Genomic DNA, 55861 nt, shown 5'->3' on the forward strand with positions numbered 1-55861 from the left:
CTTGCGTGAGGCTCTGCCCGGCCCATCCGGGTAACCCTCGCACTCGCATCGAGGGTGAGTCGCCTCCGCATCGGAAGAGGGACATACGGTCTGAGGAGCGCATCTTCGCGCGTCTCGAAGGATGAATGGCACGAGCTCGGCCACATGGTCCGAGACGGCGCTAGAGCGCCTCCTCACCATGAGGGGCGCGCTTTTGCAGTCACAAAAAATGCCCGGTCGAGACCGGGCATTTTCGTCATATGCTTGTCGCACTCAATACAGCGGGAAGCGCTGCGGATAGCCGCCCATGTCCGACGGCGGGTTGAGCGGCTGGCGATCGATCGGCCGGTTGAGATTTTCGCGCGCGAACGACGGATATCCGAGATCCGGCGGGAAGGCGTAGTCCTGGAACTTGCGGTCGCCCGGCAGCACTTCGGTGCCGGCATCGAGCCAGGAGCGGGTGGTGACGTAGACGCGGGTGCGCGGGCCCTGCTGGTACGACCGGTTGGGACCGTTCGGGCCGTAATAGGGCCGGCCGTCGCGGTCGTATTGCTGCCTGGACTGGGCGTCGGCCGAGGTCGTGCCATTAGCGACGAGGGCGGCCGCGGCAAGCAACATCGCGAGCTTGCTCGCAGCAGGGAATTTTCGGGTCATTGCATCCTCGTCATTGTCCGCCCGTGACGGGCTGGCGGATCGTCAAATCTGATTGCGTGCATTGTAGCCGTGGCAAGACCATCGTCGCTAGGTCAATTGCGCCACACCGCGCCGGAATAATGCGGTGCGAAGCGAAAAAGTTTCATGAAAACAAGTGTCTTGGCCGCTTGTTGCCACAATTGTGAGGGGCGGCGATAACAACCGCGCCGCCAGCGGGCTTAAAGAGTGCCGCGCAGCCGCGGGTTATCGGCTCCGGTTACCCAATCCGCTGACAAGGCCGGCGCGCCTGACGCCGCACAATCGCTGCGCCTGACTTCGTCGCGGGCGAACAATTCCGTAAGTTTCGTATCGTTGCCGGCCGAAAGCAGGACCAGCCGGTTCAGCATGCAGCCGATCGCGGCGCGGCGGGCCGGCACATTCTCGCCCAGGCATGACCAGCCCGAGAGACGGAATTTCGGCTCATCGATGTGTTTGAAAAATCGGAGGCATGCGCTGGCGGCCTCCGTGCCGCCGACCGGGCGAAACAGCGTCACCGCGCCGAACTTGCTGTCAATGATCCCTGCAGCTTCCAACTCGCGCGGGCCAGCCGGGTCCATCCTTGCGGCGAGGTAGCCGGCCGCCGAGCCGACCTGATCGATCTCTTCGCCCGGACGATAGATTTCGAGTTCGGCGACTGGCGTGCCGCCGAGCCCGCTCCAGCGGAACACGTCCTTGCGACCACCCTCGGGGTGCCGAAAAACCTCGTAAGTCTCTATCTTGCCTGGAAAAATGAACTGGCTTACGGCGAACGCCGGCGCCGTGCGTCCGGCCTCGCTCCAAGCTTTGGGCGAGGTCTCCATCGCCGTGATATCGGGCAAATGCTGCCATAGCGCGATACCGCCAATGGCCATCAGCGCCAGCGTCATCAGATAGGCGCAGAGCCGTGCCAGCGTACCGCAGACCTCGTCCGCGAAGCTCACCAGCGCCGGGTGAATTGTCGTCCTATAATGGGAATCGGCCGAACCGGCCGGAAACGAATGCATCAAACGCCCAAACACAACCGCCAAACGTTGTCATATCGGCGTTTCTCGCATAGAAGCGCTGCCTTCTCCCTTTCCGCTTGAGGCGGCAGGGCGGCATTTTTCCTCGGAGAGTGAACGATGGGTTACAAAGTCGCTGTCGTCGGTGCGACCGGCAATGTCGGGCGCGAAATGCTCAATATTCTCGACGAGCGCAAATTCCCCGCCGACGAGGTCGTGGTGCTGGCCTCGCGCCGCAGTGTCGGCGTCGAGGTGTCCTATGGCGACCGCACGCTGAAGGTCAAAGCGCTCGAGCATTACGACTTCTCCGACGTCGACATCTGCCTGATGTCGGCAGGCGGTTCGGTGTCGAAGGAATGGTCGCCCAAGATCGGCGCGGCGGGTGCGGTCGTGATCGACAATTCGTCGGCCTGGCGGATGGACCCGGACGTGCCGCTCATTGTGCCGGAAGTGAACGCGGACGCGGCCGCGGGCTTTGCCAAGAAGAACATCATCGCCAATCCGAACTGCTCGACCGCGCAGCTCGTGGTGGCGCTGAAGCCGCTGCACGACAAGGCCACCATCAAGCGGGTCGTGGTCGCGACCTATCAGTCGGTCTCGGGCGCCGGTAAGGATGCGATGGACGAATTGTTTTCGCAGACCAAGGCGGTCTACACCAACAGCGAACTGATCAACAAGAAATTCCCCAAGCGTATCGCCTTCAACGTCATCCCCGAGATCGACGTGTTCATGGAGGACGGCTACACCAAGGAAGAGTGGAAGATGATGATGGAGACCAAGAAGATTCTTGATCCCAAGATCAAGCTTTCCGCCACCTGCGTGCGGGTGCCGGTGTTCGTCGGCCATTCGGAGGCCGTCAACATCGAATTCGAGAATCCGATCACGGCCGATGAAGCGCGCAACATCCTGCGCAACGCGCCGGGGTGCCTCGTGATCGACAAGCACGAGCCCGGCGGCTACGTCACGCCCTACGAGGCGGCCGGCGAGGACGCTACCTATATCAGCCGCATCCGCGAGGACGCGACGGTGGAGAATGGCCTGGTGCTGTGGTGCGTCTCCGACAATCTGCGCAAGGGCGCAGCCCTGAACGCGGTGCAGATCGCCGAATCCCTGATCAACCGCAAGCTGATCACCGCAAAGAAGAAGGCGGCGTAAGCTTGGATTTGTAAGGTGGGCAAAGGCGCATTTGCGCCGTGCCCACCAATCCTGTTCATTGCGTTCGAGAGATGGTGGGCACGTTTCGCTTTGCCCACCCTACACGACTACGCCGCGTCCCGCACGCTGCGGAACTCCTTCGCCGCCTGGTCGAGCACGAACAGCGAGCCCTCGGCGACGCCGAAATAAGCGCCGTGCAATTCCATCTCGCCGCGCTCAACGCGAGAGCGCACGAACGGGAAGGTCATCAGGTTTTCGAGCGAGCGGAAGATCGCGGCTTTCTCGATCCTGATCGTGAACTCCTGCATCGTCTCATGCTCGCGCTGTTCTACCACCTCGCCCGGTTTGATGAACATCGCCATCCAGCGGCCGATGAAGTCGCCCGGCGACAGCGGGTCGATCTTGTCGATGAAGGCGCGGATGCCGCCGCATTGGGCATGGCCGAGCACGACGATGTGCTTGATGCGGAGCACGTTGACCGCATACTCCAGCGCCGCGGAGACGCCATGGGCGCCGCCGTCGGGCTGATAGACCGGCACCAGGTTGGCGACGTTGCGCACCACGAAGAGCTCGCCGGGGCCGGCGTCGAAAATCACCTCCGGCGAGACGCGGGAATCGCAGCAGCCGATCACCATCACGGCGGGCGACTGGCCGCGCTCGGAGAGTTCCCGGTAGCGCGTCTGCTCAGTCGGCAGCCGCTGTGAGGTAAAGGCCCGGTAGCCATCGAGCAGATGTTGCGGGAATGAGGTCATGGTGCCATGCCTAACCATAAGCCGATGACGGGAACAAGGCTTTCAGGCGACCGCATGAGGTGATATCGCGGGGGCCTGAAAAAGCAACCGGGAAACCAGCCATGATCCGTCCGCGCCGCAGCCTGTTGTTCATGCCGGGATCTAACGCGCGGGCGCTGGAAAAGGCGCGCAACCTGCCGGCCGACGGCATTATTCTCGACCTCGAGGATTCAGTGGCGCCGGACGCCAAGGCAATGGCCCGCGACCAGATCGCCAAGGCGATTGCCGCCGGCGGGTTCGGCAAGCGCGAGGTGCTGATCCGGGTCAACAGCCTCGATACGCCATGGTGGGTCGAGGACGTCACCATGGCCGGCAAGGCACGGCCCGACGGCATTCTGGTTCCCAAGATCTCCACCGTCGACGATCTCAACGCGATCGCGAATCGCCTCAGCGACGTCAACGCGCCCACCTCGATCCGGGTCTGGGCCATGATCGAAACCGCGCGTGCGGTGCTGGACGCCGACAAGCTCGCCGCGGCATCGAGGGATTCCGAAACCCGGCTTGCGGGATTCGTGTTCGGGCCGAACGACATTTCGCGGGAAACACGAATCCGCATGCAGCCGGGCCGCGCGGCGATGATCCCGATGATCACGCACTGCATCCTGGCGACGCGCGCGCACGGCCTGGAAATTCTCGATGGCCCCTACAGCGACATCAGCAACATCGACGGCTTTGCGACCGAATGCGCGCAAGGCCGCGATCTCGGCTTCGACGGCAAGACGCTGATCCATCCAAGCCATATCGAGGCCTGCAACGCCATTTTCACGCCGCCGGCCGAGGAGGTCGAGCAGGCGCGCAAGATCATTGCGGCTTTCGAGAAGCCGGAAAACGCCTCGCGCGGGGCAATCCAGCTCGAGGGGCGGATGGTGGAACGACTGCACGCCGACATGGCGCAGCGAACGATTGCGATTGCCGACGCAATCGCGGCCATGGGGCATTAGTTGCGCTTCAGGCTCAGGATGCTGGCGATCGCGACGAAATCCGGCGGACCGCCCTTGGCGCCCGCGAACTTGGCATCGATACCATGAGAATCCCTGCACCCCGCCTCGGTGAGACGATGTCCGGCCGAGATTCTGTCTGAAGGCAGCGTGGCGCCGCTCGCGTCACGTACCCGGAAGAACAGCAGGATCGCCAGCGCGCAAAGAACTGCGATCGAGATGTGCAGCCAAGTGAAGCGCGACATTTTCATCAACGCGCGACGAGGCAAAAGGTGCCGGCCCAAGGGGAGAAGGAAGAAAGTTGCCCTTATTTGCCGTACCTTTCGGCCGCCCAGGCATACAGGCTGCCCGGAATGGGTTTCTCTCCGCCGCGGCCCTTTGGCGAGATGTGCAGGCCGATGATTTCGGGGGCGGCGAGCAGCGCCGAAAAATCTGTCGGCTCGAAGAACAGCTTTGGCTCGGCGTGCACCGCATAGAACGACTGCTTCGGCAGCGCGTGCTGCAATTCGTTGGCGCGGCGCGCGAGCGCGGTGAGTGCAGCTGGGCCGTAGATAGCGACGCGAATATCGGAGAGACGGCTCGATCGGCGACGCAACTGCCGCAGCATGAAGGTGAGGCGATGGCGAAGCGCCAGCCAGTCCGGCGTCAGGTCCTCCTGCTCGATTAATTCCTCAAACGCCCGCACGATCGGATCGTTCGCAGGCAGGTACAAAACCGAGTTGCCGAGCTGGCGCCGGCGCTCCCACGCGAAATAAGGCTTGGCCGGATCGATCTCGACCGGCTTGAGCAGCAGCACGTCGGCATCGAGCCACAATCCGGCACGCTCAGCCATAAGCCGCATGCGGAAGAAATCGCTGAACTGCAAAATGGTCCAGTCGCGCCAGCTTCCATCAGGCTCGGGCGGGCGCAGCCGCTCGGAAAAGGAGTGCGGCAGGATCGCTTCGGCCTCGGCGTTGCCGACGCCGTCGGGCAGGCCGGGGAGGGGATCGAAACTGTAGATGGTGACCTTGTGGCCGGCGGCGACCTGCGACCTGAGGCAGATCAGTCGCAGCCCGTCGAGGGGGCCGTGCCAGAAGGTGACGACGTCCGGCCGCATCCGCGCCGCCTCCTTACCTAACGAAAGAGCCCCGATCTGGTCGGGGCTCTCGTAGCATGATCAGGCCCAGGCGCGCTCTTTCTTCAGCTTCGCCTCGTAATCGTCGATCGACGATTTCTTTTCCATGGTGAGACCGATGTCGTCGAGGCCGTTCATCAGGCAATGCTTGCGGAACGGATCGATCTCGAACTTCACCTTGCCACCGTCGGGGCCGCGGATTTCCTGGTTGGGAAGATCGACGGTCAGCGTGGCGTTCGCCCCGCGCTCGGCATCGTCGAACAATTTGTCGAGGTCTTCCTGGGTGACGCGGATCGGCAGAATGCCGTTCTTGAAGCAGTTGTTGTAGAAGATGTCGCCGAATGAGGTCGAGATCACGCAGCGGATGCCGAAGTCGAGCAGCGCCCACGGCGCATGCTCGCGGCTGGAGCCGCAGCCGAAATTATCGCCGGCGACCAGCACCTTGGCGTTGCGATAGGCCGGCTGGTTGAGCACGAAGTCCGGGTTCTCGCTGCCGTCGTCCTTGTAGCGCTGTTCCGAGAAAAGGCCCTTGCCAAGGCCGGTGCGCTTGATGGTCTTCAGGTACTGCTTCGGGATGATCATGTCGGTGTCGACATTGATGATCTTCAGGGGCGCCGCGACGCCTTCCAGTGTGGTGAACTTTTCCATCGATCGCTTCCCGGTTGAAAAGATGGGACGGACCGGTGATTTATCGCGAATATGGTCCGGGCAAAAGGCCAATTTGCGCATAGGCCGCCTGTTTTGGCGCGAACCGGCCTAGTCTGCGGCGGCCTCGATCGCCTCCATGTCGGCATCCGACAGTCCGAAATGGTGCCCGATCTCGTGGATCAGGACGTGGCGGACGATATGGCCCAGCGTTTCCTCATGCTCGGCCCAGTAGTCGAGGATCGGACGGCGGTACAGCCAGATCATATTGGGCAGGCGGCCGATATCGTCGTTGCTCTGCTGGGGCAGGCCGACGCCCTGGAACAGGCCGAGCAGGTCGAACTCGCTCTGCGCCTGCATTTCGTCGAGGACTTCGTCGGTCGGAAAGTCGTCGACGCGGATGATCACGCCCTGGCACAGGGTTCGAAACGTCTTTGGCAGGCGCTCGAACACCTCATGCGCCATGGCTTCCATGTCGGCGAGGGAGGGGGCTTTTGCTTCGGTCCACATCACGACGTATTTAGCGTGTGTTGTACCCGGGCGCATACAGGTTTTGCGAGTTGACCTCGGCGCTCCAATCGGAGACCGTGCGGGCATTATCAGGCGTGGGTGGACTTCAGATGAAGCGGATTGTGACGGTCGCAATGTGGGCTGCCTTTGCCGGGCTCTTGCTTCCCGGCACCATGGCGCAGGCCCAGTCGGCATCGCCGGAACTGCGGGTCGCGCCGGCGCCGAAGGCGGTCGTCACGGATGTGTCGGCGCAACGCCGGCGTCCGTTGCGGCGTGTGCCGATCTATCGGCAGGAATGGGCACCTGACGTCTATCCGCGCTACAACCCCGGGCCGAACGCCGTGCGCGATTGCACCGCGCATTATGCGCAGGAATACCGGCCGAGCGGCACGGTGATCACCCCGCGCATGAACTGCTGGTGGCGACCGGGCTAGATGCCCTTCTCTTTTTTGTGTCGAGCATTTTCTGACAGGTACCGAGTCGCGCTCTGTGCTGACGACGGTCTGCACAAACTGCTTACGTGAGATCGCTCAAGCAGCATCCATTCATGTTCGTGGCGCATTCTTCATATTCGTGGCGCGCTCATTCACACCTCATTCAAGTCACTTGCTTCAGTCTGTGCACGTGTCGCGGCGATGCCGTTAGTTGATGCAAGCCATTCGGCGCAGACGTGCATCCGACGACCCGAGGAGACTGGATATGCAGGTAGTGAAGGTTTTTGGGCTTGCGGCCGTTGGCGCCTTGCTGGCGTTTGCCGCTCCGGCCGAGCGCGCCAATGCGCTGTCGCTCAGTAATCCCGGCGCCGCCGCGGCGGTTCAGGAGGATGCTAGGTTGGCGACGACGGAAGTGCATTGGCGACATCACCGCTACCACCACCATCATCATCATCGGTGGCATCGCTGGCACCACCACCATCATCGCTATCACCACCATCATCACCGTCACTGGCACCGCTGGTGATTGCGGCAGCTTAGAGCGGATTTCGAACAGGCCCGCTTTCTGCGGGCCTGTTTTCGGCTCAGCGCCGCCATGAAACTGCGATATTGGTGCGCGTTATCTGACCCTGGGATCAGCAGGAGGAGACCGTCATGAAGAGCTTGATCGGGGCAGCCATCGTCGGAGGCGCGCTCGCGATTGCCGGCCCGGCAGCCATCGATCCGGCGGCCGCCGCGCCGAAAGCGAAGCTACAAACCGCCGGCACATCCGATGCGACCGATCTCAGCGCGCATCGCTACCACCGGCGCTATCGCCCCTATGGTTATTATCGTTCATATTACCGCCCCTACTACTCGCCCTATTATTACGGGCGGCCCGCTTACTACCGGCCGTACCCCTACGATGCGCCGGCACCGTTCACGTTCGGCATCGGGTTTGGGCCGTTGTGGTGGTGAGACGATAGGTCGCAAATTGCACGACGTCTCTCAGCGACGCGTTCATGTTCGGCCTCCACGCATTCATGGCTCATTCACTTGGTCTTTCCTAACGTCATGGCTGGGAGCGACCGCAAAGGGACGCGACGGGGCCAACCGCAGTGCGGCCCAAGGCGCCGTCGCCGGTTAGGGAGGATTCATCCATGTCGATATCGGATCCCGGACGCGGCCTTGTCCGTTGTCTGGGCGTTACGGCTGCGGCGGTATTCGCGCTCGCAGCGGCATCGCAACAGCGCGCCGAGGCGCTTTCGCTAGCAACCCCCGGCACGGCGCCGTCAGCGAAATTCGCAACCGACGGACTGACGACCGAGGTTCAACATCGCGGTGGGATGGGCGGCGGCGGTATGGGCTTTCGCGGTGGCGGCGGCGGTGGCGGTTTCCATGCGGGCGGCTTCCGCGGTGGCGGCGGCGGTTTCCATGGTGGCGGCTTCCGCGGCGGCGGGGCGGCATTTCATGGTGGCGGCTTCCGTGGTGGCGGCGCGGCCTTTCACGGCGGTGGGTTCAGAGGCGGCGGGATGGCGATCCATCGTGGCGGTTTTCGTGGGGCGCCCGCCTTTCATGGCGGCGGACACCGCTTCGTACATCGTCACGCGTTCCACCGGCCGCACTTCCACCATCGGCCGCACTTCCACCACCGGCGGCACTTCCACAGCCGCTTCTATCTCGCACCGGCCTTCTATGCATACCCGGCCTACTATCCGGCCTACTATTATCCGCGGCGCTGCCGCGTGGTCTTGACCTATTATGGGCCGCGCAGGATCTGTCGTCCGTGGTGGCGTCACCGGTATTATGCATACCGGTATTGGTAAGATCAGGCTGAAACGAAACAGGCGCCCGGTTCGGCGCCTGTTTTTCGAGCGGGGATTGGATCCCAATCAGCGCAATGCCGATCCTAGCCTTCCCAAGGCTTGATCTTCCACGGAGTGAGCTTCTCCATCCGCCACTGCTGCCAGTGCTCCGGCGGCCAGTGACTGAGGCGCGAGGCTTCCTTGGTGGCGACAGGCTGCAGGTCGACGATGCGCGGCGTCGTGCGGCGCCGCACCTGCCGCGTCGCCTCGCTTATCATATCGATAAATTCTGCTTTGTCCGTCACGGCCAAAAGTCCCTCGCGAAAGCGCTTCGCAAGGGACCAGTGTGCGCTTTGCCTGTTAACGGGCCGTTTCCGGAACGTCTCGCTATCTAGACAAAGGAAGCGTTAACGCCATTCCCGAACGTCGACGAAGTGTCCCGCGATCGCCGCAGCCGCAGCCATCGCGGGCGACACCAGGTGGGTGCGGCCCTTGAAGCCCTGGCGGCCCTCGAAATTGCGGTTCGAGGTCGAGGCGCAGCGCTCTTCCGGCGCTAGTTTGTCCGGGTTCATGGCGAGGCACATCGAGCAGCCCGGCTCGCGCCACTCGAAGCCGGCCTTGATGAAGATCTTGTCGAGGCCTTCGGCTTCCGCCTGCTCCTTCACGATGCCCGAGCCCGGCACGATCATCGCGTTGACGTTGGCATTGACCGTCTTGCCTTCTGCGATTTTCGCCGCCGCGCGCAGATCCTCGATGCGGCCGTTGGTGCAGGAGCCGATGAAGACGCGGTCGAGCTTGATGTCGGTGATTTTCGTCCCCGCCGTCAGGCCCATATACTTCAGCGCGCGATGTTTTGAGAGCCGCTTGGCCTCGTCCTCGATCTTGTCGGGATCGGGCACGAAGCCCGAAATCGAAACCACGTCCTCGGGCGAGGTGCCCCAGGTTACGATCGGCGGCAGCTTTGCCGCATCCAGCCGGATCTCGTGATCGAAATGCGCGCCGTCATCCGAGCGCAGCTTTTCCCAGTAGCGCATCGCGGCGTCCCAGTCGGCGCCCTTCGGCGATTTCGGACGTCCCTTGAGGAACTCGAACGCCTTCTCGTCGGGCGCGACCAAACCGGCGCGGGCGCCGCCTTCGATCGACATGTTGCAGACCGTCATGCGGCCTTCCATCGTCAGCGCACGGATCGCATCGCCGGCATACTCCAGCACATAGCCGGTGCCGCCGGCGGTGCCGATCTCGCCGATGATTGCCAGAATGATGTCCTTGCCGGTGACGCCGTCGGGCAATTTGCCGTCGACCACCGCACGCATGTTCTTCGCCTTCTTCTGGATCAGCGTCTGCGTCGCGAGCACGTGCTCGACCTCTGACGTGCCGATGCCGTGCGCCAGCGCGCCGAACGCGCCGTGGGTGGAGGTGTGGCTGTCACCGCAGACGATGGTGGTGCCGGGCAGGGTAAAGCCCTGCTCGGGGCCGATCACGTGCACGATGCCCTGGCGCTTGTCGAACTCGTTGTAATATTCGATGCCGAATTCCTTCGCGTTCTCCGCCAGCGCCTTGATCTGCTCGGCGCTCTCAGGATCGGGATTGGGTTTTGTGCGGTCGGTGGTCGGCACGTTGTGGTCAACGACGGCGAGCGTCTTCTCCGGTGCGTGAACCTTGCGCCCGGTCGCGCGCAGGCCTTCGAACGCCTGCGGCGAGGTGACCTCGTGCACCAAATGGCGATCGATATAGAGCAGGCAGGTGCCGTCCTCGGCTTCGTGCACCAGATGGTCGTTCCAGATCTTGTCGTACAGCGTGGTCGGTTTGGACATGAGCGTAAGCTCCAAAAGAAATTCTGTGTGAGCGGTTAGGCGCGAAGCGTGCAAGCAACAGACGTCAGCAGCAGCATCAAGCTGCGCGCGTAAGCTCGGACGTGGCCGACGTCGCGAACCGTCCAAAGAAGCGGCCAGGCAGCCGCGAGCGATCGTCGATGACGACGAGCTGGGCGGTGCCGAAGGCGGCGCTGGTGCGATCTAGAACCATTCCAGTCTCATATCACATGGCACATCTAAGTGCGATATGCGTTTGTTGCCACTGTCATTGCGAGGAGCGTAGCGACGAAGCAATCCATCTGTCCCCGGGCGGAAAGGTGGATTGCTTCGCTGCGCTCGCAATGACGCGGAGGCGCAACAAAAAAGCGCGGGGCAAAACCCCGCGCTTTTGTCGCATCCCTTGCGGGAGAACGTTACTCGCCGACGGCCGCGGCGCGGTCCTGCTTCTCAACGATGCGGGCCGACTTGCCGCGCAGGCTGCGCAGGTAATACAGCTTGGCGCGGCGCACCTTGCCGCGGCGCACCACCTTGATCGAGTCGATCATCGGCGACATCACCGGGAACACGCGCTCCACGCCTTCGCCGTAGGAAATCTTGCGGACGGTGAAGCTCTCGTTGAGCCCGCCGCCGGAACGGCCGATGCAGACGCCTTCATAGGCCTGCACGCGGGTGCGCTCGCCTTCGACCACCTTGACGTTGACGATCACGGTATCGCCGGGGCCGAATTCCGGGATCGACTTGGTCGCCGATAGTTTTTCGAATTGCTCTTTTTCGAGCTGTTGAATGAGGTTCATTGAAATCTCCATCGGCGGCGCGCCCAGCCTTTCGGGGGCTGCGCAAACGTCCATCTATCCTGCGCGTGTGCGGATTTGGCGCCCGTATAAGGCATCGGACCGCACTTGTCACCCGTCTGTCGTGCTTTTTGTGCCTTTTTGGCCGCCCCTCGCCGCCCATAAATCCGGTCGCCGCGCCCGGGTCAGGGCCTCGGCTTCGGCTTTTCGCCAAGCCGCCACCTTGGCGTGGTCTCCGGAGATGAGGACTTCCGGGATCGTCCGGCCCTCGAACTCCTGCGGGCGGGTGTATTGGGGGTATTCCAGTAGTCCCTCGGAAAAGCTTTCGTCTACGCCCGAGGCCTGCTTGCCCATCACCCCCGGCAACAGCCGCACGCAGGCGTCGATCAGGGCCATCGCGGCGATCTCACCCCCCGACAGCACGAAATCCCCGATCGAGACTTCCTCGAGGTTCCGCGCCTCGATCACCCGTTGATCGACCCCTTCGAACCGGCCGCAGATGATCAATGGCCCGGCCCCCGCAGCAAATTCGGCAACCATAGACTGGGTCATTGGCCGACCCCGCGGGCTCATCAGGAGGCGCGGTCGATTTTGATTTATGGCCGCGGCGTCGATCGCCGCGGCCAGCACGTCGGCCCGCAGCACCATGCCCGGGCCGCCGCCGGCCGGGGTGTCATCGACGCTGCGGTGGCGGTCCGTAGCGGAATCCCTGATGTCGCGCGCCTCCAACTCCCAAAGTCCGGAGGCCAGCGCCTTGCCGGCCAGGCTGACGCCGAGCGGCCCGGGAAACATCTCGGGGAACAGGGTGAGAACGGTGGCGCGCCAGGCGGTGGTCATGCGCCCTGCATCGCGCGTTAGGCGTCAGAAATCAAATTTGCAATATAGTTGACAAGGAAACTAATTTTGATAGTCTCCTAGTCAATTAATGGGACCGTCATGAGAAAAGCACGTCGTGTCAGCAACCTCGAAGACCATCTCGGTTACTGGCTCCGCTACGTCTCCAACCAGGTCTCCCACGCCTTCAGCCTCAAGATCGAGGCGCGTGGCGTGACGGTCGCCGAGTGGGTGATATTGCGCGAACTTTACGGGCGGGATTCCGTCGCGCCGAGCGCGCTTGCAGACCGGCTCGGCATGACGCGGGGCGCGATCTCAAAACTTGCCGACCGGCTCCAGGCCAAGATGCTGGTAACGCGCACGGCCGGCAAGGCCGATCGCCGCTATCAAGAACTGGCGCTCACGACAGCCGGCCGTGTGCTGGTTCCGGAACTGTCTGATCTTGCCGACCAGAACGACGCCGAATTTTTCGGAAACCTGAAATCAGCAGATCGCGCGACGCTTCAACGCATCATGCAGGAAATCGTGCGCCAGCGCGGCCTGCGCTCGGTGCCGATCGACTAGTTCATCCGCAATCCAACAGGAGAAACCATGCAAGAGAATGTCATCCGAATTATGCAGGAATGCACCGACGCATCGGATCATGAACGCATCAGCTTCCCCGAGGTGGTGATGAAATTGATGCAGGCAGGCGTCGAGCGCTATCATGCTGACCTGCTCCGCGCTGAGAAGATCTACTATCTGCCGTCGGGTGAATCGCATCGTGTTCAGGCCGCGCAAATAGAAGCAGTACCAGCGATGGTGTTCACTGCAGACGATGTTGCAGCCGCGGTGCGGGCGATCCAGAGGCGGCAGATCAAGTACCGTGAATTCTGCGAGCGCATCGCGCAGGCTGGGTGCGTCGGCTACATGGTGTCGCTCACGGGCCGTCGCGCGGTGTATTACGGCCGAAGCGGCGACAGTTACGTCGAGCCGTTTCCTGCGGCGGCCTGATCATCGCCTTCGATTTCCTGCGGTAGTTCGATCACCACGCGGCCATTGGCCAGATCGACTGTCGGCACGACTGCATTGGTGAACGGCAGCAGCATAGTGGCGCCTTGCGGAGGCGCGATCTCGATAATGTCGCCGGCCCCGAAATTGTGAATCGCAATCACTCGACCGAGCGGCTCGCCCGCGGCGTTGACGGCGGCAAGTCCGATCAGGTCGGCGTGGTAATATTCGCCCTCGTCGGTCTCAGGCAATTTGTCGCGGGCGACATAGAGCTCGAGTCCATTGAGCCGCTCGGCGTCCTCGCGGGTGGCGATGCCCTTCAGCGTCGCCACCAGATGGTCTTTGGCCTCGCGGACATGCGTCACCTCGAACTGGCGCGCGCCATCTTTGGTCATCAGCGGGCCGTATTGCTTTACGGCCAGCGGATCCTCGGTGAACGTCCACAGTTTCACCGCGCCGCGCACGCCATGCGCGGCACCGATACGGGCGACGCAAATCGGCGTTTTCACCGTCGCGCGCCGCTAAGCCTTACGCCTTCGCGGCGGCTTCGGCGCGGGCCTTGCGCTCCTTGCGCGGCACGGCCTTTTCCGGGTTGTTGCGGGCGGCGCGCTTGACGACACCGGCCGCATCCAGGAAGCGCGTGACGCGGTCCGACGGCTGCGCGCCCTTGGCGAGCCAGGACTTCACCTTGTCCATATCGAGCTTCAGCCGCGCCTCATTGTCCTTCGGCAGCAGCGGATTGAAATGGCCGAGGCGCTCGATGAAGCGGCCGTCGCGGGGAAAGCGCGAGTCGGCGACGACGACGTGATAGACCGGACGCTTCTTGGTGCCTGCGCGAGCGAGGCGGATAACGACTGACATTTAGTTCTCCTGTTGAATACGAAACTCAGTGATATGAACGATGTGAATCCCGTCATTGCGAGGAGCGAAGCGACGAAGCAATCCAGCTTGGTTCTTGGCGAAGAATGGATTGCTTCGCTTCGCTCGCAATGACGAAAGAGGTCATTTCTTCTTTCCCGGAAAGCCGCCGAGGCCCGGAAGCGTCGGCTTGCCGCTCAGCCCGGTAAGTCCCGGCAGATTCGGCAGTCCCTGGCGCAGGCCGGTGGGGAGATCCTTCGGCAAATTCGGCAGACCGCCGCCGGCGCCGCCCTGCATCTTGTCGGCGAGCGCTTTCATCTCCTCGGGCGCGGGCGGCTTCATGCCGCCGCCAAAGCCCATCGCCTGCGCGATACCGGCGAGGGGGCCACGCTTGCCCGAACCTATGGCTTTCATCATGTCGGCCATGTTCCGGTGCATCTTCAGGAGCTTGTTGACCTGCTCGACATTCTGGCCGGCGCCGGCGGCGATGCGCTTCTTGCGGCTGGCCTTCAGAATGTCGGGGTTCTTGCGCTCAGCCCGCGTCATCGAATCGATGATCGCTACCTGGCGCTTCAGAATCTTGTCGTCAATGCCGGCGGCCGCGATCTGGTTTTTCATCTTGGCGATGCCGGGCATCATGCCCATCAATCCGCTGATGCCGCCCATATTCGCCATCTGCAGCAACTGCTCGCGCATGTCGTTGAGATCGAACTGGCCCTTGCGCATGCGTTCCGCGGTGCGCGCAGCCTTCTCGGCGTCGATATTGGCGGCCGCGCGTTCGACCAGCGACACCACGTCGCCCATGCCGAGAATGCGGCCCGCAATGCGGCTTGGGTGAAAGTCTTCCAGCGCGTCGGTCTTTTCGCCGGTGCCGATCAGCTTGATCGGTTTTCCCGTGACCGCACGCATCGACAGCGCAGCGCCGCCGCGGCCGTCGCCGTCAACGCGCGTCAGCACGATGCCGGTGAGGCCGACGCGCTGGTCGAAGGCTCGCGCGAGGTTGACCGCGTCCTGGCCGGTCAGGGAATCCGCGACGAGCAGCACTTCATGCGGATTGGCGGTGGCTTTGATCTCCGCCGCCTCGCTCATCATCTCTTCGTCGAGCGTGGTGCGGCCGGCGGTGTCGAGCAGCACCACGTCGTAGCCGCCGAGCTTGCCGGCTTCGAGGGCGCGTTTGGCAATTTGCGCCGGCTTTTGCCCCGTTACGATCGGCAGCGTCGGAATGTCGAGGTCGCGCCCCAGCACGGCCAGTTGCTCCATCGCCGCCGGGCGGTAGATGTCGAGCGAGGCCATCAGCACCTTGCGCTTGTCGCGCTGGGTCATGCGGCGGGCGAGTTTTGCGGTGGTGGTGGTTTTACCGGAGCCTTGCAGGCCGACCATCATGATCGCGACCGGCGGCACCGCGTTGAGGTCGATAGTCTGGCCATCCGCGCCAAGGGTGGCGACCAGCTCGTCATGAACGATCTTGACGACCATCTGGCCGGGCGTGACCGACTTGACGACGGTGGCGCCGACCGCCTGCTCGCGCACGCGCTCGGTGAAGCCTCTGACCACTTCAAGTGCGACGTCGGCTTCCAAGAGCGCGCGGCGCACTTCGCGCATCGCGGCGTCGACGTCGGCCTCCGACAGCGAACCGCGGCCCGTCAGCCGATCGAGTATCCCACCAAGCTTTTCCGACAGATTGTCGAACAATGCCGTTGTCCTGTTGCTGCCCTTGCGGGCGCTGCGCCGATCCATTTCACTAATGTCATCACCCGCGAAGGCGGGTGATCCAGTATTCCAGAGCAACTCGCTTGAACCGAGAAGCTGCGGCGTACTGGATACCCCGCCTTCGCGGGTATGACGGTCAGGTATGTGCCTTGACGCCAAACGCCAAAACGATATTCCAAACACTTTCGCGCCCGAGGGCGCATCGCGCTGTCGGGCGTTGGCCTCCGGCCTCATGGGCCGGGCGGCGGGTCGAAAAGAACGTCTTTCCGAGAAAGTGCGCGCCTTAAACGCCTGGCAGGGACGAAAGTCAAGGAGAAACTAGGTCGAAATGCCCCAGGGTTGCCCGGCAAACCTTTGATATAGTTATCTTTTCCAAGACAAGGAGCTGCGGAAAGATGAATGCCCATTTCGCCGCAGGTTCCAAGTTGAACCTGCCCACGCCATATAGCACCCCATGTGCTTCGCCCTTTCCCGCGTTTTGTGAACCCCGTGCCCATCACCCGCCGCCGCGTCTTTGCAGTGCTCGCCGGAGCCGCCACGGCCGTCGGCGCGCCGTCTGTCTGGATCAGCAACATGAAGACCTATGAAGGCCCCGTCTCCGACCACTTCGACGGTACGCGCTTCTTTGATCCCGACGGCGTACCGCCAAAATCATTGGCAGAGGTGCTGCGCTGGCAGTTCGGCACTGACCGCAAGCGCGCGAACTGGCCGGATTGGCTGCCGAATGCGCACAGCGATACGCCGCCGCCGCGGGTTTCCGGCGACAAGGTGCGGCTGTCCTTTGTCGGCCATGTCTCCTGGCTGATCCAGACGCGGGATCTCAACATCCTCGTCGATCCCGTGTGGTCGCTGCGGGCCTCGCCAATTTCGTGGGCCGGGCCGCACCGGCACAACGATCCCGGCATTGCATTCGACGCGCTGCCCAAGATCGACGTCGTGCTGGTCTCGCATGGCCATTACGACCATCTCGACATTGCGACGCTGTCGAAACTTACCGAAAAATTCTCGCCGCGCGTGATCACGCCGCTCGGCAACGACATCACCATGCGCGATGCGGATGCGGCGATCAAAGCCGAGGCGTTCGACTGGCAGGATCGGGTCGAACTCGGCAACGGCATCGCGGTAACGCTGGTGCCGACGCGGCACTGGTCGGCGCGCGGCCTGTTCGATCGCAACAAGGCGCTGTGGGCGAGTTTTGTGCTGGAGACGCCGGCCGGCAAACTCTACATCGTGTGCGATTCCGGTTACGGCGAGGGCACGCATTTTCGACGCGTCGCCGAGCAGCACGGACCGCTGCGGCTGGCGATATTGCCGATCGGCGCCTATGAGCCGCGCTGGTTCATGAAGGATCAGCACATGAATCCGTCAGACGCGGTGAAGGCGTTCGCCGACTGCGGCGCCGAAGCGGCGCTGGCGCATCATCACGGCACGTTCCAGCTCACCGACGAGGCGATCGACGCGCCGGTGAATGCATTGGCCGACGCGCTGAAGGAAGCGAACATTCCGCCGGAGCGGTTCGCGGCGCTGAAGCCGGGGCAGGTTTACGAGATTTAACTTTCGTCGTCCCCGCGTCACTCGTTCGTGCCCCGGACGCAGCGCAGCGCGTTAGCGATGCGCTGCAGAGCCGGGGCCCATCTCGCCTCAAACAGTTCGGAAGTGAATGGGTCCCGGCTCTGCGGAGCAGCGTTGCCGGACGATGCTGCGCATCGCCTAGGCTGCACCGCGTCCGGGACACGAGGGGGCGTTATTCCTTGCCCTTGATCGCCCAGGACACATGCACCGTCACCGAGAGCGTCTCTTCACCTTGCGCCACCGGTGCGCCGGCCGCCATCGGGGTTGCCATCTTGCCGCGGAAGATCGGCGTGGGTGCGCCTTCCTCGGTAATGTTGATGGCCTCGCCGAGCGTCGCGCCGGCAGCCTTGGCGTAAAGCTCCGCCTTGCGGCGGGCATCGGCGACTGCCTTCTCGCGGGCCTCGTCTAGATATTTGGACGCCTGCGTCACGCTGAAGTGGATGCCGCCGATGTCGGTGGCGCCAGCCCCGACCAGCACGTCGATCACGTTAGCCACTTTGGTCACGTCGCGGATCTTGACGGTGACGCGGTTGCTGGCGCGATAGCCGACGACGGGCGAGGGGCCAGCACGATTTGGCGCATATTGCGGCTGCAGCGACAGCCGCGACGTCTGGTAATCCTTCTCTTCGATGCCAGCGCCCTTCAGCGCCAGCAGCACCTTGCCCATCGCAGCGTTGTTGGCATCCGACGCTTCGCGCGCGGTCTTGGCGTCCGAGGTCACGCCGCCGTCGATCTGAGCCTGATCGGGCGCTACCGATACATTCGCCTCGCCGGTTACCGAGATCGCAGGCGGCGGCGCCATCTGCGCCAGCGCGGGCGCAACCAGTGTGGCGGTGACCACCGCAACGCAGAGCGAGCGTTTCATCCCGATCACCTCAGCGGCACGTAGACGTTGATGACCAGCTTGTCTTCTGCCGTCTTCAGGGGATCGGTGATGTATTCCTCGATGAAGGTGTCTTTGGCTTCCAGTTTCTTGTCGTCGAGGTGATTGGTGATCGCCTCATAGGTGTTGTCCATGTTGTCGTAGGAGCCGCGATGGACGAACTTCAGCGCCTTGCCTTCGGGCGACTTGCCCATGCTGATGTCCTTGGTCAGGTTCTTGACGTCCTGATCGACCGGAATCTGCGCTAAATACGTAAAGCCGGTATCGTCGGTCGAGGTGTAGACGATCATCGAATTGCCCGTGGCCTTGATGCCCTGCTTGTCGATCAGGGCGGTCAGCGCTTTGAACGAATCGATCAGGGTGTCGAACGCCGCATCCCAATTGGCGGTGCCCTTCATGACCACCACCTTCTTGGGCTCCAGCGTGAACTCTTCGCCGAATGGGTCGGCGTTCTGGACGCTGGCGGCGGGCGGCGGGGGAACGGGCGTCGGGGCTTTCTCTGCGGTCGGGACATCCGCCGGGGACTTGGTTTCGGCCGGCGGCGGGATCGGCGCCGCTGACGGTGCCGAGCTAGGCGTCGCCGACGGGCTTCCGGCAGAGGAGGCGGGCGGCGCCGGCGATTGCGCCAATGCGGCCCCGCCAAGCGCAACTATGGCGAGCGCGACCACGGCCACACGGAAAGTGCTTGTAAGGCTCATTTCAGGTATTCTCCATCCACCCCATCTGGCGGCGGCATGTCCCGGTCCGCGCCCGCCAGGATGGGCGCTATTCCTAACACGCAAGGTCCGCATTCGTCCCATGACAGATGCGTCATATGCCCCCGCGTACTAGCCAGTTGGCCATCATTCGCCATATAAGGCAGGCATAAATTGGGAAATTCCATGAGCCCGCTGGCCAACCACGCATTTGCCAAGATGAACGGCATCGGCAACGAAATCGTCGTGGTGGACCTGCGCGATTCCAAGGCTGGTTCAAAGGCCGCCGTGACGCCGGAAGACGCCCGCGCCGTGGCTTCCCCCGCAGGCGTGCACTATGACCAATTGATGGTATTGCAGCCGCCCCGGCTGCAAGGCACTGAGGCCTTCATCCGCATCTACAACAATGACGGCTCGGAAGCCGGCGCCTGCGGCAACGGCATGCGCTGCGTGGTGCGCCGGCTGTTCGAGCAGACCGGCCAGACCGCCGTGACCTTCGAGACCCGCGCCGGGCTATTGAACTGCTGGCAGGGTCCGGCGCCCGACCTATACACCGTCGACATGGGCGCGCCGAAGTTCGGCTGGCAGGATATTCCGCTGGCCGAGGAATTTCGTGACACTCGGTATATCGAACTGCAGGTCGGGCCGATCGATGCGCCGGTGCTGCATTCGCCGTCGGTCGTCTCGATGGGCAATCCGCATGCGATCTTCTGGGTCGACGACGTCAACGCCTATGATCTCGAGCGCTTCGGGCCGCTATTGGAAAACCATCCGATCTTCCCTGAGCGCGCCAACATCACGCTTGCCCATATTGTCGATCGCGATCACATCACGATCCGCACCTGGGAGCGCGGCGTCGGCTTGACCAAGGCCTGCGGCTCGGCCGCCTGCGCGACCGCGGTCGCCGCCGCCCGGCTGAAGCGCGCCAACCGCTCGGTCGAGATCACGCTGCCCGGCGGCAAGCTCGCCATCGAATGGCGTGAGCACGATGACCACGTGCTGATGACGGGGACGGCCGATTTCGAGTATGAAGGTCGCTTCGATCCGGCGCTGTTCGCCAGTGTCGCCTGAGAGCCATGAGCGTCGAGGTCCTCACGTTTGGCTGCCGCCTCAATGCGTTCGAGTCAGAGGTGATCGCCCGCGAGGCGGAGCGCGCCGGACTTTCCGATACTATCGTCATCAATAGCTGCGCGGTCACCAACGAGGCGGTGGCGCAGGCGCGGCAGTCGATCCGCCGCCTGAAGCGCGAGCGGCCGGATGCGCGCATCGTCGTCACCGGCTGTGCGGCGCAGACGCAAGCAGAAATGTTCGCCGAAATGGCCGAGGTCGATCGCGTCGTCGGCAATGATGACAAGATGCGGAGCGAGGCCTGGCGCGACGCGCGCGCGGCGTTCGATTTTGGCTTTGGCCTCGGGACAAGCGAAAAGATCGCGGTCGCCGACATCATGGCGGTCAAAGAGATGGCTCCGCATCTGCTTGACGGCTTCAAGGCCGGCCTGCCCCGAGTATTCGTGCAGGTGCAGAACGGCTGCGACCACCGCTGCACCTTCTGCATCATTCCCTACGGCCGCGGCAATTCGCGCTCGGTGCCGATGGGGGCGGTGGTGGATCAGGTCCGCACGCTCGCCGAACGCGGCCATGCCGAGATCGTGCTCACGGGCGTGGACTTGACGAGCTACGGCGCCGATCTGCCGGGTACGCCGAAGCTGGGACAGTTGACCAAGCAGATTTTGCGCCACGTGCCGGAGTTGAAGCGCCTGCGGATTTCGTCGATCGATTCCATCGAGGCCGACCGCGATCTGCTCGATGTGATCGCCGACGACGAACGGCTGATGCCGCATCTGCACCTGTCGCTACAATCCGGCGACGACCTCATTTTGAAGCGGATGAAGCGGCGGCATTCGCGGCAGGATGCGATCGAATTCTGCGCGCAGGTGCGGCGACTGCGCCCGGACATTGCGCTCGGCGCCGATATCATCGCGGGTTTTCCGACCGAGACCGAGGAAATGTTCGTGCGCTCGGCGGATCTGGTTGATGAATGCGATCTCACCTTTCTGCACGTGTTCCCTTACTCCAAGCGTCCGGGCACGCCGGCCGCGCGGATGCCGCAGGTGGCGGGTGAGGTGATCAAGGCGCGGGCGAAGCTGGTGCGCGAGCGCGGAACCGCGGCACTGCGACGACGGCTCGCGTCAGAGGTCGGCGCGACGCGTCAGGTGCTGATCGAGAGCGACAAACAGGGGCGCACGGAGCATTTTCTGCCGGTCGCGATATCAGGCGAAAAGCCGGGTGCCGTGATGCCGCTCGTGATCAAGTGCCACGATGGCGCACGGCTAACAGTGTGAGTCGCAAATTCTGCTGTCATCGCCCGGCTTGACCGGGCGATCCAGTACGCCGCGGCCCCCGCGGTTCATCACGGACGTCTCTGGAATACTGGATCGTCCGCTTTCGCGGATGATGACAGCGGTAGTTGGGGCGCCGTGCTTACCTGCGAACCTGCTACTCTCCGTTCCACCCACACTTTCGCAACCTCTCCCGCATATGTTCCGGCGCCGGCGCCACCACGCGCACCGGCTCCTTGTTCTTCGAAATCGGCACGACGATCTCGCGGGAATGCAGATGCAGGATCGGCTCGCCGAAGCGGGGGCCGTTACCGTAAATATTGTCGCCGACGATCGGCCAGCCCATCGCTGATGTGTGCACGCGCAGTTGATGCGTTCGGCCGGTCACGGGTTCCAGCGCCAGCCAGGCGAGGCCGTCGCCGCGGCCGAGCACTTTCCAGGTGGTGATGGCTTTCTGGCCTTCCGGGTCCGGCTTCTGCCACCAGCCGCGCTCGGCGTTCAGCCGGCCCAATGGCATATCGATGGTGCCTTCATTCTCGGCAGGTCCGCCCTCGACCACGGCCCAATAGGTCTTTCCGACTTTGCCGTGCTTGAACAACAGGCCGAGCGAGGCGGTGGCCTTGCGGTGGCGTCCCAGCACGAGACAGCCTGATGTATCCTTGTCGAGCCGGTGCGCCAGCACCGGTGGCCGCGGCAGGCCGAATCGCAAGGCATCGAAGGAAGCTTCCAGATTGGCGCCGCCCTTGGGGCCGCGATGTACCGGCAGTCCGGCGGGTTTGTCGATGACCAGCATCAGTCCGTCGCGATGGAGCACGCGGGCCAGGATTTCGTCTGCCGTTAAGCCAGGGACATCAAACGATGCCCTGGGAACATCAAAGGATGTCCCGGGAACATCAAAGAATTTGTTGTGACTTCCGCTCATGGCGCGAAACCGCTAACACGTCCCCGACATGAGCGATACCACTCCTGGAACTCCAAAACTGAGCTGGTGGCGGCGGCTTTCGAGCGGTCTGAAGCGGACCTCGAGTTCGCTCGGCACGGCCGTGGCCGACCTCGTCACTAAGCGCAAGCTCGACCGCGCCATGCTCGACGATATCGAGGATGTGCTGCTGCGCGCCGATCTCGGCACCGCGGTGGCGGTGCGGATCGCGGATGCCGTCGGGGCGGGCCGGTATGACAAGGCGATTTCCGCCGACGAGGTAAAGACGGTCGTCGCAACCGAGGTCGAGAAGGTGTTGGCGCCGGTGGCAAAGCCGCTGGAGATCGACACGGCGCAAAAGCCTTTTGTTATTCTCGTGGTCGGCGTCAACGGCTCCGGCAAGACCACCACCATCGGCAAGCTTGCCGCGAAACTGAGCGCCGAGGGCCGCAAGGTGATGCTGGCGGCCGGCGATACGTTCCGTGCGGCCGCAATCGAGCAGCTCAAGGTGTGGGGCGAGCGCACCAAATCGCCGGTCGTTGCGGGAGCGCAGGGCTCTGATTCAGCCAGCCTCGCCTTCAACGCGCTGAGCGCGGCGAAGGAACAGAAGCTCGACGTACTGCTGGTCGATACGGCGGGACGGCTGCAGAACAAGGCCGAGCTGATGAACGAGCTCGAAAAGGTGGTTCGCGTCATCAAGAAGGTCGATGCGTCAGCCCCGCATGCGGTGCTGCTCGTGCTCGACGCGACGGTGGGACAAAATGCGCTGTCGCAGGTCGAGGCGTTTCATCGTACCGCTGGCGTCACCGGGCTTGTGATGACGAAACTCGACGGCACCGCGCGCGGCGGGATTCTGGTGGCGCTGGCGGAGAAGTTCAAACTGCCGGTACACTTCATCGGTGTCGGCGAAGGCATCGATGATCTCGCGCCGTTCACGGCACGGGATTTCGCCAACGCGATTGCAGGAATCGAGTAATGGACAAGAAAGTACCGCACCCGCTGTTCAAGCTTGCGACCGAGCTTGGTCCCCTTCTCATCTTTTTCGTCGCCAACGCGAAGTCCAACCTGTTCGTCGCCACCGGCGTGTTCATGGTGGCGGTGCTGGCTGCAATGGTTGCGTCATACATGGTGACGCGGCATATACCGATGATGGCGATCGTCACGGCGGTGGTGGTCATCGTGTTCGGGGCGCTGACGCTGATCCTGCATGACGAGACCTTCATCAAGATGAAGCCGACCATCGTCTACACGCTGTTCGCCGCCATTCTCGCTGGCGGTTTGCTGTTCAACCGCTCCTTCATCGCCATCATGTTCGACCAGATGTTCAACCTCACCCCGCACGGCTGGCGCATCCTGACCGCGCGCTGGGCGTTGTGGTTCTTCGCCATGGCGGTGCTGAACGAGATCATCTGGCGCACCCAAAGCACCGACTTCTGGGTCGCCTTCAAGGTCTTCGGCATGGTGCCGTTGACGATGCTGTTTGCCGTGACGCAGATGCCGCTGATCAAGCGCTATCATCTGGAGCCGGCCTCGCTGGAGGTCAGCGAGGCCGAAGCGGGTGATATAAGCAAGGGGTGAGTTCTTCTCCCTCTCCCGCTTGCGGGGGAGGGCTGGGTGGGGGTCCCTCCGCACAGTCTGCTCGTGGATAGATTTCCCCCACCCGACGCGCTTGCGCGCGTCGACCTCAGAGCGAGCTTCGCTCGTCTCGACCCCGCAAAGCGGGAGAGGTCAGCAAGAAAACGTCAACTCTTCTGCTTGGCGATGATCTTGTCCTTGATCTTGTCGTAGGTCGCCTGCGGGACGATGCTCTTCTGCACCAGTTCGTCCTTGCCCTTGTACGGGCGGCCCTTGATGATCTTCTCCGAATAAGCCTTACCGACGCCCGGCAGCGCGTCGAGCTGCTCGGCGGTCGCGGAATTGATGTCGAGCAGCTCGGCCTTCGGCGCAGGAGCCATCTTCGATTCCGAAGCGGGCGGGGCCATTTTGCTGTCGGACTTGGTCGCGGGCTGTGCGGTCTGGGCCATCGATGGCGTTGCCATCAGCAGCCCCAGGGTCAGTGCGGTAGCGAGAAGAGAAGCGAGCGTGAAATGACGCATGAGTGTCCCTCCCAGGACGGTTCAAGTAACGCGATAAAACTAGCTGCGGATTCGTGGCGGCGCCATGGCTGCGATATGAACGGCAGATAAAAGCGCAAGATTATTTGCGCCAATGCTCTCCTCGTCATTCCGGGGCATCGCGCAGCGATGAACCCGGATCTCGAGATTCCCCGGTGCGCAACCGCGCACCTGACGTTTCGCATCTTCGATGCGCCTCGGACTGTCGTTAGCTCCCCGCCTTCAACGCCTTCTCGATCTCTACTTTGAGCACGCTGTCGAGATTGGCCGGCGTCACCGGTCCGACCAGCTTGTAGCGAATGGTGCCGTCGCGACCGACCACGAAAGTTTCGGGCACGCCATAGACGCCCCATTCGATCGAGCCGCGGCCGTTGCCATCGGCGCCGACGGCGACAAACGGATTGCCGTAGCGGCCGAGAAAGCGGCGGGCGTTGTCGGGTGAATCCTTGTAGTTGATGCCGACGATCTGCACTCGCGTATCCTTCGCCAGCGCGGTCAACAGCGGCGCCTCGTCATGGCAGGGCACGCACCAGGAGGCCCAGACATTGACGACGGAGACCTTGCCCTTGAATACCGCGGGGTCGAGGCCGGGGACGGGCGTCCCGTTATGGACGAGGCCCTCCAGCGCCGGCAGCGTGGTTTGCGGCGCCGGCCGGCCGATCAGGGCCGAAGGGATTTTTGCGGGATCGCCGCCGTAGAGCCGCAGCAGGAACAGTGCGGCGACAGCGATAAAGCCGATCAGCGGCAGCGCTACGATCCAGCGCCGACTGCGTGGCTGATCGGATGTTACTGGCGCGCTCATCGGATGTCCGTGGCCTGGCGGCCGGAGCGTCTGGTCACGCCAGAGGCATCGAGTTCGCGCAGGCGCTCCTTCTGATGGCGATAGTCGAGCGTGATCCAGCCGATCAGGATCAGCACGACTGCCGCCACCAGCATGTAGGAGGTCACGATAAAGGAAGCGTAGGGGCCGAGTGACATCGCGTCATGCCGCCTGCTGGCTGGCTTGCATCATCTGCAAGCTGCGCACCCGCCGGCGCAGGATCTCGTTGCGCATTGCCGCCAAGTGCAGCGTCACGAACAAAAGCGAAAATCCGACCGCCATCACGAGCAGTGGAATCAGGAACGCCTTATCGAGCGTCGATCCGGCCATCCGCATCACGGATGCCGGTTGATGCAGCGTGTTCCACCAGTCGACCGAGAATTTGATGATCGGCAGGTTGATCGCGCCGACCAGTGTCAGCACGGCGGCGGCCCGCGCCGCACGGGACGGGTCCTCCACCGCGCGCCACAGCGCCATCAGGCCGAGATACATCAAGAACAGGATCAAGACGGAGGTCAGCCGCGCATCCCATTCCCAATAGGTGCCCCACATCGGCCGTCCCCATAGCGAGCCGGTGACCAGCGCCAGAAACGTGAACGCCGCGCCGATCGGTGCCGCAGCCTTGGCGGCAACGTCAGCAAGCGGATGCCGCCATACCAGCGTGCCCAGCGCGGCAATGCTCATGACGCCCCACACAAACATCGAAAGCCACGCGTTCGGCACGTGGATGAACATGATCTTCACGGTGGCGCCCTGCTGGTAATCGTCGGGGGCCATCGCCGCCTGATAGAAACCGACCAGCAAAAGGATCGCGGTCGCGCCCGCCAGCCACGGCAATACGCGCGCCGTCAGCGCGAGAAATTTCGAGGGATTGGCGAGGTCGATCAGCGTCATGGCATCCTGATAGTCGTCAGCGGCGAAGCAGGCAATGCGGCATGGTTTGTTTCGCATCGCCTCCGCCAGAGTTGATCGGCGTCAACAATTCAGTCCAGACCGTGCCGCAGGCTGGCCGCAGCGGCAAACGGTCCGACCACGAAAGTAACCAGCGAGAGCGCGCAAAGGATCGAAAACGGAGTTCCAAACGACAGCGGGCCGGTAATGGCCGCCTGCGAGGCTGCAACGCCGAAGATCAGCACGGGGATCGATAGCGGAAGCACCAGCACCGCGAGCAAGAGGCCGCCGCGGTGTAATGTCACGGCGAGCGCCGCGCCGATCATGCCCGTGAACGTCAGCGCCGGCGTTCCCACCAGCAGGGTCAGCGCCACGGCCGACGTCGCCGCGGCGTCGAGGTTGAGCAACAGCCCGAGCACGGGTGTCGCCACGATCAGCGGCACGCCGGCAGCGAGCCAATGCGCCAGCGCTTTCGCCGCACAAGCGAGTTCCAGCGGTGTCCGGCCCATCACGATCAGGTCGAGCGAGCCGTCCTCATGGTCGGCCGTGAACAGCCGGTCGAGCGTGAGCAGGCTCGCCAGCAGCGCGCCGAGCCAGAGGATTGCGGGGCCGAGCCGGGCCAATAGTGGCAGATCGGGCCCGATCGCAAACGGCATCAGCACCGTGACGGTGAGGAAAAACAGCACCCCAATCAACGCCCCGCCGCCGACGCGCAGCGCGATTTTGATATCCCGGCGGATTAGTGCGGCGAGGGCGGTCATGGGAGGCGCCCCAAGCGTGTGTTTTGTGCACTCCACTGGAGCCGCGTGTTCAGCTCGCTCCCTCCCCCCTTGCGGGGGAGGGCGGGGGAGAGGGGTGGCCCCGGAAAAGCTGTTCGATAGAAGCGCTGAGCAGAATTGCGACGGGCCAGCTTGAGAGAGCGCGTCGCGTGGCACCCCTCTCCCTGACCTCGAGAGCGAGCTTCGCTCGCCTCGGACCCCGCAAGGGGGGAGGGAACGGAGAGAGCGGCGCCGCGCCGCACGACAATTTGCGGGAGCATCAACTGCAAAGTCACCTCTTTGCCCCCATGCGCAGCTCGCTCGCCTCGATTCCGAGCGGGGTGTGGGTGGCCGCAACAATGATCCCGCCGCCGGCGAGATGCTCCCGCATGACGCCCACGAATAATTCCTGTCCGGCGATGTCGAGCGCCGAGGTCGGCTCGTCCAATAGCCAGACCGGCCGGCGCACCGCCAGCAGCCGGGCGATCGAAAGCCGCCGCCGCTGGCCCGCCGAGAGGTAGGCTGCCGGGAGATGCGTGGCATGGCCGAGCCCGACGGCGGTGAGGCATTGGCTGGCATCGCCGATGTCGCCGCCCAAAAAATCCCGCCAGAACGCAAGGTTCTCGAGCACGCTGAGCGCAGGTTTCAGCGCATCGCGATGGCCGAGATAGTGAGATTGCTCCGGCAGCGTCAGCTCGGCCTCGCCACCTTCCAGGCCGATTGCTCCGCCGGTCGGCACCAAAAGACCCGCGATCAGGCGCAACAGCGAGGTCTTGCCCGAGCCGTTCGGGCCGACCACGGCGAGCACTTCGCCGGAAGCGGCCTCGAAATCGAGGTTCGAGAACACTTCTCTGCCGCCTCTGACACAACTGATTTGGCGCCCCGAGAGCCGCATTTTGCTTCGTCACAGCCCTCTGAAATTGATGGGTACCGCGTCAGAATTTGTGGGTACCGCATTGCTGCAGCACGTTTGTCGCTGTGGCGGCGCTTCTAGAAAGATTCTATAAGCCCGGAACTTGATGCAGCACACAATCGGCGGCTGCAAGCCAAGAAGCCAGCCTACCGCTGACGGTGTTTAAATACCCTTGCCGGGTATAACTAGAATTTGGGATTTTCTGACATGACCTCGCTCGACAGCTTCAAATGCCGCAAGACCCTCAAGGTCGGCAGCAAGACCTACGTTTATTACAGCCTGCCCGCCGCCGAGAAGAACGGTCTGAAGGGAATTTCCAAGCTGCCTTATTCGATGAAGGTGCTGCTCGAAAATCTGCTGCGCAACGAGGACGACCGCACGGTCAAGAAGGAAGACATCGTCGCGGTTTCGAAGTGGCTTCGGAAGCGTAAGCTCGAGCATGAAGTCGCGTTCCGCCCGGCGCGCGTTTTGATGCAGGATTTCACCGGCGTGCCGGCGGTGGTCGATCTCGCCGCGATGCGCAACGCGATGCAGGCGCTCGGCGGCGATGCCGAGAAGATCAACCCGCTGGTGCCGGTCGACCTCGTCATCGACCACTCCGTCATCGTCAACTTTTTCGGTGACAACAAGGCGTTCGGCAAGAACGTGGTCGAGGAATACAAGCAGAACCAGGAGCGCTACGAGTTCCTGAAATGGGGCCAGAAGGCGTTTTCGAATTTCTCCGTGGTGCCGCCCGGCACCGGCATCTGCCATCAGGTCAATCTCGAATATCTGGCGCAGACGGTGTGGACCAAGAAGGAGAAAATGACGGTCGGCAAGAAGACCGGCACCTTCGAGGTCGCCTACCCGGATTCGCTGGTTGGTACCGACTCGCACACCACCATGGTCAACGGCCTTGCCGTGCTCGGCTGGGGCGTCGGCGGCATCGAGGCGGAAGCCTGCATGCTCGGCCAGCCGCTGTCGATGCTGTTACCGGAAGTGGTCGGCTTCAAGCTGAAGGGCCAGCTCAAGGAAGGCGTCACCGCGACCGACCTCGTGCTGACCGTCACGCAGATGCTGCGCAAGCAGGGCGTGGTCGGCAAGTTCGTCGAGTTCTTCGGCCCCGGCCTCGACTATCTCTCGGTCGCGGACAAGGCGACGATCGGCAACATGGCGCCGGAATATGGCGCGACCTGCGGCTTCTTCCCGGTCGATGCCGCGACCATCGATTATCTCAAGACCTCTGGCCGCAAGGCCGACCGTGTCGCGCTGGTGGCGGCCTACGCCAAGGCGCAGGGCCTGTTCCGCGCGGCGAAATCGGCCGATCCGGTGTTCACGGAAACCCTGACGCTCGATCTCAAGGACGTCGTGCCGTCGATGGCCGGTCCGAAGCGCCCCGAGGGCCGCGTCGCGCTGCCCTCGGTTGCCACCGGCTTCGCGACCGCGCTCGCCAGCGAGTACAAGAAGCCCGACGCGGCTGCGACGCGCTATCCGGTCGAGGGCCGGGATTTCGATCTCGGCCATGGCGACGTCGTGATCGCCGCGATCACCTCGTGCACCAACACCTCCAACCCGAGCGTGTTGATCGGCGCGGGCCTGCTGGCGCGCAACGCCGCCGCCAAGGGGCTGACGGCCAAGCCGTGGGTGAAGACCTCGCTCGCTCCGGGCAGCCAGGTGGTTGCGGAATATCTGGCCAATTCCGGCCTGCAGAAGGATCTCGACAAGGTCGGCTTCAACCTGGTCGGCTTCGGCTGCACCACATGCATCGGCAATTCCGGCCCGCTGCCGGAGGAAATTTCAAAGTCGATCAACGACAACGGCATCGTTGCTGCGGCCGTGCTGTCGGGTAACCGCAATTTCGAAGGCCGCGTCTCACCGGATGTGCAGGCGAACTATCTGGCTTCGCCGCCGTTGGTTGTCGCCTATGCGCTGGCCGGCACCGTGACCAAGGATCTCGCGGTCGAGCCGATCGGCACCGGCAAGGACGGCAAGCCGGTGTACCTGAAGGACATCTGGCCGACCACGAAGGAGATCAACGCCTTCATGAAGAAGTTCGTGACAGCCACGATTTTCAAGAAGCGCTACGCCGACGTGTTCAAGGGCGATACCAACTGGCGCAAGATCAAGACGGTCGAGAGCGAGACCTACCGCTGGAATATGAGCTCGACCTATGTGCAGAACCCGCCCTATTTCGAGGGCATGAAGAAGCAGCCCGATCCGATCGCGGACGTTATCGATGCGCGGATTCTGGCGCTGTTCGGCGACAAGATCACCACCGACCACATCTCGCCGGCTGGCTCGATCAAGCTGACTTCGCCGGCCGGCAAATTCCTCAGCGAGCACCAGGTGCGACCCGCCGACTTCAACCAGTACGGCACGCGGCGCGGCAACCACGAGATCATGATGCGCGGCACGTTCGCCAATATCCGCATCAAGAACTTCATGCTGAAGGGCGCCGACGGCAATATTCCGGAAGGCGGCCTCACCAAGCACTGGCCCGACGGTGAGCAGATGCCGATCTACGACGCCGCGATGAAGTACCAGGCGGAGGGCGTGCCGCTGGTGGTGTTCGCCGGCGCCGAATACGGCAACGGCTCCTCACGCGACTGGGCCGCGAAGGGCACCCGTCTGCTCGGTGTCCGCGCCGTGATCTGCCAGAGCTTCGAGCGCATCCATCGCTCCAACCTGGTCGGCATGGGCGTGTTGCCGCTGACCTTCGAAGACGGCACGTCGTGGACATCGCTCGGCCTCAAGGGCGACGAGACGGTGACGATTCGCGGGCTCCAGGGTGATTTGAAGCCGCGCCAAACCCTGACGGCCGAGATCGTGTCCGGCGACGGTTCGCTGCAGCGCGTGCCGCTGCTCTGCCGCATCGACACCCTCGATGAGCTCGAGTACTACCGAAACGGCGGCATTCTGCATTATGTGCTGCGCAAACTCGCGGCTTAACGCGGATTTGTGATCGATGCCTCACTTCGAAGTGAGTGGCGAGCAAGGAGAAGGCGGCCTATGACAAGGCCGCTTTCGTGCGTCTGGGGTGCGCCTTTGGGATATCAGATCATGCCCCGTACAAATACGGATGGAAAACGCTACGCCCGGTTCGCACGATGACAGCGATGATGGCCTACAACAGCATATCGCGATGGTCCGGTGCGCTCGGCGTCTGCGCGATCATCGCCATCATCCGCCCTGCTCATGCCGAACCGCGTGCCGTGGTCGAATTGTTCACCTCGCAAGGCTGTTCGTCGTGTCCGCCGGCCGACCAGATCGTCGGCGAACTCGCCAAGGATCCGTCCATCATCGCGCTGAGCATGCCCATCGACTACTGGGATTATCTTGGCTGGAAGGACACGCTGGCGGATTCGCGTTTTAGCGCGCGTCAGAAGGCCTATTCGCATGTGCGTGGCGACCGTAACCTCTACACGCCGCAGATGATCGTCAATGGCTCGGCGCAGGTGATCGGCAGCGATCGCGCCGCCATCGAAGGGGCCATCAAGAATACCGGCAAGGCTGAAGGCGTGATGTCGGTGCCGGTGAAGATGACGTTGTCGGGCAAACTGCTCAACGTCTCAGTAGAGGCGAGCAAGGTGCCGACGGCGGGCCGCGGCGAAGTCTGGATCTGCTCGGTCTCAAAGGCGGTGCCGATCTCGATCGGGCGCGGCGAGAATCGCGGCCAACAACTCACCTACTACAACGTGGTACGCAACCTCGTGAAGGTCGGCGACTGGAACGGCGGTTCGGGCAGCTGGACCATTCCGCTTGAAAATATTTCCCGCGACGGCGTGGACGCTGCGGTCGTCTACGTCCAGGACGGCAGTCGCGACAAGCCGGGCGCGATGCTCGGCGCCGCCATGACGGCGCTGCGCTAGTTAGCTCCAAGCTCCATCGGGGCTACGAGGCCTAACTTTTCTCTCACCTTGAATCAGTTGCGTATAATCGGCGAAGTCGAGCCGCGCGGGACATTGGCGAGAGCAGTCCCCAGAAACGAAAAAGGACCAACTTTCGTTGGCCCAGTATCGGGATTAACTCCCTCTGCGAACAGGCCCGATCCCGACGGCCCCGGGGGGCTGGGGGCTGAGGAATCCGGAACCGAAAGGACCGGGCCAACGCAGGATTTTCTTTTCGCAATCTAGCGGGGCGGACGGTTGGCAGAAGTAGGGCAGCAATAAGATTCCGCTAACGATCCCGTGAATCGATATTTCCGGCTGATACCGGGCATTCGCCGCGGTTTCTTTCGTATTTACAACCCCCTTGCGGCGCTCTGCCGTTAGCGCGATCATGTAAATAGGATGACAGGAGGCCGCTCCATGACTCTGATATCGGAGGAGACCGATCCAAGCGATAGCCGCGCAGTGGCGCGCGTCGCCACTGCGAGCCCGCCGCCGAATCGCGTCACGTTCAATCGCCTCGAACTCAACCGTATCCTCAATCTGTATGGGCGCATGGTCGCCGACGGCGAGTGGCGCGACTACGCCATCGACTTTCTGAAAGACCGCGCGGTGTTCTCCGTATTTCGCCGCGCTTCCGAAGTTCCGATCTATCGCATCGAGAAAGATCCGCGGCTTGCGCGCAAGCAGGGCATGTACAGCGTGATCTCGGCGACCGGACTGATCCTGCGCCGCGGCCACGAACTCGAACGCGTGCTGCTGGTGATCGACCGCAAGCTGGCGGTGGTTTGACGAGCGGTTCGTAGCCCGGATGGAGCGCAGCGAAATCCGGGGCAGGTTTATCGCGCTGGAAGAAACCCGGATTGCGCTTCGCTCCATCCGGGCTACGAAACCTTCTCAATCCGTCGGCAGCGTCGTTGCGCCTTCACCCAGCGCGCGCTGCATCATAACCGTGTCGAGCCAGCGGCCGAACTTGAAACCAACGCTGGGATGCGTCCCGATCATCTGGAAACCGCATTTGGCGTGAACGCCGATGGAGGCGGCATTGGCGGAGTCGCCGATGACCGCGATCATCTGCCGGTAGCCGCGCGCCTCGCATTCGGCGATCAGCCGCTGCATCAGTTGCAGGCCGATGCCGCGCCGGTGCGTGGCCGGTTTCAAATAGACCGAATTCTCCACCGTGAAGCGGTAGGCCGGCCGTGGCCGGTAAGGTCCGGCATAGGCATATCCGATCACCTGGCCTTTGACGGCGGCGACCAAATACGGAAAGCCGCCATCCGACAGGGCTCTGAACCGCCGGGTCATCTCGGCGAGATCGGGCGGTACAAGCTCGAACGTCGCAGTGCCGTAGCGCACCGCATGTTCATAGATTTCGGTGATGGCGGAGAGGTCGACCTCGGTGGCGGGCCGGATTTCGGGAGCGGACATGGCAAAAAGATACCAGCAGACAAATCTCGATCAACGGTCTTTCCGCCATGCCCCGGATCAAGCCCGGGCATGGCACTGAGCAAAAGAAAAGCCCCGGCGCGAGGCCGGGGCTTCAGCTCTTGAACCTGGGTCCGGCAGCGGCTAGTCGCGCTGGCCGAGGAGCTGCAGGAGCAGCGTGAACAGGTTGATGAAGTTCAGGTAGAGCGACAGTGCACCGGTAATCGCCGCACGCTCTTCAACGTCAGCGCCTCCCGAAGCGTAGCCATAGATGTACTCGTTCTTCAGCCGCTGGGTATCCCAGGCGGTGAGGCCCGCGAACACCAGCACGCCGACCACCGAGACGATGAACTGCAGCATCGAGCTCGCCAGGAACAGGTTGACCAGGCTCGCGATGATGACACCGATCAGACCCATGAACAGGAACGACCCCATGCCGCTCATGTCACGCTTGGTGGTGTAGCCATAAAGGCTCAGCGCACCGAAGGTCGCCGCGGTGATGAAGAACACCCGAACGATCGAGGTGTGCGTATACACCAGGAAGATCGACGAAAGCGAAATGCCCATCAGCGCCGAGAACACCCAGAACAGCATCTGGGCGGTCGCGGGCCGCAGCCGGTTGATGCCGGCCGAGATCGCAAACACCATCACCAGCGGCGCGAGAATGAACAGCCACTTCAGCGGGCTGACATACATCGCGTAGCCGAACGGCGTCAGGAAGGCGTTACCGAACCGGGCGGCGGCGCCGGCCTGGTCGGTGGTCACGGCGGCCATGTAGACGCCGAGCGCCGCAAGGCCGGTGATGGCCAGGCCGATGCTCATGTAGTTGTAGATGCGCAGCATGTAGGCGCGCAGACCGGCATCGACGGCCGCGGCGTCAACGCGTCCGGCGGCCCGGCCGAAAGGAGATACGTAGTTACGGTCTAGGTCCGACATGGTCGAATTCCCGTTGGTTGCCCGGCGGAGCGCAAGGGGTTTGCGGCGCCGGTTAGATTTCTATCTCAGATGTCCCGATCTGCCGACGTTAATCTTACGTCATCAACCCGGCCACTGATCTTGGCTGGTATGTGGGAAACTAACACATTCGACGCAAGCTTCCACGCGCGGCTGAATGTCGCTTCTGCCAGCTTTTTCCGGGTAAAAGCAGTGTTAACCCCTGCCTCCGCCGCTACAAATTGTCACAAATTCCGTAACACGCTGGCCGGCTTCTGGTTCAATGCCAACAACGTGCCGGCGAGCCCCAGCCCCACCGTGACGATCAGGGCGGCTGCGACCACCCCGGCCGCGCTGCCGGCCTGCCAGATGAAGCTGAGCGTCATCAGCCGCGTCACGATCAGCCAGGCCGCGATCGAGCCCGCGATGACGCCGAATATGGCCGTGGCGAGGCCGATCAGGAGGTACTCGAGCGCATAGGCCCCGAGCAGACGTGCCCGGGTTGCGCCGAGCGTCTTCAGGATGACCGCGTCGTAGACCCGGTGGCGATGGCCGGCGGCGAGCGCGCCGCCGAGCACCAGGATTGCCGAGATCAGCGTCACGGCGCTGGCGCCGCGGATGGCGAGCACGAGGTTGGTAACGACGGTGCCGACGGTCTCGAGCGCCTCGCGGACCCGAACGCTGGTCACCATCGGAAAGGCGTCCGCCACCTGCTTGATGATTCGGGCGTCGCCGGCCGGGTCGGGGTGGACCTCGGACAGGGTCGCGACATGGCTGTGCGGCGCGCCCTTGAAGGCGTTGGGTGAGAACACCAGCACGAAATTGATGCCGAGCCCCTGCCAATCGACGTTACGCAGATTGCTGATTTTGGCCTGGATGTCGCGGCCGAGTACGTTGACGACGATCTCATCGCCGATCTTGAGCTTCAGCCCGTCGGCGATCTTCTTCTCCAGCGAGACCAGCGGCGGCCCCTTGTAGTCCGCGCTCCACCATTCACCTTCGACCACCTTCGAGCCGTTTGGAACTTCGCCGGTATAGGTCAGGCCGCGGTCACTCTGCAGCACCCATTCGGTATCCTGCGAGGGCTTGAGTTCGTCCGCCTTGACGCCGCGGGCGGCAACGATGCGCCCGCGCAGCATCGGCACGTCGTCGACGCTAGATTGCGGCGCGATCTGCTTGAGGAAGGCGCCGAAGCGGTCGGCGTCGGCGGTCGGGATGTCGATGAAGTAAAACGAGGGCGCGCGCTCCGGCAGCGCGGCCAGGAACTGCCGGCGCAGATTGCCGTCGATCTGGGTAATGGTGACGAGGACCGCGAGCCCAAGCCCGAGCGACATCACCACCGAGGGCGTCAGCGCGCCGGGCCGGTAAATATTGGCAATCGCCAGCCGCAACATGGTGATGCTGGACCGCGGCAGGCGCCGCGCCAGCGCCATCAGGCCGGCGGCGACGCCGCGCAACAGTGCAAACACCGCAACCGAAGCGACGACGAATACGGCGGCGACCCGCTTGTCATAGGCCAGCCCGATCGCGACCGCGACTAGCAGTGCAATCACCACGGCTATCAGCGCGAGATAGCTCCAGCGCGGGCGGTGCCATTCGCGGGCAACCTCTTCGCGAAACAATGCGGCGACCGGCACGTCGTGCACCCGGCCGAGCGGCCAGAGCCCGAAGGCGAGCGCGGTGAGCAGACCGTAGAGGAACGACAGCGCGAGTTCGTCGGCGTGCAGGGCAGGGATCACCGGCAGCGGCAGCAATTTGCCGAATACGCCGACGATGGCAAACGGCAAGGCCGCGCCGGCGGCGAGCCCGATCAGCGAGCCAATTCCGGCGAGCACGATCACCTGCGTCAGGTAGATGGTGAAGACGTCGCGGCCGGTGGCGCCCAGCGCCTTGAACGAGGCGATGACGTCGCGTCGGCGATCGATGTGGCTCTTGACGGCGTTGGCGACGCCGACGCCGCCGACCAGAAGGGCGGCGAGGCCAACCAGCGTCAGGAATTGGGTGAAGCGGTTGATGGTGCGTTCAAGCTGCGGCGAGGCATTGTCGCGGCTGCGGATCCACCAGCCGGCTTCCGGCAAGGCGCTCCGGGCGCTGTTGACCAACTGGGCGGCGGCGCGTTCGTCGGCCGCATTGTCCGGCAGTTTTACCCGGTACATCCAGCGCACCAGGCTGCCCGGCTGCAGCAATCCGCTGGCGCGCAGGCTGGTTTCGCTGACCAGAACGCGCGGACCCAGGCCGACATTGCCGGCGAGCTTGTCCGGTTCGGCGCCAACCACGCTGCGAATCTGGACAGTAGCGTTGCCGATGCCGATGCGGTCGCCGAGCTTGAGATCGAGCCGCGCCAGCAGGGTGGAATCGACTGCCGCGCCGAAGGCGCCATCGCGTTCAGCCAGCAGATCCGACATCGGCATTTGGGGATCAAGCGTCAACCGTCCGAGCATCGGATAGTTGCCGTCGACCGCCTTGAGCTCGACCAGCGCCAGCTTGCCGTCGCTGGCGCGGGCCATCACCCGCAGCGCGGCCGCGACGGACACCTGGCCGCGCGCGCGCAGGAAAGCGAGTTCCTCCGGCTTGGCTTCGCGCTGTATCAGCGAGAATGCAACATCGCCGCCGAGCAATGTTCGGCCCTCGCGGGTCAGACCTTCGCTAAGGCTTGCCGCCACCGAGCCGACGCCGGCAATTGCCATGACGCCGAGCGCGATGCAGGCGATGAAGACGTAAAAGCCACGCAGGCCGCCGCGCAACTCGCGAAGCGCGTAGCGCAGCGCCAGCGAGGATGCACGGCTCTTGTAGACCGGCTCGGAAATCGTGGTCATGAGTGCCCGTCGATACGGCCGGAGCGCAGCCGCACCACCCGGTCGCAGCGTTGCGCCAGCGAACTGTCGTGCGTCACCAGCACCAGCGTCATGCCCCGCTCGGCATGCTTGGTGAAGAGCATGTCGACGATCTGCTTGCCGGTGGTTTCATCGAGATTGCCGGTCGGCTCGTCGGCGACGAGAATGGCGGGATCGGGTGCCAGGGCGCGAGCCAGCGCCACGCGCTGCTGTTCGCCACCGGACAATTGGGTCGGGTAATGATGCAGGCGCTCGCCGAGGCCGACCGACGTCAATTCCTTCGCCGCGCGCTCCGCTGCGTCGGGACTGCCGGCAAGCTCCAGCGGCACGGCGACGTTTTCCAGCGCCGTCATGGTGGGGATCAGGTGAAACGACTGGAACACGATGCCGACCTGGCGACCGCGGAAGCGGGCCAGCGCGTCCTCATCGAGGGCATTGAACGGCGTGCCGTTGACCACCACCTCTCCGCTGTCAGGACGTTCCAACCCCGCCATCACCATCAGCAAGGTCGATTTGCCCGAACCTGACGGCCCGATCAGGCCGATCGCCTCGCCGGATGCCACACGAAGGCTGATATCTTTCAGGATATGAACGCGGGCGGCGCCTGTGCCGAGCGAGAGGTTGACGTTGGAGATGGAAATGGTGTCCGGCCCGACGCCGGTCAGTGAAGAGGGTTCGATGAGACTGTCCATGGCTCGGTCATATGGCACTTCCACCGCTCGGGTCGAGGGCTTGAAACGGATGTTTGCGCACATACGCGTGTTGATTGTGGCTTTGATGACGGCCGGGCCGGCTTTGGCCCAGACGCAAGCCCCGGCCACTGCACCCGCCAAACCGGTCAAAATGGTCGTCCTCGGTGATTCCTTGAGTGCTGGCCTCGGCCTGTCTGCGCCGGCAGCATTCCCCGCCCGCCTGCAAAAAGCGTTAAGCGACAAGGGGATAAAGGTCGACATGATCAATGCCGGGGTGTCCGGCGACACCACGTCCGGCGGTCGCGACCGGCTGGACTGGTCGATCCCGGAGGGAACCGAGGCGGTCATTCTCGAACTCGGCGCCAACGACGCCTTGCGCGGGATCGATCCCGCCGTCACCCGCGCGGCGCTGAGCGATATCCTGACCCGGCTGAAGGCGCGCAACATCGCCGTTCTCTTGTGCGGGATGCTGGCGCCGCCCAATTACGGCAGCGAATATGCGGCGCGCTTCAACGCCATCTATCCGGAGCTATCCAAATCGTTCGGCGTGCCGCTCTACCCGTTTTTCCTGGAGGGGGTTGCGAGTGAGGCCAAGCTCAACCAGGCCGACGGAATTCATCCGACAGCCGAGGGTGTCGACATTATCGTGAAGAATATTCTGCCTATGATGGAGGCATTTGTTGGCACGATCTCTCGGCAGCGGAGTTGAAAAAAGCAGCAACGAATGAGGTTACCCCAAGCTTTTCCCGTACCATTGCGGAGTGCTCGCGCCGCGTGCTTCGCAGGGTCACATAAGTCGGGTAGGAATTGGTAATCGGTGATTCGTCACCGGGTTTGCTTCCAGGCGCAAGCCTCAAGCTTGCGCCTCGCATCGAGGATTTTGCGATGCCGCGTTTGTTTGCTGGACTGGAAATTCCGGCCGAGATCGGCCAGAGCCTTTCCAATTTGCGTGGCGGCCTTCCCGGCGCACGCTGGATCGATCCCGAAAATTATCACGTCACCTTGCGCTTCATTGGCGATATCGACGGCATGTCGGCGAATGAAATCGCCTCGATGCTGTTTCGGGTCAACCGCAAGCCGTTCGAAGTCAAGGTGCAGGGGCTGCAGAGCTTTGGCGGCAAGAAACCGCGCGCAGTGGTCGCTTCCGTCGAGCCGAGCCGGCCGCTGATCGAGCTGCAGGCCGAGCTCGAAAGGCTGATGCAGCGGCTCGGGCTCGATCCGGAGGGGCGCAAATTCATTCCCCATGTGACGCTGGCGCGGCTGCATGACGCCTCGAGCCAGGACGTTGCCGATTATCTCTCGGTGCGCGGCTATTTCCCGAGCCGCACGTTCTGGGCTTCGCGCTTCGTGCTGTTCTCCTCGCGCGCTTCGACCGGCGGCGGGCCCTATGTGGTCGAAGATTCCTACGCGCTGAGTGCGTGAGGGGCGGGCATTCGCCGTATTCTCCTGCTGTCATCATCCGCGAAAGCAGATGATCCAGTATACCAGAGACGCCTGATATAGATCCGAAAGGCCGCGGCGTACTGGATACCCCGCCTTCGCGGGGTATGACGATCCAGGAATGGCTTCATCTGCATACCCCCAGCACCAATTCACGGCTTGCAATTTCCGCACGCTTGAGGCCGAAAGGGGGCCATGCTGTCGACTGACCCCACCTCGTTCCGCGCACAATATCAGGCAATGGTTTCCTCCGGCGCGATCGAGGCCGATCGCGCGCAGGCGGAAGTTGCCGAGGCGTTTGCCGCACTTGAGGAGCGGCTGTCGAGCTACAAGCCGGCGCGCAAGCTAAGCCTGCTCGGCCGATTGTTCGGCGACAAAAGCGAGCCGCCGCCGCGCGGGCTCTACATTCACGGCGAGGTCGGACGCGGCAAGACCATGCTGATGGACCTGTTCTTTCAGCAGAGCCCGGTCCAGCGCAAGCGCCGCGCCCATTTCCACGAGTTCATGGCCGAGGCGCACGAGAAGATCTATGCCTATCGCCAGAACATCGCGCGCGGTGAAATCGCAGATAGCGACGTGATCGAGCTGACGGCCAACGCCATCTTCGACGAGGCGTGGCTGTTGTGCTTCGACGAATTCCACGTCACCGACATTGCCGACGCCATGATCCTGGGGCGGCTGTTCTCCAAACTGTTCGAACTCGGCACCGTGGTCGTGGCGACTTCGAACGTCGCGCCCGAAGATCTTTACAAAGGGGGCCTCAACCGCGCGCTGTTCCTGCCGTTCATTTCGCAGATCGAAGACCGCATGGATGTGCTGCGGCTCGATGCACGCACTGACTTTAGGCTGGAAAAACTGGCCGGCGTGAAGATGTGGCTGGTGCCGCCGGATGATGAAGCCGGCGCCGCGCTCGACCGTGCCTGGCGCAAGATGACCGGCAACGCGCCGTGCAAGCCGCGCGATATCGCGATCAAGGGTCGCATTCTGCGCGTGCCCTGTTCGGCGCACGGCGTGGCGCGATTTTCCTTTGCCGATATCTGCGAAAAGCCGCTGGCCGCGTCGGATTATCTGCGGCTGGCGCACGATTATCATACCATCCTGATCGACCGCATTCCGGTGATGAATTACGCCGCGCGCAACGCCGCCAAGCGCTTCATTTCGCTGATCGACACGCTTTACGACAACGCGGTGAAGCTGATGGCCTCGGCCGAAGCCGATCCGGTCTCGCTGTATGTCGCTGCCGAGGGCGTTGAAGCCAACGAGTTCAAGCGGACCGCGTCGCGGCTGATCGAGATGAGTTCCGAATCCTATCTGGCGCTCCCGCACGGCCGGAAGGATTCCGCGGCGAGCGGATCGAGCACGGGGCTGGTGGAGACGTAGTGATTGTTGTCATTCCGGGATGGTCCGAAGGACCAGACCCGGAATCTCGAGATTCTCAGGGGCGCAAGGGCGCCCCATAGTTCGCGCTGTGCGCGCCCCGGAATGACAACGCTTCTTGGCATACCTGACCGAATTCAAGGCGCGGCCTTAGAATTGGGCATGCCCCGGCTTGAACCGGCCATTCGAAAGGGATAACCAGCCATCCGGCTGATTATCCACCCCTCACTCTTCGTCTCAGAAGGACAAATTTCCCATGGCGCGCGACAAGATTGCTTTGATTGGCTCCGGTCAGATCGGCGGAACGCTGGCTCACCTCGTCGGCCTGAAGGAGCTCGGCGACGTCGTGATGTTCGATATCGCCGAGGGCGTGCCGCAGGGCAAAGCGCTCGACATCGCGCAATCTTCGCCGGTCGACGGCTTCGACGCCAATCTGACAGGGGCCAATTCCTATGAGGCGCTCGATGGCGCCAAGGTCTGTATCGTCACCGCCGGTGTGCCGCGCAAGCCCGGCATGAGCCGCGACGATCTCTTGAGCATTAACCTCAAGGTCATGGAGCAGGTCGGCGCCGGCATCAAGAAGTACGCCCCCGACGCGTTCGTGATCTGCATCACCAATCCGCTGGATGCGATGGTGTGGGCCCTGCAGAAGGCTTCCGGCCTGCCGCACAAGAAGGTGGTCGGCATGGCTGGCGTGCTCGACTCCGCGCGATTCCGCTATTTCCTGGCCGACGAATTCCACGTCTCGGTCGAGGACGTCACCGCTTTCGTGCTCGGCGGCCATGGCGACACCATGGTGCCGCTGACGCGCTACTCCACCGTCGCCGGCATTCCGCTGCCCGACCTCGTCAAGATGGGCTGGACCTCGCAGGCACGCATCGACGAGATCGTCGACCGCACCCGCAACGGCGGCGCCGAGATCGTCAACCTCCTGAAGACTGGCTCGGCGTTCTACGCGCCGGCCGCTTCGGCGATCGCGATGGCCGAGAGCTATCTGAAGGACAAGAAGCGCGTGCTGCCCTGCGCCGCCTATCTCAACGGCGAGTACAGCGTGAAGGACATGTATGTCGGCGTTCCCGTCGTGATCGGCTCGAAGGGCGTCGAGCGCATCGTCGAGATCGAGCTGGCCGGCAAGGATCGCGAAGCCTTCGACAAGTCGGTCGGCGCGGTGCAGGGCCTAGTCGACGCCTGCAAGAAGATCGCGCCCGATCTGCTCGGTCGTTGATTTCGTACAGCTTTCGCCCCTCGCCAGGGGCGAAAGCGTTTTCAGGGTTGCAGTTATATTGGTATATGGTATGCCAACTACCAATGCCGGTGAACTGTAGAATTCGCCGCTAAGCGTTTTGGGGAGCGTCCAAATGAATATCCACGAATACCAGGCCAAGGCTCTGCTGCATGAATTCGGCGTGCCGATTTCCCGCGGCGTGCCTGTTTTGAAGGCCTCGGATTCGGAAGCCGCCGCCAAACAGCTTCCCGGCCCGATCTGGGTGGTGAAGAGCCAGATCCATGCCGGCGGCCGCGGCAAGGGCAAATTCAAGGAAGCTTCCGCCGGCGACAAGGGCGGCGTCCGCATCGCGAAATCCGTCGCCGAGGTCAACGAATTCGCCAAGCAGATGCTGGGGGCGACGCTGGTCACGGTGCAGACCGGCCCGCAGGGCAAGCAGGTCAACCGCCTCTACATCGAGGAAGGCTCCGACATCGACAAGGAGTTTTATCTCTCGATCCTCGTCGACCGCGAAACGTCTGAAGTCGCGTTCGTGGTCTCGACCGAAGGTGGCGTCAATATCGAAGAGGTCGCCCATAACACGCCTGAGAAGATCGTGACCTTCTCGGTCGATCCGGCAACCGGCATCATGGGTCATCACGGCCGCACGGTCGCGAAAGCCCTGAACCTTACCGGTGATCTCGCCAAGCAGGCGGAGAAGCTGGTGACGCAGCTCTACACCGCCTTCGTTGCCAAGGACATGGCGATGCTGGAGATCAATCCGCTCGTCGTCACCAAGCAGGGCGAACTGCGCGTGCTCGATGCCAAGGTGTCGTTCGATGACAACGCGCTGTTCCGCCATCCCGAGGTGGCGGTGGCGTTGCGCGATTTGACCGAGGAAGATGCCAAGGAAGTCGAGGCGTCGAAGTATGATCTGAATTATGTGACGCTCGACGGAACCATCGGCTGCATGGTCAACGGCGCCGGCCTTGCGATGGCGACCATGGACATCATCAAGCTCTACGGCATGGAGCCCGCCAACTTCCTCGACGTCGGCGGCGGCGCCAGCAAGGAGAAGGTGGCGGCGGCGTTCAAGATCATAACCGCCGACCCGAACGTGAAGGGCATCCTGGTCAACATCTTCGGCGGCATCATGAAGTGCGATATCATCGCTGAAGGCGTGGTCGCTGCGGTGAAGGAAGTCGGCCTGAAAGTTCCGCTGGTGGTGCGGCTCGAAGGCACCAATGTCGACGCCGGCAAGCAGATCATCCGCGAATCCGGCCTCAATGTGGTGCCGGCCGACAATCTGGACGATGCCGCGCAGAAAATCGTGAAAGCCGTCAAGGGAGGCTAGCGATGGCTGACCGTCTCGCCGCTCCGACACCGCTGGAAGAACACCGCCGGCTCGCGGTTTTTGCGGGCGAGTGGGCGGGCGAGGAAATGGTCTATCCGTCGCGCTGGACCGCGGGCGGTCCGGCGACATCGCATGTGGTTGCGCGCGTCGATCTCAACGGCTTCTACCTGATTCAGGACACCCGTCAGATGCGCGACGGCAAGGAGACGTTCGCCACCCACGGCGTGTTCACCTACGACCGCGACGACCGGACCTACAAATTATTCTGGCACGATTCGCTCGGCTACTATTCGCCGGCGCCGGCCTCCGGCGCCTGGGTCGGCAACAAGCTGACCCTCGTGCGCGGCTCGCTGCGCGGCAATGCGCGTCATGTCTACGAAGTCGTCGATGACAACAACTACACCATGAAGATCCAGTTCTCGCCTGATGCCGAAGGATGGGCCGACGTGCTCACCGGCACGTACCGGCGCATTCATTAACCCCCTCGTTCACGGTCACCGAAGAAAGCGTTCGCAATCATGTCCGTTCTGATCGACAGCAACACCAAAGTCATCTGCCAGGGATTCACCGGCAAGAACGGCACGTTCCATTCGGAAGCCGCGATCGCATACGGCACCAAGATGGTCGGCGGCACCTCGCCGGGCAAAGGCGGCTCGACGCATCTCGGCTTGCCCGTCTTCGACACCGTTCGTGAGGCGCGCGAGAAGACCGGCGCTGACGCCAGCGTGATCTACGTTCCGCCGCCGGGCGCGGCGGACGCGATCTGCGAAGCGATCGATGCGGAAATTCCGCTGATCGTCTGCATCACCGAGGGCATTCCGGTGCTCGACATGGTGCGCGTGAAGCGTTCGTTGTCGGGATCGAAATCCCGCCTGATCGGGCCGAACTGCCCGGGCGTGATGACCGCGGGCGAGTGCAAGATCGGCATCATGCCGGCCAATATCTTCAAGCCGGGCAGCGTCGGGATCGTTTCGCGATCGGGCACGTTGACCTATGAGGCCGTGTTCCAGACCACCCAGGAGGGCCTCGGCCAGACCACCGCGGTCGGCATCGGCGGCGACCCGGTCAAAGGTACCGAATTCATCGACGTGCTCGAAATGTTCCTGGCCGACCCCAAGACCACCTCGATCATCATGATCGGTGAAATCGGCGGCTCGGCCGAGGAAGACGCCGCCCAGTTCATCAAGGACGAGGCCAAGCGCGGCCGGAAAAAGCCGATGGTTGGCTTCATCGCCGGCGTCACCGCCCCTCCCGGCCGCCGTATGGGTCATGCCGGCGCGATCATCTCCGGTGGCAAGGGCGACGCCGGATCCAAGACGGCGGCCATGGAAGCGGCCGGAATTACGGTATCTCCGTCGCCGGCACGGCTTGGACATACCCTTGCCGAAAAATTGAAGTCTTAATTCATTCCTTGGTTCTTTTAGGCGGGAATATCCGCCCTAAATAGGGTAAAGCTTCTTACCGAGCTGGTTCGGGCCTCCCGGACCGGCTACAGCGCCGTTTTCCACGCGCAAAGCGAAACTCACCAGGACGTCATCATGTCTCGCCAGGACGCGAACGCAGCATTTGCCCTTTCATCATTTTTGCAGGGCACCAACGCCACGTATATCGACGAGCTCTACGCCCGCTACGAGCAGGACCCCGGCTCGGTCGACAGCGACTGGCGGGAATTCTTCAAGAGCCTGAAAGACACCCCGGCCGACGTCCAGAAGAACGCCGAGGGGCCGTCCTGGGGCCGCGACAACTGGCCGATCACGCCGCAGGACGAACTGACCTCGGCTCTGGACGGTAACTGGATCACTGTCGAGAAGGTCGTCGGCGCCAAGCTGGCCGCCAAGGCGCAGGCCAAGGGCGCCGAACTATCCCCTGCCGACGTCAACCAGGCGACGCGCGATTCGGTCCGTGCCCTGATGCTGATCCGCGCCTACCGCATGCGCGGTCATTTCCACGCCAAGCTCGATCCGCTCGGCATCGAAGCGCCGCGCGATCGCGAAGAGCTCGATCCGCGCACCTATGGCTTCACCGAGGCGGACTTCGACCGCAAGATCTTCCTCGACCATGTGCTCGGCCTCGAATACGGCTCGCTGCGCGAGATCGTCACGATCTGCGAGCGCACCTACTGCCAGACCCTTGGCGTCGAGTTCATGCACATCTCGAACGCCGCGCAGAAGGCCTGGATCCAGGAGCGCATAGAGGGACCGGACAAGGAAATCAGTTTTACGCCGGAAGGGCGCCGCGCCATCCTCAACAAGCTGATCGAAGCCGAAGGTTTCGAAAAATTCTGCGATCTCAAATTCACCGGCACCAAGCGTTTCGGCCTCGACGGTGCCGAGTCGTTGATCCCCGCGCTGGAGCAGATCATCAAGCGTGGCGGCAATCTCGGCGTGAAGGAAATCGTGCTTGGCATGCCGCATCGCGGCCGCCTCAACGTGCTGACGCAGGTGATGGGCAAGTCGCACCGCGCGCTGTTCCATGAATTCAAGGGCGGCTCCGCCAATCCTGAGGACGTCGAAGGCTCCGGCGACGTGAAGTATCACCTCGGCGCGTCGTCCGACCGCGAGTTCGACGGCAACAAGATCCATCTGTCGCTGACCGCCAACCCGTCGCATCTGGAAATCGTCGACCCCGTCGTGCTCGGCAAGGTGCGCGCCAAGCAGGACCAGCACGGCGATCCGCCCGACATGCGCATCTCGGTGCTGCCGCTGCTGCTGCACGGCGACGCCGCGTTCGCCGGCCAAGGCGTAGTGGCGGAATGCTTCAGCCTCTCCGACCTGAAGGGCTACCGCACCGGCGGCTCGCTGCATTTCATCGTCAACAACCAGATCGGCTTCACCACCTATCCGCGCTATTCGCGCTCCTCGCCATATCCGTCCGACGTGGCGAAGATGATCGATGCGCCGATCTTCCACGTGAACGGCGACGATCCGGAAGCTGTGGTGTTCGCGGCGAAGGTCGCGATCGAGTTCCGGCAGAAATTCCACAAGCCGGTCGTGATCGACATGTTCTGCTATCGCAGGCACGGCCATAACGAGGGCGATGAGCCGGCGTTTACCCAGCCGGTGATGTACAAGCACATCGCCTCGCATCCGTCGACGCTCGAACTCTACGCCAAGCGCCTGGTCACCGACGGCGTGCTGACCGAAGGCGAGGTCGAGAAGGCGAAGGCCGACTGGCGCGCGCGGCTCGATGCCGAGCTCGAGGCAGGCTCCGGCTACAAGCCCAACAAGGCCGACTGGCTCGACGGCAAATGGGCCGGCTTCAAATCCGCCGACCAGGAAGAAGATGCCCGCCGCGGCGTCACCGGCGTCGATGTCCGTATCCTCAAGGATATCGGCCGCAAAATCACCAAGGTGCCGGATGGTTTCCGGGTTCACCGGACCATCCAGCGTTTCCTGGAAAACCGCGCCAAGGCAATCGATAATGGCGTCGGCATCGATTGGGCGACTGGCGAGGCGCTGGCGTTTTGCACGCTGATGCAGGAAGGCCACCACGTCCGACTATCCGGCCAGGATTCCGAACGCGGCACCTTCTCGCAGCGCCATTCGGTGCTGATCGACCAGGAAGACGAGAGCCGCTACACGCCGTTCAACCACCTTGGCCACGATCAGGGCCACTACGAGGTCATCAACTCGCTGCTGTCCGAAGAGGCGGTACTCGGCTTCGAGTACGGTTATTCGCTGGCCGAGCCGAAGGCGCTGGCGATGTGGGAAGCCCAGTTCGGCGACTTCGCCAACGGTGCGCAGGTGCTGTTCGACCAGTTCATCTCATCCGGCGAACGCAAATGGCTGCGCATGTCCGGTCTCGTCTGCTTGCTGCCACATGGCTATGAAGGGCAGGGACCGGAGCACTCCTCGGCGCGGCTCGAGCGTTTCCTGCAGATGTGCGCCGAAGACAACATGCAGGTGGTGTATCCGACCACGCCGGCGAATTACTTCCACGTGCTGCGGCGCCAGTTGCATCGCGAGATCCGCAAGCCCTTGATCGTGATGACGCCGAAGTCGCTGTTGCGGCACAAGCGCGCGGTTTCGCAGCTCGACGAACTGGGCGCGGACACCACCTTCCACCGCATTCTGTACGATGACGCGCAGATGCTGCCCGACGAGAAGATCAAGCTGGTGCCGGACGACAAGATCCGCCGCGTCGTGCTGTGCTCGGGCAAGGTCTATTACGACCTCTACGAGGAGCGCGAAAAGCGCGGCGTCGACGACATCTATCTCCTGCGCATCGAGCAGCTCTATCCGGTGCCGCTGAAGGCGCTGGTGCAGGAGCTCGGCCGCTTCAAGAATGCCGAAGTGGTCTGGTGCCAGGAAGAGCCGCGCAACATGGGCGCATGGCATTTCATCGAGCCCTATCTGGAATGGGTGCTGAACCAGATCCACGCGCCGAACCGGCGTCCGCGTTACGCCGGCCGTGCCGCCTCGGCAGCAACCGCCACCGGATTGATGTCGAAGCATCTGGCGCAGCTCAAGGCCATGCTGGATGAGGCGCTGAACTAGCATTCCGTCATGCCCCGCGAAGGCGGGGCATCCAGTACCCGGCGCCGTTAGAATTCGATCATGACCGTCTCGGCGTACTGGATCGCCCGCCCTCGCGGGCGATGACTACTTTGGAACTGATCAGGCTTAAAGGTTACTGAGGAAACCATACCATGACTGAAATTCGTGTTCCGACGCTCGGCGAGTCCGTGACGGAAGCCACCATCGGCCGCTGGTTCAAGAAGGCCGGCGAAGCGGTGGCGGTGGATGAGCCGTTGGTCGAGCTCGAGACCGACAAGGTCACCATCGAGGTGCCGGCGCCATCGGCCGGTGTGCTCGGCGAGATCGCGGCCAAGGATGGCGAGACCGTCGCCGTCGGCGCGCTGCTCGGGCAGATCAACGAAGGCGCGGCCGGCGCCGCCAAGCCGGCGGCGGCCGCGCCCGCCAAGACCGCCGCCCCGGCTGCCGCGCCCGCCGCCGCCCCTGCTGCGGCTCCGAAGGCTGCAGCATCGGATGCGCCGCTGGCGCCGTCGGTTCGCAAGCTCTCCGCCGAGAGCGGCATCGATGCCGCAACCGTTCCCGGCTCGGGCAAGGACGGCCGCGTCACCAAGGGCGACATGCTGGCCGCGATCGAGAAGGCGGCATCGGCGCCGACCCCGGTCCATCAACCAGCCGCGTCCGTGCAGGTGCGCGCGCCATCGCCGGCCGACGACGCCGCGCGCGAAGAGCGCGTGAAGATGACGCGGCTGCGCCAGACGATCGCGCGGCGGCTCAAGGACGTGCAGAACACGGCTGCGATGCTGACGACCTTCAACGAGGTCGACATGAGCCACATCATGGCGATGCGGGCGCAGTACAAGGACGTGTTCGAGAAGAAGCATGGCAGCAAGCTCGGCTTCATGGGCTTCTTCACCAAGGCGGTGGTGCAGGCGCTGAAGGACATCCCGGCCGTCAACGCCGAGATCGACGGCACCGATTTGATCTACAAGAACTACTACCACATCGGCGTGGCCGTCGGCACCGACAAGGGCCTGGTCGTGCCCGTGGTGCGCGACTGCGACCACAAGTCGATCTCCGACATCGAAAAGTCGATCGCCGATTTCGGCCGTCGCGCGCGCGACGGCCAGCTCAAGATCGACGAAATGCAGGGCGGCACCTTCACCATCACCAATGGCGGCATCTACGGTTCGCTGATGTCGACGCCGATCCTGAACGCGCCGCAATCCGGCATTTTGGGCATGCACAAAATCCAGGAGCGGCCGATGGTGGTCGGCGGCAAGATCGAGGTGCGCCCGATGATGTATCTGGCGCTGTCCTACGATCACCGCGTCATCGACGGCAAGGAGGCCGTGACGTTCCTGGTTCGGGTCAAGGAGAGCCTGGAAGATCCGGCGCGGCTCGTGCTGGATCTCTAGATTGCGGGTTGCTGTGGATGATGCTTCAGCGCGCCCGCCCTGGGTGCGATCGGAATTTCCCGATGGCGGTCCGCCTCCATGGGATCAGGAGGAAGGGGACGGTCTCGTCGGCCAATTGGTCCTGGCAGGCATCACCTACCTTGCAGCGGACGAAAAGACGGTGACGTCGCAGGTTCAATGTTGGGGGCGGATCGTCAGCGCGAACCCCGGAGGCATTGCAATTGTGTGTGAAGGCAAGTTGTGGACAGGACAGACCATGAGGTTACCGCCGGATCTTCGAGCGTTTCAGGCGGCCAGACCGGGGCAATACAGACTACGATCGACGGGTGAGACGGTCGAGAATCCCGATCTTACGACCAGTTGGACAATCACACAGTCTCCGAAATCATGAGACGAGGATGCCGTATGAAACTCAGGCGTTGGGGGCTGATGTGACGGACAAGGTTGTTGTAATCACCGGCGGCAGCCGCGGCATCGGCCGCGCCACCGCGCTCGCTGCCGCCGCGCGCGGCTTTCGTGTCGTGGTCGGCTACGCCAGCAATCAGGCGGCGGCGGAGGAAGTCGTCTCGCTGATCGAGCAGAAGAACGGCAAGGCGATTGCCGTGAAATGCGATGTCGGCAGCGAGGCCGACATTCTCGCGCTGTTCAAGGCATCGGACGAATTCGGAACGCTCGGCGCGCTCGTCAACAATGCCGGCATCGTCGGTCCGTCGGCGCGGGTCGAGGACATGTCGGCCGAGCGCATTCAGCGCATGATGGCGGTCAACGTGACCGGCAGCATTTTATGCGCGCGCGAAGCCGTGAAGCGAATGTCGACCCGCAACGGCGGCGAGGGCGGCGTCATCGTCAATCTTTCCTCGGTCGCGGCGAAACTCGGTTCACCCAATACGTATGTCGATTATGCGGCGTCCAAGGGCGCGGTGGATTCCTTCACCATCGGTCTCGGCCATGAGGTCGCCGGCGAGGGCATTCGCGTCGCGGCGATCCGGCCTGGACTCATCGATACCGAGATTCATGCCTCAGGCGGCGAGCCCGATCGCGCGCATCGGCTCGCTCACATGGTGCCGATGAAGCGCGTCGGCACTGCGGAAGAAATCGCCAATGCCATCGTCTGGCTGATTTCGGACGAGGCTTCCTACGTCACCAGCGCCATCCTTGATGTATCGGGCGGCCGGTAATACCTGACACCTTTCTCAGCTACAGGACTTCATCATGGCTTCCTACGATCTCGTCGTCATCGGCACCGGTCCGGGCGGATATGTCTGCGCGGTGCGCGCGGCGCAACTCGGCATGAAGGTGGCCGTGGTCGAGAAGAACGCAACGCTGGGCGGCACCTGTCTCAACGTCGGCTGCATGCCGTCGAAGGCGCTGCTGCACGCATCCGAAATGTTCGAGGAGGCCGAGCACTCCTTTGCCAAGATGGGCGTCAGCGTCTCCACGCCGAAGCTCGATCTGCCGGCGATGATGAATTTCAAGCAGCAGGGCATCGACGGCAACGTCAAGGGCGTCGAGTTCCTGATGAAGAAGAACAAGATCGACGTCCTCTATGGCGCGGGCAAGATTCTCGGCGCCGGCAAGGTCGAGGTCAGCAGTAACGGCAAGTCGCAGACGGTCGAGACCAAGAACATTGTCATTGCCACCGGCTCCGACATCGCGCGGCTCAAGGGCATCGAGATCGACGAGAAGCGTGTCGTGTCGTCGACCGGCGCGCTGTCGCTCGACAGGGTGCCGGAGAGGCTTCTGATCATCGGCGCCGGCGTGATCGGGCTGGAGCTCGGCTCGGTCTGGAAACGGCTTGGCGCTGAGGTCATGGTCGTCGAATTCCTCGATCGCATCCTGCCCGGCATGGATGGGGAAGTCGCAAAGCAATTCCAGCGCATCCTCGAAAAGCAGGGCTTTGCATTCAAGCTCGGCGCCAAGGTGACGGCGGTCGACGCTTCCGGCAAGACGTTGAAGGCGACGGTGGAGCCGGCGGCGGGCGGCGCAGCGGAAACGATTGAGACCGACGTGGTGCTGGTCTGCATCGGCCGCGTGCCCTACACCGAAGGCCTCGGGTGCAAGGAAGCCGGTATCGCGCTCGACAGTCGCGGCCGTGTGCAGATCGATGCGCATTTTTCGACCAGCGTGAAGGGTGTCTATGCGATCGGCGACGTCGTGGCGGGGCCAATGCTCGCGCACAAGGCGGAGGACGAAGGCGTCGCCTGCGCCGAAATCATCGCAGGGCAAGCGGGCCACGTGAACTACGATGTGATCCCAGGCGTCGTGTATACCACGCCGGAAGTGTCGTCGGTCGGCAAGACCGAGGAAGAGCTGAAGCAGGCCGGCGTCGCCTACACCTCAGGCAAATTCCCGTTCACCGCCAACGGCCGCTCCAAGGTCAACCAGACCACTGACGGATTTGTGAAGATTCTCGCGGATGCGAAGACCGACCGTGTGCTCGGCGTGCACATTGTCGGCCGCGAAGCCGGCGAAATGATCCATGAAGCCGCTGTTCTCATGGAGTTTGGCGGCTCTGCCGAGGATCTGGCGCGGACTTGTCATGCGCATCCGACCCGCTCGGAAGCGATCAAGGAAGCCGCGCTTGGGGTCGGCAAACGTGCCATCCATATGTGATTGAACCCGGCAGAAGCGGGTAGAGACCACTTAGATGATGCGTCGCCTGTTTCAGCCGTTCTGGGTCCTGCTTGCGGTCATCTTTCTGATCGAAGCATGGCTGTGGGATCATCTCGAGCCGATCGTCGAGCGCATCGTTGCGCTGATCCCGCTTCGCGCCTTCAAGCAATGGCTGTCCGACCGCGTCGATGCGCTGTCGCCGGCGATGACGCTGATCGTATTTGCCGTGCCGGTGATTCCGCTGTTTCCGCTCAAGCTGGTCGGCTTGTGGCTGCTGGCGAATGAATATTGGCTCAGCGCCGCCGTCGTTTTCGTGCTCGGCAAATTCCTCAGCGTCGGCGTCACCGCGTTTATCTTCGACGTGACGCGGCCGAAGCTGCTGCAGATGGCGTGGTTCAAAAACATCTATGAGTTCATCCTGGCGATGCGCGCCAAGGCGGCCGCCCTGGTCTATCCAATCAAGCAGCGCATCCGGGAAATTTTGCGCGGCGACGGTGATAGCTGGTCATCGCGCATGCTGCGCACGATCGCACGTTTTCGCAAGAGCGTGCACGAAGCGCGGTAGCTTCTTGCTGTCGTCGCCCGGCTTGACCGGGCGACCCAGTATCCCAGAGACAATAGTGCTTGAGCCGAGACGTCGCGGCGTACTGGATCACCCGCTTTCGCGGGTGATGACATTCAATGCAAATGCAAAAGATGCGGCGCGTAGAGGCCGAGTGCGGTGATACCGATGCCGGCAATCGCCAGTACGCCGGAGACCCAGGCCAGCACTATCATGCCGGTGATGATGGTGGCCGACGCCAGCACGATCCCGATCTGGAACGCGGCCGAGGCGATTTCGTAGTGGTGGTACTTTGCCGTCGCGAGGTCGCGCTCGTGCTCGGCATGCTTGGCGCGTGCGGCGAGCTGTTCCGAACCTTCCCCGGTCTCCGGCTCCGAACGGTAGCGCGCCGCGGTTTTGTTCCAGTCGTCGATCTGCTTTTGCAGGGCCGCTTTCGCAGCATCATCGCCGATGGTCCCTAGGCTGAGTTTGGCGTGCTCCGCCGTGGCCTGGACCGTGGTGCGGCGGATGCTCTTGGCCTGGAAGAACGCCCAGAGGTTCGAAGCCTCGACATTCTTGCTGATGGCTTCGGTCTGCGCGCCCTTGCCGAGCGTTTCCGACAGCGCCAGAAACAAGGCGATCACCGCGATCAGCAGCGCGATCTTCTTGTTCGAGCCTGAAGCATGCTCAGCGTGCTCCGCATGCTCCATGCTTTCATGTGCACCACCCATGATTCTCCTCCTGCCAATTGACGGCGTACGATTGCCGGAACCGCAACGCGAGCGCAAGCGGTCACTCAAGAAACCATCGATGTGACGGGAGTGTGTCGGCGCGAGCGCCTAATAATTCATCCGCGCGGATGCGCGGTGCGGTACACTTCCAAAAGCCGTTCGCTGTCGATCCCGGTGTAGATCTGCGTGGTCGAGAGCGAGGCGTGGCCGAGCAGTTCCTGGATCGCGCGCAGATCACCGCCGCGGCTGAGCAGATGTGTTGCGAAAGAATGCCGCAGCGCGTGCGGGGTGGCGCTGTCGGGCAGGCCGAGTGCGCCACGTAATCGCTCCATGGTGAGCTGGATGATTCGCGGGGAAAGCGGCCCGCCGCGTACGCCGACGAAGATCGGGCCGGCCGGCGGTAATGAATGCGGGCACATCGCAACGTAATCGGCGATCAGTGCCAGCACGTTTTGCAGCACCGGCACCATGCGGGTCTTGTTGCCTTTGCCGGTGACGATAATGACGTCGCCTTCGCCGGGTCTTGGCACGTCCTGGCGCTTCAGTCCCAGCGCTTCGGAAATGCGCAGGCCTGATCCATAGAGCAGCGCCATCACCGCGGCGTCGCGCGCGAGAATCCAGGGATCGCGCTCCTCGCCGGCGCGCTCGTCGGCATCGGCAAAGCGTTTGGCGGCGGCCATCTGGATCGGCTTCGGCAGGCTTTTTGCAATTTTCGGCGCGCGGATCGCGGACAGAGCTCCGACCTTGCCCTTGCCCTCCCGTTCGAGATAGCGGCCGAACGAACGCAGGCCAGCCAGCGCCCGCATCAGCGAGCGCCCGGCGATGTCGTCGGCGCGACGCATCGCCATGAAAGCCCTGACGTCGGTGGCCTCCAGCGCCGCAAACTTCTTCAGCGTGACTTGGGTGCCCCAATGCTCGGCGAGGAAGGTGAGGCATTGGCGGAGGTCGCGGGCGTAGGCTTCAAGCGTCTTCGGCGACAGCCGCCGTTCCGCGCGCAGATGCGTCAGCCAGCGCGTCATCTCCTGCGCGAGGCCCTCGTCGGCGCATTCGAGCTCGACCGCTTGCAGTGCCGGAACTTCCCTGGCCATCATTCTTGCCTTGAGAGCTTGCCTTGGAGACGGTGATTCAGCGCATTATATCGCACCTCTTTCGTTTACCGTTCGCTAACTGGCCGGGGCGGCGCTAGCCTCGCTCCGAAAACCCCAAGCCTGATTCCCCTGATGGACCACGCCACCCGCCAAACCAGCTCATCGGCCGCCTCGACTCGCGTCGTCGACGTGCTGGTGCCGGTCGCGCTCAATCAAAACTATTCCTACCGCGTGCCGCGCGGCATGGAGCTGAAGGCGGGCGATGTCGTTTGCGTGCCGCTCGGGCCGCGGGAGGTGGTGGCGGTGGTGTGGGCGGAGAACGCCAATCCCGATCCGCGGCTGCACAACCGCCTGAAGGACGTCGGCGAAAAGCTCGACGTGCCGCCGCTCAAGGAGGAATTGCGCAGCCTCGTCGATTGGGTCGCCAACTACACGCTGTCCGCGCGCGGCATGGTCCTGCGCATGGCTTTGCGGATGGGCGAAAATCTGGGACCCGAACGGATGCGCCTCGGCGTGCGGCTGGTGGGCCCAGCGCCGCAGCGCCTGACGCCAGCGCGGCGGCGGCTGATCGAGGTGCTGTCGGACGGCCTTTTGCACGGCAAGTCGGATGCGGCGCGAGAAGCCGGCGTCAGCTCAGGCGTGGTCGACGGCCTCGTCGATGAGGGGACCCTGGCCATAGAGGCGATGCCGCCGCCACTGGCGCCGCCGGCGCCCGATCCGTCCTTTGCGCAGCCGGAATTTTCCCACCAGCAGCGCGCGGCGGTGGACATGATGCGAGCGCTCGCTGCCAACGGCACGTTCCACGTCGCGCTGCTCGACGGCGTCACCGGATCGGGCAAGACGGAAGTCTATTTTGAGGCGATTGCGGAAGTCGTCCGGCGCGGCAAGCAGACGCTGATCCTGATGCCGGAGATCGCGCTGACCGGGCAATTCCTCGACCGCTTCGCCCAGCGTTTCGGCGTGCGCCCGCTGGAATGGCACTCCGAACTGACGCCGCGCACGCGGCAGCGCAATTGGGCGGCGATATCGGCGGGTGAAGCGCCGGTCGTGGTCGGCGCGCGCTCGGCGCTGTTTCTGCCCTATGCGGATCTGGGCCTGATCATCGTCGATGAAGAGCACGACCAGGCTTACAAGCAGGATGACGGCGCGCATTATCACGCCCGCGACATGGCAGTGGTGCGCGCGCATATCGCCAAAATCCCGATCGTGCTGGCGTCCGCGACGCCGTCGGTCGAAACCGAAGTCAACGCGCGCAAGGGACGCTATCAGCGCGTCGCGCTGCCGTCCCGCTTCGGCGGCCAACACATGCCGCATATCGAAGCGATCGATTTGCGACGCGCTCCGCCGCCGCGCGGCCGCTTCATCTCGCCGCCGCTCGCCGAGCAAATTCGTTTCGCGATCGAGAAGCGCGAACAGGCGCTGTTGTTCCTCAACCGCCGCGGCTACGCGCCGCTGACGCTGTGCCGGGCTTGCGGCCATCGCTTCGCGTGCACGATCTGTGATGCCTGGCTGGTCGATCACCGCTTTCGCCAGCGGCTGGTCTGCCATCATTGCGGCTTCTCGATGCCGCGCCCAAATATCTGCCCGCATTGCCAGGCTGAGGAATCGCTGGTCGCGGTCGGCCCCGGCGTCGAGCGGCTGCAGGAAGAGGCGGCTGCGCTGTTTCCGGAAGCGCGCACCATGGTGCTGTCAAGCGATCTGATCACCTCGATCGAGACCATGCGCAGCGAGCTGAACGAGATCGCGGAAGGCCGCGTCGATATCATCATCGGCACGCAACTGGTCGCGAAGGGCCATAATTTCCCGCGGCTCAATCTGGTCGGGGTGATCGATGCGGATCTCGGCCTCGGCAATGGCGATCCGCGCGCTGCCGAGCGCACCTTCCAACTGCTCAATCAGGTGATCGGGCGTGCGGGACGCGATCAGGGCCGCGGTGTTGGCTACTTGCA

At 63.2% G+C, this 55861-nt stretch carries 59 protein-coding genes (1 of these 59 cut by a window edge); 28 read left to right on the forward strand and 31 right to left on the reverse strand.

The window, feature by feature from the left end:
- Positions 1-252 precede the first annotated feature (252 nt).
- Entirely contained in the window at positions 253-633 is a 381-nt protein-coding gene (locus tag IVA95_RS06135; RefSeq protein WP_247509704.1) for a hypothetical protein, read from the reverse strand.
- Positions 634-851: 218 nt separating this feature from the next.
- The gene (locus IVA95_RS06140; RefSeq protein ID WP_247509705.1) at positions 852-1655 is read right to left on the reverse strand and encodes a hypothetical protein; all 804 of its coding nucleotides are present in this window, start codon (positions 1653-1655) and stop codon (positions 852-854) included.
- Positions 1656-1772: 117 nt separating this feature from the next.
- On the opposite strand from IVA95_RS06140, the gene IVA95_RS06145 reads away from it, so the two are divergent.
- The gene (locus IVA95_RS06145; RefSeq protein WP_247509706.1) at positions 1773-2807 is read left to right on the forward strand and encodes an aspartate-semialdehyde dehydrogenase; all 1035 of its coding nucleotides are present in this window, start codon (positions 1773-1775) and stop codon (positions 2805-2807) included.
- A 107-nt stretch (positions 2808-2914) separates the two neighbouring features.
- Here IVA95_RS06145 and IVA95_RS06150 read toward each other — a convergent pair whose 3' ends face one another.
- On the reverse strand, positions 2915-3559 hold the full coding sequence (locus IVA95_RS06150; RefSeq protein WP_247509707.1) for a carbonic anhydrase: 645 nt from the start codon (positions 3557-3559) through the stop codon (positions 2915-2917).
- A 101-nt stretch (positions 3560-3660) separates the two neighbouring features.
- Here IVA95_RS06150 and IVA95_RS06155 point away from each other — a divergent pair, with 101 nt between their 5' ends.
- Positions 3661-4539 carry a CoA ester lyase gene (locus IVA95_RS06155; protein WP_247509708.1) on the forward strand — a complete coding sequence of 293 codons (879 nt, stop codon included), beginning with the start codon at positions 3661-3663 and terminating at the stop codon, positions 4537-4539.
- Here IVA95_RS06155 and IVA95_RS06160 read toward each other — a convergent pair.
- From IVA95_RS06160 to IVA95_RS06175, 4 genes are all read right to left on the reverse strand, one after another.
- Positions 4536-4781 (reverse strand): hypothetical protein, encoded by a 246-nt coding sequence (locus IVA95_RS06160; protein ID WP_247509709.1) that lies wholly within the window; start codon positions 4779-4781, stop codon positions 4536-4538. The genes IVA95_RS06155 and IVA95_RS06160 overlap by 4 nt on opposite strands.
- Positions 4782-4843: 62 nt before the next feature.
- Positions 4844-5632 (reverse strand): capsular polysaccharide synthesis protein, encoded by a 789-nt coding sequence (locus IVA95_RS06165; RefSeq protein ID WP_247509710.1) that lies wholly within the window; start codon positions 5630-5632, stop codon positions 4844-4846.
- A 60-nt stretch (positions 5633-5692) separates the two neighbouring features.
- Positions 5693-6298, reverse strand: coding sequence for a 3-isopropylmalate dehydratase small subunit (gene leuD / locus IVA95_RS06170; protein ID WP_247509711.1), 606 nt, complete (start codon positions 6296-6298; stop codon positions 5693-5695).
- 108 nt (positions 6299-6406) lie between these two features.
- Positions 6407-6805, reverse strand: a complete 399-nt coding sequence (locus tag IVA95_RS06175; protein ID WP_213251038.1) for a metallopeptidase family protein — start codon at positions 6803-6805, stop codon at positions 6407-6409.
- A gap of 110 nt (positions 6806-6915) precedes the next feature.
- Between IVA95_RS06175 and IVA95_RS06180 the strand changes: the two genes are divergently transcribed.
- The 3 genes from IVA95_RS06180 to IVA95_RS06190 all read left to right on the forward strand — a co-directional run bounded on the left by IVA95_RS06180 (position 6916) and on the right by IVA95_RS06190 (position 8196).
- Positions 6916-7239 (forward strand): hypothetical protein, encoded by a 324-nt coding sequence (locus tag IVA95_RS06180; RefSeq protein WP_213250877.1) that lies wholly within the window; start codon positions 6916-6918, stop codon positions 7237-7239.
- Between the two features lie 265 nt (positions 7240-7504).
- Positions 7505-7765, forward strand: coding sequence for a hypothetical protein (locus IVA95_RS06185; protein WP_213250879.1), 261 nt, complete (start codon positions 7505-7507; stop codon positions 7763-7765).
- A gap of 128 nt (positions 7766-7893) precedes the next feature.
- Positions 7894-8196, forward strand: coding sequence for a hypothetical protein (locus tag IVA95_RS06190; protein ID WP_247509712.1), 303 nt, complete (start codon positions 7894-7896; stop codon positions 8194-8196).
- 314 nt (positions 8197-8510) lie between these two features.
- Here IVA95_RS06190 and IVA95_RS38975 read toward each other — a convergent pair whose 3' ends face one another.
- The 6 genes from IVA95_RS38975 to trmD all read right to left on the reverse strand — a co-directional run bounded on the left by IVA95_RS38975 (position 8511) and on the right by trmD (position 12465).
- Positions 8511-8885, reverse strand: coding sequence for a hypothetical protein (locus IVA95_RS38975; protein WP_346657985.1), 375 nt, complete (start codon positions 8883-8885; stop codon positions 8511-8513).
- A gap of 242 nt (positions 8886-9127) precedes the next feature.
- Complete coding sequence (locus IVA95_RS06200; RefSeq protein ID WP_247509714.1) at positions 9128-9328, reverse strand: hypothetical protein; 201 nt, start codon at positions 9326-9328, stop codon at positions 9128-9130.
- Positions 9329-9430: 102 nt separating this feature from the next.
- On the reverse strand, positions 9431-10837 hold the full coding sequence (gene leuC / locus IVA95_RS06205; protein WP_247509715.1) for a 3-isopropylmalate dehydratase large subunit: 1407 nt from the start codon (positions 10835-10837) through the stop codon (positions 9431-9433).
- Positions 10838-10913: 76 nt separating this feature from the next.
- The gene (locus IVA95_RS38725; protein ID WP_256470161.1) at positions 10914-11048 is read right to left on the reverse strand and encodes a hypothetical protein; all 135 of its coding nucleotides are present in this window, start codon (positions 11046-11048) and stop codon (positions 10914-10916) included.
- Between the two features lie 202 nt (positions 11049-11250).
- Positions 11251-11631, reverse strand: a complete 381-nt coding sequence (gene rplS, locus IVA95_RS06210) for a 50S ribosomal protein L19 (protein ID WP_028348467.1) — start codon at positions 11629-11631, stop codon at positions 11251-11253.
- A 108-nt stretch (positions 11632-11739) separates the two neighbouring features.
- Positions 11740-12465 (reverse strand): tRNA (guanosine(37)-N1)-methyltransferase TrmD, encoded by a 726-nt coding sequence (gene trmD / locus IVA95_RS06215; protein ID WP_247509716.1) that lies wholly within the window; start codon positions 12463-12465, stop codon positions 11740-11742.
- 99 nt (positions 12466-12564) lie between these two features.
- Here trmD and IVA95_RS06220 point away from each other — a divergent pair, with 99 nt between their 5' ends.
- Both IVA95_RS06220 and IVA95_RS06225 read left to right on the forward strand, forming a co-directional pair.
- The gene (locus IVA95_RS06220; RefSeq protein WP_247509717.1) at positions 12565-13026 is read left to right on the forward strand and encodes a MarR family transcriptional regulator; all 462 of its coding nucleotides are present in this window, start codon (positions 12565-12567) and stop codon (positions 13024-13026) included.
- Positions 13027-13077: 51 nt separating this feature from the next.
- Complete coding sequence (locus IVA95_RS06225) at positions 13078-13455, forward strand: DUF1398 family protein (protein WP_247509718.1); 378 nt, start codon at positions 13078-13080, stop codon at positions 13453-13455.
- Here the strand turns inward: IVA95_RS06225 and rimM are convergent.
- The 3 genes from rimM to ffh form a co-directional block, all read right to left on the reverse strand.
- Positions 13425-13961 carry a ribosome maturation factor RimM gene (gene rimM / locus IVA95_RS06230; RefSeq protein ID WP_247509719.1) on the reverse strand — a complete coding sequence of 179 codons (537 nt, stop codon included), beginning with the start codon at positions 13959-13961 and terminating at the stop codon, positions 13425-13427. The two genes, IVA95_RS06225 and rimM, sit on opposite strands and share 31 nt — an antisense overlap.
- Before the next feature lie 19 nt (positions 13962-13980).
- Complete coding sequence (rpsP, locus tag IVA95_RS06235; protein WP_247509720.1) at positions 13981-14313, reverse strand: 30S ribosomal protein S16; 333 nt, start codon at positions 14311-14313, stop codon at positions 13981-13983.
- A gap of 141 nt (positions 14314-14454) precedes the next feature.
- Positions 14455-16002, reverse strand: coding sequence for a signal recognition particle protein (ffh, locus tag IVA95_RS06240; protein WP_247509784.1), 1548 nt, complete (start codon positions 16000-16002; stop codon positions 14455-14457).
- Between the two features lie 507 nt (positions 16003-16509).
- On the opposite strand from ffh, the gene IVA95_RS06245 reads away from it, so the two are divergent.
- Complete coding sequence (locus IVA95_RS06245; protein ID WP_247509721.1) at positions 16510-17574, forward strand: MBL fold metallo-hydrolase; 1065 nt, start codon at positions 16510-16512, stop codon at positions 17572-17574.
- Between the two features lie 190 nt (positions 17575-17764).
- On the opposite strand, the gene IVA95_RS06250 is transcribed toward IVA95_RS06245, so the two are convergent.
- The gene (locus IVA95_RS06250) at positions 17765-18457 is read right to left on the reverse strand and encodes an SIMPL domain-containing protein (RefSeq protein WP_247509722.1); all 693 of its coding nucleotides are present in this window, start codon (positions 18455-18457) and stop codon (positions 17765-17767) included.
- 5 nt (positions 18458-18462) lie between these two features.
- Positions 18463-19173, reverse strand: a complete 711-nt coding sequence (locus IVA95_RS06255) for a GyrI-like domain-containing protein (RefSeq protein ID WP_247509723.1) — start codon at positions 19171-19173, stop codon at positions 18463-18465.
- Between the two features lie 183 nt (positions 19174-19356).
- On the opposite strand from IVA95_RS06255, the gene dapF reads away from it, so the two are divergent.
- Both dapF and mtaB read left to right on the forward strand, forming a co-directional pair.
- Positions 19357-20241, forward strand: a complete 885-nt coding sequence (dapF, locus tag IVA95_RS06260; protein ID WP_247509724.1) for a diaminopimelate epimerase — start codon at positions 19357-19359, stop codon at positions 20239-20241.
- A gap of 5 nt (positions 20242-20246) precedes the next feature.
- Positions 20247-21512 carry a tRNA (N(6)-L-threonylcarbamoyladenosine(37)-C(2))-methylthiotransferase MtaB gene (mtaB, locus tag IVA95_RS06265; RefSeq protein ID WP_247509725.1) on the forward strand — a complete coding sequence of 422 codons (1266 nt, stop codon included), beginning with the start codon at positions 20247-20249 and terminating at the stop codon, positions 21510-21512.
- A 154-nt stretch (positions 21513-21666) separates the two neighbouring features.
- Here mtaB and IVA95_RS06270 read toward each other — a convergent pair whose 3' ends face one another.
- A complete protein-coding gene (locus IVA95_RS06270; RefSeq protein WP_247509726.1) occupies positions 21667-22302 on the reverse strand; it encodes an RNA pseudouridine synthase in 636 nt (211 codons plus the stop codon).
- 157 nt (positions 22303-22459) lie between these two features.
- On the opposite strand from IVA95_RS06270, the gene ftsY reads away from it, so the two are divergent.
- Both ftsY and IVA95_RS06280 read left to right on the forward strand, forming a co-directional pair.
- Entirely contained in the window at positions 22460-23404 is a 945-nt protein-coding gene (gene ftsY, locus IVA95_RS06275) for a signal recognition particle-docking protein FtsY (protein WP_213250916.1), read from the forward strand.
- A complete protein-coding gene (locus tag IVA95_RS06280; RefSeq protein ID WP_247509727.1) occupies positions 23404-24006 on the forward strand; it encodes a septation protein A in 603 nt (200 codons plus the stop codon). The genes ftsY and IVA95_RS06280 overlap by 1 nt, the downstream gene beginning before the upstream one ends.
- A 164-nt stretch (positions 24007-24170) precedes the next feature.
- Here the strand turns inward: IVA95_RS06280 and IVA95_RS06285 are convergent, their stop codons facing one another.
- The 6 genes from IVA95_RS06285 to ccmA all read right to left on the reverse strand — a co-directional run bounded on the left by IVA95_RS06285 (position 24171) and on the right by ccmA (position 27906).
- Positions 24171-24524: a helix-hairpin-helix domain-containing protein gene (locus IVA95_RS06285; protein ID WP_247509728.1), complete on the reverse strand. Its 354-nt coding sequence runs from the start codon at positions 24522-24524 to the stop codon at positions 24171-24173.
- Between the two features lie 226 nt (positions 24525-24750).
- Positions 24751-25344 (reverse strand): DsbE family thiol:disulfide interchange protein, encoded by a 594-nt coding sequence (locus tag IVA95_RS06290; protein ID WP_247509729.1) that lies wholly within the window; start codon positions 25342-25344, stop codon positions 24751-24753.
- Positions 25341-25520 (reverse strand): heme exporter protein CcmD, encoded by a 180-nt coding sequence (gene ccmD / locus IVA95_RS06295; RefSeq protein WP_213250925.1) that lies wholly within the window; start codon positions 25518-25520, stop codon positions 25341-25343. The genes IVA95_RS06290 and ccmD overlap by 4 nt, the downstream gene beginning before the upstream one ends.
- A 4-nt stretch (positions 25521-25524) precedes the next feature.
- Positions 25525-26256, reverse strand: a complete 732-nt coding sequence (locus IVA95_RS06300) for a heme ABC transporter permease (protein ID WP_247509785.1) — start codon at positions 26254-26256, stop codon at positions 25525-25527.
- An 89-nt stretch (positions 26257-26345) separates the two neighbouring features.
- Positions 26346-27014, reverse strand: a complete 669-nt coding sequence (ccmB, locus tag IVA95_RS06305; RefSeq protein ID WP_247509730.1) for a heme exporter protein CcmB — start codon at positions 27012-27014, stop codon at positions 26346-26348.
- Positions 27015-27303: 289 nt separating this feature from the next.
- On the reverse strand, positions 27304-27906 hold the full coding sequence (gene ccmA, locus IVA95_RS06310) for a heme ABC exporter ATP-binding protein CcmA (RefSeq protein ID WP_247509731.1): 603 nt from the start codon (positions 27904-27906) through the stop codon (positions 27304-27306).
- A gap of 225 nt (positions 27907-28131) precedes the next feature.
- On the opposite strand from ccmA, the gene acnA reads away from it, so the two are divergent.
- From acnA to IVA95_RS06325, 3 genes are all read left to right on the forward strand, one after another.
- The gene (acnA, locus tag IVA95_RS06315) at positions 28132-30852 is read left to right on the forward strand and encodes an aconitate hydratase AcnA (RefSeq protein WP_247509732.1); all 2721 of its coding nucleotides are present in this window, start codon (positions 28132-28134) and stop codon (positions 30850-30852) included.
- 158 nt (positions 30853-31010) lie between these two features.
- Positions 31011-31772 carry a DUF1223 domain-containing protein gene (locus tag IVA95_RS06320; protein ID WP_247509733.1) on the forward strand — a complete coding sequence of 254 codons (762 nt, stop codon included), beginning with the start codon at positions 31011-31013 and terminating at the stop codon, positions 31770-31772.
- 438 nt (positions 31773-32210) lie between these two features.
- Positions 32211-32582, forward strand: coding sequence for a DUF2794 domain-containing protein (locus IVA95_RS06325; RefSeq protein WP_213250935.1), 372 nt, complete (start codon positions 32211-32213; stop codon positions 32580-32582).
- A 105-nt stretch (positions 32583-32687) separates the two neighbouring features.
- Here the strand turns inward: IVA95_RS06325 and IVA95_RS06330 are convergent, their stop codons facing one another.
- From IVA95_RS06330 to IVA95_RS06345, 4 genes are all read right to left on the reverse strand, one after another.
- Positions 32688-33218 carry a GNAT family N-acetyltransferase gene (locus IVA95_RS06330; protein WP_247509734.1) on the reverse strand — a complete coding sequence of 177 codons (531 nt, stop codon included), beginning with the start codon at positions 33216-33218 and terminating at the stop codon, positions 32688-32690.
- Between the two features lie 141 nt (positions 33219-33359).
- On the reverse strand, positions 33360-34151 hold the full coding sequence (locus tag IVA95_RS06335; RefSeq protein WP_213250939.1) for a Bax inhibitor-1/YccA family protein: 792 nt from the start codon (positions 34149-34151) through the stop codon (positions 33360-33362).
- Positions 34152-34393: 242 nt separating this feature from the next.
- On the reverse strand, positions 34394-36964 hold the full coding sequence (locus tag IVA95_RS06340) for an FtsX-like permease family protein (protein WP_247509735.1): 2571 nt from the start codon (positions 36962-36964) through the stop codon (positions 34394-34396).
- Positions 36961-37674 (reverse strand): ABC transporter ATP-binding protein, encoded by a 714-nt coding sequence (locus IVA95_RS06345; RefSeq protein WP_247509736.1) that lies wholly within the window; start codon positions 37672-37674, stop codon positions 36961-36963. Before IVA95_RS06345 ends, IVA95_RS06340 begins: the two co-directional genes overlap by 4 nt.
- A gap of 85 nt (positions 37675-37759) precedes the next feature.
- Between IVA95_RS06345 and IVA95_RS06350 the strand changes: the two genes are divergently transcribed.
- From IVA95_RS06350 to IVA95_RS06405, 12 genes are all read left to right on the forward strand, one after another.
- Entirely contained in the window at positions 37760-38383 is a 624-nt protein-coding gene (locus tag IVA95_RS06350) for an arylesterase (RefSeq protein ID WP_346657986.1), read from the forward strand.
- A 176-nt stretch (positions 38384-38559) separates the two neighbouring features.
- Entirely contained in the window at positions 38560-39096 is a 537-nt protein-coding gene (gene thpR, locus IVA95_RS06355; protein WP_028348494.1) for an RNA 2',3'-cyclic phosphodiesterase, read from the forward strand.
- 213 nt (positions 39097-39309) lie between these two features.
- On the forward strand, positions 39310-40494 hold the full coding sequence (gene zapE / locus IVA95_RS06360; RefSeq protein WP_247509737.1) for a cell division protein ZapE: 1185 nt from the start codon (positions 39310-39312) through the stop codon (positions 40492-40494).
- A 253-nt stretch (positions 40495-40747) separates the two neighbouring features.
- Positions 40748-41716 carry a malate dehydrogenase gene (mdh, locus tag IVA95_RS06365; protein ID WP_213250947.1) on the forward strand — a complete coding sequence of 323 codons (969 nt, stop codon included), beginning with the start codon at positions 40748-40750 and terminating at the stop codon, positions 41714-41716.
- A 133-nt stretch (positions 41717-41849) separates the two neighbouring features.
- Entirely contained in the window at positions 41850-43049 is a 1200-nt protein-coding gene (gene sucC, locus IVA95_RS06370; protein WP_247509738.1) for an ADP-forming succinate--CoA ligase subunit beta, read from the forward strand.
- Positions 43050-43051: 2 nt separating this feature from the next.
- Entirely contained in the window at positions 43052-43528 is a 477-nt protein-coding gene (locus IVA95_RS06375; RefSeq protein WP_247509739.1) for a DUF1579 family protein, read from the forward strand.
- A 39-nt stretch (positions 43529-43567) separates the two neighbouring features.
- The gene (gene sucD, locus IVA95_RS06380) at positions 43568-44452 is read left to right on the forward strand and encodes a succinate--CoA ligase subunit alpha (protein ID WP_247509740.1); all 885 of its coding nucleotides are present in this window, start codon (positions 43568-43570) and stop codon (positions 44450-44452) included.
- A 135-nt stretch (positions 44453-44587) separates the two neighbouring features.
- Positions 44588-47545: a 2-oxoglutarate dehydrogenase E1 component gene (locus tag IVA95_RS06385; RefSeq protein ID WP_247509741.1), complete on the forward strand. Its 2958-nt coding sequence runs from the start codon at positions 44588-44590 to the stop codon at positions 47543-47545.
- 152 nt (positions 47546-47697) lie between these two features.
- Positions 47698-48939 carry a 2-oxoglutarate dehydrogenase complex dihydrolipoyllysine-residue succinyltransferase gene (gene odhB / locus IVA95_RS06390; RefSeq protein ID WP_247509742.1) on the forward strand — a complete coding sequence of 414 codons (1242 nt, stop codon included), beginning with the start codon at positions 47698-47700 and terminating at the stop codon, positions 48937-48939.
- Positions 48940-49370: 431 nt separating this feature from the next.
- Entirely contained in the window at positions 49371-50117 is a 747-nt protein-coding gene (locus IVA95_RS06395; protein WP_247509787.1) for an SDR family oxidoreductase, read from the forward strand.
- A 34-nt stretch (positions 50118-50151) separates the two neighbouring features.
- Positions 50152-51552, forward strand: a complete 1401-nt coding sequence (gene lpdA, locus IVA95_RS06400) for a dihydrolipoyl dehydrogenase (protein WP_247509743.1) — start codon at positions 50152-50154, stop codon at positions 51550-51552.
- Positions 51553-51586: 34 nt separating this feature from the next.
- Complete coding sequence (locus IVA95_RS06405; RefSeq protein ID WP_247509744.1) at positions 51587-52117, forward strand: hypothetical protein; 531 nt, start codon at positions 51587-51589, stop codon at positions 52115-52117.
- A gap of 113 nt (positions 52118-52230) precedes the next feature.
- Here IVA95_RS06405 and IVA95_RS06410 read toward each other — a convergent pair whose 3' ends face one another.
- Entirely contained in the window at positions 52231-52824 is a 594-nt protein-coding gene (locus tag IVA95_RS06410) for a DUF4337 domain-containing protein (protein WP_247509745.1), read from the reverse strand.
- Between the two features lie 116 nt (positions 52825-52940).
- A complete protein-coding gene (locus IVA95_RS06415; RefSeq protein WP_247509746.1) occupies positions 52941-53912 on the reverse strand; it encodes a tyrosine recombinase XerC in 972 nt (323 codons plus the stop codon).
- A gap of 132 nt (positions 53913-54044) precedes the next feature.
- On the opposite strand from IVA95_RS06415, the gene IVA95_RS06420 reads away from it, so the two are divergent.
- A protein-coding gene (locus IVA95_RS06420) for a primosomal protein N' (RefSeq protein ID WP_247509747.1) crosses the window boundary here: on the forward strand, positions 54045-55861 show its 5' portion. It continues 394 nt past the right edge of the window; only the first 1817 of its 2211 coding nucleotides appear in the window; the start codon lies at positions 54045-54047; the stop codon falls past the right edge of the window.

The sequence above is a fragment of the Bradyrhizobium sp. 157 genome (assembly GCF_023073815.1).
Classification (GTDB): domain Bacteria; phylum Pseudomonadota; class Alphaproteobacteria; order Rhizobiales; family Xanthobacteraceae; genus Bradyrhizobium.

Bases quoted from the DNA above. Each gene is read 5' to 3' on its own strand.
- IVA95_RS06135 (WP_247509704.1), bottom strand. From the start codon at position 633: ATGACCCGAAAATTCCCTGCTGCGAGCAAGCTCGCGATGTTGCTTGCC.
- IVA95_RS06155 (WP_247509708.1), top strand. From the start codon at position 3,661: ATGATCCGTCCGCGCCGCAGCCTGTTGTTCATGCCGGGATCTAACGCG.
- leuD (WP_247509711.1), bottom strand. From the start codon at position 6,298: ATGGAAAAGTTCACCACACTGGAAGGCGTCGCGGCGCCCCTGAAGATC.
- ccmA (WP_247509731.1), bottom strand. From the start codon at position 27,906: ATGCGGCTCTCGGGGCGCCAAATCAGTTGTGTCAGAGGCGGCAGAGAA.
- leuC (WP_247509715.1), bottom strand. From the start codon at position 10,837: ATGTCCAAACCGACCACGCTGTACGACAAGATCTGGAACGACCATCTG.
- ccmD (WP_213250925.1), bottom strand. From the start codon at position 25,520: ATGTCACTCGGCCCCTACGCTTCCTTTATCGTGACCTCCTACATGCTG.
- acnA (WP_247509732.1), top strand. From the start codon at position 28,132: ATGACCTCGCTCGACAGCTTCAAATGCCGCAAGACCCTCAAGGTCGGC.
- sucD (WP_247509740.1), top strand. From the start codon at position 43,568: ATGTCCGTTCTGATCGACAGCAACACCAAAGTCATCTGCCAGGGATTC.
- IVA95_RS06320 (WP_247509733.1), top strand. From the start codon at position 31,011: ATGACAGCGATGATGGCCTACAACAGCATATCGCGATGGTCCGGTGCG.
- IVA95_RS06410 (WP_247509745.1), bottom strand. From the start codon at position 52,824: ATGGGTGGTGCACATGAAAGCATGGAGCATGCGGAGCACGCTGAGCAT.
- IVA95_RS06385 (WP_247509741.1), top strand. From the start codon at position 44,588: ATGTCTCGCCAGGACGCGAACGCAGCATTTGCCCTTTCATCATTTTTG.
- IVA95_RS06415 (WP_247509746.1), bottom strand. From the start codon at position 53,912: ATGGCCAGGGAAGTTCCGGCACTGCAAGCGGTCGAGCTCGAATGCGCC.
- thpR (WP_028348494.1), top strand. From the start codon at position 38,560: ATGCCGCGTTTGTTTGCTGGACTGGAAATTCCGGCCGAGATCGGCCAG.
- IVA95_RS06345 (WP_247509736.1), bottom strand. From the start codon at position 37,674: ATGGACAGTCTCATCGAACCCTCTTCACTGACCGGCGTCGGGCCGGAC.
- dapF (WP_247509724.1), top strand. From the start codon at position 19,357: ATGAGCCCGCTGGCCAACCACGCATTTGCCAAGATGAACGGCATCGGC.
- ccmB (WP_247509730.1), bottom strand. From the start codon at position 27,014: ATGACCGCCCTCGCCGCACTAATCCGCCGGGATATCAAAATCGCGCTG.
- rplS (WP_028348467.1), bottom strand. From the start codon at position 11,631: ATGAACCTCATTCAACAGCTCGAAAAAGAGCAATTCGAAAAACTATCG.
- IVA95_RS06325 (WP_213250935.1), top strand. From the start codon at position 32,211: ATGACTCTGATATCGGAGGAGACCGATCCAAGCGATAGCCGCGCAGTG.
- IVA95_RS06220 (WP_247509717.1), top strand. From the start codon at position 12,565: ATGAGAAAAGCACGTCGTGTCAGCAACCTCGAAGACCATCTCGGTTAC.
- IVA95_RS06270 (WP_247509726.1), bottom strand. From the start codon at position 22,302: ATGCTGGTCATCGACAAACCCGCCGGACTGCCGGTACATCGCGGCCCC.
- sucC (WP_247509738.1), top strand. From the start codon at position 41,850: ATGAATATCCACGAATACCAGGCCAAGGCTCTGCTGCATGAATTCGGC.
- lpdA (WP_247509743.1), top strand. From the start codon at position 50,152: ATGGCTTCCTACGATCTCGTCGTCATCGGCACCGGTCCGGGCGGATAT.
- trmD (WP_247509716.1), bottom strand. From the start codon at position 12,465: ATGACCACCGCCTGGCGCGCCACCGTTCTCACCCTGTTCCCCGAGATG.
- IVA95_RS06335 (WP_213250939.1), bottom strand. From the start codon at position 34,151: ATGTCGGACCTAGACCGTAACTACGTATCTCCTTTCGGCCGGGCCGCC.
- IVA95_RS06225 (WP_247509718.1), top strand. From the start codon at position 13,078: ATGCAGGAATGCACCGACGCATCGGATCATGAACGCATCAGCTTCCCC.
- IVA95_RS06350 (WP_346657986.1), top strand. From the start codon at position 37,760: ATGACGGCCGGGCCGGCTTTGGCCCAGACGCAAGCCCCGGCCACTGCA.
- IVA95_RS06145 (WP_247509706.1), top strand. From the start codon at position 1,773: ATGGGTTACAAAGTCGCTGTCGTCGGTGCGACCGGCAATGTCGGGCGC.
- IVA95_RS38725 (WP_256470161.1), bottom strand. From the start codon at position 11,048: ATGGTTCTAGATCGCACCAGCGCCGCCTTCGGCACCGCCCAGCTCGTC.
- IVA95_RS06180 (WP_213250877.1), top strand. From the start codon at position 6,916: ATGAAGCGGATTGTGACGGTCGCAATGTGGGCTGCCTTTGCCGGGCTC.
- IVA95_RS06290 (WP_247509729.1), bottom strand. From the start codon at position 25,344: ATGAGCGCGCCAGTAACATCCGATCAGCCACGCAGTCGGCGCTGGATC.
- odhB (WP_247509742.1), top strand. From the start codon at position 47,698: ATGACTGAAATTCGTGTTCCGACGCTCGGCGAGTCCGTGACGGAAGCC.
- IVA95_RS06255 (WP_247509723.1), bottom strand. From the start codon at position 19,173: ATGAGCCTTACAAGCACTTTCCGTGTGGCCGTGGTCGCGCTCGCCATA.
- IVA95_RS06165 (WP_247509710.1), bottom strand. From the start codon at position 5,632: ATGCGGCCGGACGTCGTCACCTTCTGGCACGGCCCCCTCGACGGGCTG.
- rpsP (WP_247509720.1), bottom strand. From the start codon at position 14,313: ATGTCAGTCGTTATCCGCCTCGCTCGCGCAGGCACCAAGAAGCGTCCG.
- mdh (WP_213250947.1), top strand. From the start codon at position 40,748: ATGGCGCGCGACAAGATTGCTTTGATTGGCTCCGGTCAGATCGGCGGA.
- IVA95_RS06150 (WP_247509707.1), bottom strand. From the start codon at position 3,559: ATGACCTCATTCCCGCAACATCTGCTCGATGGCTACCGGGCCTTTACC.
- IVA95_RS06285 (WP_247509728.1), bottom strand. From the start codon at position 24,524: ATGCGTCATTTCACGCTCGCTTCTCTTCTCGCTACCGCACTGACCCTG.
- IVA95_RS06190 (WP_247509712.1), top strand. From the start codon at position 7,894: ATGAAGAGCTTGATCGGGGCAGCCATCGTCGGAGGCGCGCTCGCGATT.
- ftsY (WP_213250916.1), top strand. From the start codon at position 22,460: ATGAGCGATACCACTCCTGGAACTCCAAAACTGAGCTGGTGGCGGCGG.
- IVA95_RS06405 (WP_247509744.1), top strand. From the start codon at position 51,587: ATGATGCGTCGCCTGTTTCAGCCGTTCTGGGTCCTGCTTGCGGTCATC.
- mtaB (WP_247509725.1), top strand. From the start codon at position 20,247: ATGAGCGTCGAGGTCCTCACGTTTGGCTGCCGCCTCAATGCGTTCGAG.
- IVA95_RS06140 (WP_247509705.1), bottom strand. From the start codon at position 1,655: ATGCATTCGTTTCCGGCCGGTTCGGCCGATTCCCATTATAGGACGACA.
- IVA95_RS06175 (WP_213251038.1), bottom strand. From the start codon at position 6,805: ATGTGGACCGAAGCAAAAGCCCCCTCCCTCGCCGACATGGAAGCCATG.
- IVA95_RS06160 (WP_247509709.1), bottom strand. From the start codon at position 4,781: ATGTCGCGCTTCACTTGGCTGCACATCTCGATCGCAGTTCTTTGCGCG.
- IVA95_RS06330 (WP_247509734.1), bottom strand. From the start codon at position 33,218: ATGTCCGCTCCCGAAATCCGGCCCGCCACCGAGGTCGACCTCTCCGCC.
- zapE (WP_247509737.1), top strand. From the start codon at position 39,310: ATGCTGTCGACTGACCCCACCTCGTTCCGCGCACAATATCAGGCAATG.
- IVA95_RS06280 (WP_247509727.1), top strand. From the start codon at position 23,404: ATGGACAAGAAAGTACCGCACCCGCTGTTCAAGCTTGCGACCGAGCTT.
- IVA95_RS06340 (WP_247509735.1), bottom strand. From the start codon at position 36,964: ATGACCACGATTTCCGAGCCGGTCTACAAGAGCCGTGCATCCTCGCTG.
- IVA95_RS06250 (WP_247509722.1), bottom strand. From the start codon at position 18,457: ATGAAACGCTCGCTCTGCGTTGCGGTGGTCACCGCCACACTGGTTGCG.
- IVA95_RS06185 (WP_213250879.1), top strand. From the start codon at position 7,505: ATGCAGGTAGTGAAGGTTTTTGGGCTTGCGGCCGTTGGCGCCTTGCTG.
- IVA95_RS06375 (WP_247509739.1), top strand. From the start codon at position 43,052: ATGGCTGACCGTCTCGCCGCTCCGACACCGCTGGAAGAACACCGCCGG.
- IVA95_RS06300 (WP_247509785.1), bottom strand. From the start codon at position 26,256: ATGACGCTGATCGACCTCGCCAATCCCTCGAAATTTCTCGCGCTGACG.